Annotated in this window: 47 protein-coding genes and 2 rRNA genes (1 of these 49 cut by a window edge); 24 read left to right on the forward strand and 25 right to left on the reverse strand. The window is 57.1% G+C overall.

Annotated elements, in window-relative coordinates; all coding sequences use genetic code 11:
• Positions 1 to 147: 147 nt before the first annotated feature.
• The 4 genes from VSQ83_RS23405 to VSQ83_RS23420 form a co-directional block, all read right to left on the reverse strand.
• Positions 148 to 3,039, reverse strand: a 23S ribosomal RNA gene (locus tag VSQ83_RS23405).
• Positions 3,040 to 3,364: 325 nt separating this feature from the next.
• Positions 3,365 to 4,901, reverse strand: a 16S ribosomal RNA gene (locus VSQ83_RS23410).
• Together the 16S and 23S rRNA genes form the textbook arrangement of a ribosomal RNA operon.
• Before the next feature lie 439 nt (positions 4,902 to 5,340).
• Positions 5,341 to 6,561 (reverse strand): CaiB/BaiF CoA transferase family protein, encoded by a 1,221-nt coding sequence (locus VSQ83_RS23415; RefSeq protein ID WP_326427620.1) that lies wholly within the window; start codon positions 6,559 to 6,561, stop codon positions 5,341 to 5,343.
• Between the two features lie 14 nt (positions 6,562 to 6,575).
• Positions 6,576 to 7,757: an acyl-CoA dehydrogenase gene (locus tag VSQ83_RS23420; protein WP_046809476.1), complete on the reverse strand. Its 1,182-nt coding sequence runs from the start codon at positions 7,755 to 7,757 to the stop codon at positions 6,576 to 6,578.
• Between the two features lie 158 nt (positions 7,758 to 7,915).
• On the opposite strand from VSQ83_RS23420, the gene VSQ83_RS23425 reads away from it, so the two are divergent.
• The 10 genes from VSQ83_RS23425 to VSQ83_RS23470 all read left to right on the forward strand — a co-directional run bounded on the left by VSQ83_RS23425 (position 7,916) and on the right by VSQ83_RS23470 (position 17,753).
• Positions 7,916 to 8,812, forward strand: a complete 897-nt coding sequence (locus VSQ83_RS23425; RefSeq protein ID WP_326427621.1) for a LysR family transcriptional regulator — start codon at positions 7,916 to 7,918, stop codon at positions 8,810 to 8,812.
• 436 nt (positions 8,813 to 9,248) lie between these two features.
• Positions 9,249 to 10,370 (forward strand): Re/Si-specific NAD(P)(+) transhydrogenase subunit alpha, encoded by a 1,122-nt coding sequence (locus VSQ83_RS23430; protein ID WP_326427622.1) that lies wholly within the window; start codon positions 9,249 to 9,251, stop codon positions 10,368 to 10,370.
• Positions 10,371 to 10,381: 11 nt separating this feature from the next.
• On the forward strand, positions 10,382 to 10,705 hold the full coding sequence (locus tag VSQ83_RS23435) for an NAD(P) transhydrogenase subunit alpha (RefSeq protein ID WP_019826992.1): 324 nt from the start codon (positions 10,382 to 10,384) through the stop codon (positions 10,703 to 10,705).
• Positions 10,702 to 12,138, forward strand: coding sequence for an NAD(P)(+) transhydrogenase (Re/Si-specific) subunit beta (locus VSQ83_RS23440; RefSeq protein ID WP_133074890.1), 1,437 nt, complete (start codon positions 10,702 to 10,704; stop codon positions 12,136 to 12,138). Before VSQ83_RS23435 ends, VSQ83_RS23440 begins: the two co-directional genes overlap by 4 nt.
• Before the next feature lie 181 nt (positions 12,139 to 12,319).
• The gene (locus VSQ83_RS23445; protein WP_133074891.1) at positions 12,320 to 13,810 is read left to right on the forward strand and encodes an acetyl-CoA hydrolase/transferase family protein; all 1,491 of its coding nucleotides are present in this window, start codon (positions 12,320 to 12,322) and stop codon (positions 13,808 to 13,810) included.
• A 317-nt stretch (positions 13,811 to 14,127) separates the two neighbouring features.
• Complete coding sequence (locus VSQ83_RS23450; protein ID WP_019826986.1) at positions 14,128 to 14,343, forward strand: DUF1127 domain-containing protein; 216 nt, start codon at positions 14,128 to 14,130, stop codon at positions 14,341 to 14,343.
• 301 nt (positions 14,344 to 14,644) lie between these two features.
• The gene (locus tag VSQ83_RS23455; protein WP_133074892.1) at positions 14,645 to 14,962 is read left to right on the forward strand and encodes a DUF2388 domain-containing protein; all 318 of its coding nucleotides are present in this window, start codon (positions 14,645 to 14,647) and stop codon (positions 14,960 to 14,962) included.
• A 192-nt stretch (positions 14,963 to 15,154) separates the two neighbouring features.
• On the forward strand, positions 15,155 to 15,448 hold the full coding sequence (locus VSQ83_RS23460; RefSeq protein ID WP_133074893.1) for a DUF2388 domain-containing protein: 294 nt from the start codon (positions 15,155 to 15,157) through the stop codon (positions 15,446 to 15,448).
• A gap of 26 nt (positions 15,449 to 15,474) precedes the next feature.
• Positions 15,475 to 15,795 carry a DUF2388 domain-containing protein gene (locus VSQ83_RS23465; protein WP_133074894.1) on the forward strand — a complete coding sequence of 107 codons (321 nt, stop codon included), beginning with the start codon at positions 15,475 to 15,477 and terminating at the stop codon, positions 15,793 to 15,795.
• Positions 15,792 to 17,753, forward strand: coding sequence for a DUF7844 domain-containing protein (locus VSQ83_RS23470; protein WP_326427624.1), 1,962 nt, complete (start codon positions 15,792 to 15,794; stop codon positions 17,751 to 17,753). The genes VSQ83_RS23465 and VSQ83_RS23470 overlap by 4 nt, the downstream gene beginning before the upstream one ends.
• Positions 17,754 to 17,767: 14 nt before the next feature.
• On the opposite strand, the gene VSQ83_RS23475 is transcribed toward VSQ83_RS23470, so the two are convergent.
• From VSQ83_RS23475 to VSQ83_RS23505, 7 genes are all read right to left on the reverse strand, one after another.
• On the reverse strand, positions 17,768 to 18,643 hold the full coding sequence (locus VSQ83_RS23475; protein WP_133074896.1) for a response regulator: 876 nt from the start codon (positions 18,641 to 18,643) through the stop codon (positions 17,768 to 17,770).
• Positions 18,644 to 18,720: 77 nt separating this feature from the next.
• Positions 18,721 to 19,482 carry a phosphate signaling complex protein PhoU gene (phoU, locus tag VSQ83_RS23480; RefSeq protein ID WP_133074897.1) on the reverse strand — a complete coding sequence of 254 codons (762 nt, stop codon included), beginning with the start codon at positions 19,480 to 19,482 and terminating at the stop codon, positions 18,721 to 18,723.
• Between the two features lie 85 nt (positions 19,483 to 19,567).
• Positions 19,568 to 20,401 (reverse strand): phosphate ABC transporter ATP-binding protein PstB, encoded by an 834-nt coding sequence (gene pstB / locus VSQ83_RS23485; protein WP_133074898.1) that lies wholly within the window; start codon positions 20,399 to 20,401, stop codon positions 19,568 to 19,570.
• 154 nt (positions 20,402 to 20,555) lie between these two features.
• Positions 20,556 to 22,226 carry a phosphate ABC transporter permease PstA gene (pstA, locus tag VSQ83_RS23490; RefSeq protein ID WP_133074899.1) on the reverse strand — a complete coding sequence of 557 codons (1,671 nt, stop codon included), beginning with the start codon at positions 22,224 to 22,226 and terminating at the stop codon, positions 20,556 to 20,558.
• Positions 22,227 to 22,241: 15 nt separating this feature from the next.
• Positions 22,242 to 24,527 (reverse strand): ABC transporter permease subunit, encoded by a 2,286-nt coding sequence (locus tag VSQ83_RS23495; protein ID WP_219261956.1) that lies wholly within the window; start codon positions 24,525 to 24,527, stop codon positions 22,242 to 22,244.
• Between the two features lie 219 nt (positions 24,528 to 24,746).
• Positions 24,747 to 25,751, reverse strand: coding sequence for a phosphate ABC transporter substrate-binding protein PstS (locus VSQ83_RS23500; RefSeq protein ID WP_133074901.1), 1,005 nt, complete (start codon positions 25,749 to 25,751; stop codon positions 24,747 to 24,749).
• Positions 25,752 to 25,917: 166 nt separating this feature from the next.
• The gene (locus VSQ83_RS23505) at positions 25,918 to 27,207 is read right to left on the reverse strand and encodes an MFS transporter (RefSeq protein WP_326427626.1); all 1,290 of its coding nucleotides are present in this window, start codon (positions 27,205 to 27,207) and stop codon (positions 25,918 to 25,920) included.
• 373 nt (positions 27,208 to 27,580) lie between these two features.
• Here VSQ83_RS23505 and VSQ83_RS23510 point away from each other — a divergent pair, with 373 nt between their 5' ends.
• Both VSQ83_RS23510 and VSQ83_RS23515 read left to right on the forward strand, forming a co-directional pair.
• Complete coding sequence (locus tag VSQ83_RS23510) at positions 27,581 to 27,982, forward strand: acyl-CoA thioesterase (protein WP_003438129.1); 402 nt, start codon at positions 27,581 to 27,583, stop codon at positions 27,980 to 27,982.
• A gap of 57 nt (positions 27,983 to 28,039) precedes the next feature.
• The gene (locus VSQ83_RS23515) at positions 28,040 to 28,939 is read left to right on the forward strand and encodes a D-hexose-6-phosphate mutarotase (protein WP_219261957.1); all 900 of its coding nucleotides are present in this window, start codon (positions 28,040 to 28,042) and stop codon (positions 28,937 to 28,939) included.
• 54 nt (positions 28,940 to 28,993) lie between these two features.
• Here VSQ83_RS23515 and VSQ83_RS23520 read toward each other — a convergent pair whose 3' ends face one another.
• The 5 genes from VSQ83_RS23520 to VSQ83_RS23540 form a co-directional block, all read right to left on the reverse strand.
• The gene (locus tag VSQ83_RS23520; protein WP_019826960.1) at positions 28,994 to 29,530 is read right to left on the reverse strand and encodes a DUF3299 domain-containing protein; all 537 of its coding nucleotides are present in this window, start codon (positions 29,528 to 29,530) and stop codon (positions 28,994 to 28,996) included.
• 81 nt (positions 29,531 to 29,611) lie between these two features.
• Entirely contained in the window at positions 29,612 to 29,860 is a 249-nt protein-coding gene (locus VSQ83_RS23525) for a GlsB/YeaQ/YmgE family stress response membrane protein (RefSeq protein WP_088378553.1), read from the reverse strand.
• A gap of 106 nt (positions 29,861 to 29,966) precedes the next feature.
• A complete protein-coding gene (locus VSQ83_RS23530) occupies positions 29,967 to 31,052 on the reverse strand; it encodes a 5-(carboxyamino)imidazole ribonucleotide synthase (RefSeq protein ID WP_326427627.1) in 1,086 nt (361 codons plus the stop codon).
• An 11-nt stretch (positions 31,053 to 31,063) separates the two neighbouring features.
• A complete protein-coding gene (purE, locus tag VSQ83_RS23535; RefSeq protein WP_016782937.1) occupies positions 31,064 to 31,555 on the reverse strand; it encodes a 5-(carboxyamino)imidazole ribonucleotide mutase in 492 nt (163 codons plus the stop codon).
• A gap of 231 nt (positions 31,556 to 31,786) precedes the next feature.
• Entirely contained in the window at positions 31,787 to 32,704 is a 918-nt protein-coding gene (locus tag VSQ83_RS23540; protein WP_219261959.1) for a LysR substrate-binding domain-containing protein, read from the reverse strand.
• A 180-nt stretch (positions 32,705 to 32,884) separates the two neighbouring features.
• Here VSQ83_RS23540 and aspA point away from each other — a divergent pair, with 180 nt between their 5' ends.
• From aspA to VSQ83_RS23565, 5 genes are all read left to right on the forward strand, one after another.
• The gene (gene aspA, locus VSQ83_RS23545; RefSeq protein WP_019826952.1) at positions 32,885 to 34,309 is read left to right on the forward strand and encodes an aspartate ammonia-lyase; all 1,425 of its coding nucleotides are present in this window, start codon (positions 32,885 to 32,887) and stop codon (positions 34,307 to 34,309) included.
• A gap of 380 nt (positions 34,310 to 34,689) precedes the next feature.
• A complete protein-coding gene (locus VSQ83_RS23550; RefSeq protein ID WP_326427628.1) occupies positions 34,690 to 36,111 on the forward strand; it encodes an alanine/glycine:cation symporter family protein in 1,422 nt (473 codons plus the stop codon).
• 56 nt (positions 36,112 to 36,167) lie between these two features.
• On the forward strand, positions 36,168 to 37,172 hold the full coding sequence (locus VSQ83_RS23555; RefSeq protein WP_219261960.1) for an asparaginase: 1,005 nt from the start codon (positions 36,168 to 36,170) through the stop codon (positions 37,170 to 37,172).
• A 69-nt stretch (positions 37,173 to 37,241) separates the two neighbouring features.
• Positions 37,242 to 38,234 carry an AraC family transcriptional regulator gene (locus VSQ83_RS23560; protein ID WP_133074908.1) on the forward strand — a complete coding sequence of 331 codons (993 nt, stop codon included), beginning with the start codon at positions 37,242 to 37,244 and terminating at the stop codon, positions 38,232 to 38,234.
• A 127-nt stretch (positions 38,235 to 38,361) separates the two neighbouring features.
• Positions 38,362 to 39,393 carry a histone deacetylase family protein gene (locus tag VSQ83_RS23565; RefSeq protein WP_133074909.1) on the forward strand — a complete coding sequence of 344 codons (1,032 nt, stop codon included), beginning with the start codon at positions 38,362 to 38,364 and terminating at the stop codon, positions 39,391 to 39,393.
• Between the two features lie 102 nt (positions 39,394 to 39,495).
• On the opposite strand, the gene pdxR is transcribed toward VSQ83_RS23565, so the two are convergent.
• The gene (gene pdxR, locus VSQ83_RS23570) at positions 39,496 to 41,052 is read right to left on the reverse strand and encodes a MocR-like pyridoxine biosynthesis transcription factor PdxR (RefSeq protein WP_326427629.1); all 1,557 of its coding nucleotides are present in this window, start codon (positions 41,050 to 41,052) and stop codon (positions 39,496 to 39,498) included.
• An 89-nt stretch (positions 41,053 to 41,141) separates the two neighbouring features.
• On the opposite strand from pdxR, the gene VSQ83_RS23575 reads away from it, so the two are divergent.
• The 3 genes from VSQ83_RS23575 to VSQ83_RS23585 are packed head-to-tail and all read left to right on the forward strand — an operon-like array spanning position 41,142 to position 42,921.
• A complete protein-coding gene (locus VSQ83_RS23575) occupies positions 41,142 to 41,771 on the forward strand; it encodes an FMN-binding negative transcriptional regulator (protein ID WP_219261963.1) in 630 nt (209 codons plus the stop codon).
• A 5-nt stretch (positions 41,772 to 41,776) separates the two neighbouring features.
• The gene (locus VSQ83_RS23580; RefSeq protein ID WP_133074912.1) at positions 41,777 to 42,223 is read left to right on the forward strand and encodes a GNAT family N-acetyltransferase; all 447 of its coding nucleotides are present in this window, start codon (positions 41,777 to 41,779) and stop codon (positions 42,221 to 42,223) included.
• Between the two features lie 17 nt (positions 42,224 to 42,240).
• Positions 42,241 to 42,921, forward strand: coding sequence for a GNAT family N-acetyltransferase (locus VSQ83_RS23585; protein ID WP_133074913.1), 681 nt, complete (start codon positions 42,241 to 42,243; stop codon positions 42,919 to 42,921).
• A 55-nt stretch (positions 42,922 to 42,976) separates the two neighbouring features.
• On the opposite strand, the gene VSQ83_RS23590 is transcribed toward VSQ83_RS23585, so the two are convergent.
• From VSQ83_RS23590 to VSQ83_RS23605, 4 genes are all read right to left on the reverse strand, one after another.
• Positions 42,977 to 43,252: a helix-turn-helix domain-containing protein gene (locus VSQ83_RS23590; protein WP_048362256.1), complete on the reverse strand. Its 276-nt coding sequence runs from the start codon at positions 43,250 to 43,252 to the stop codon at positions 42,977 to 42,979.
• Positions 43,249 to 44,574: a HipA domain-containing protein gene (locus VSQ83_RS23595; RefSeq protein ID WP_326427630.1), complete on the reverse strand. Its 1,326-nt coding sequence runs from the start codon at positions 44,572 to 44,574 to the stop codon at positions 43,249 to 43,251. Before VSQ83_RS23595 ends, VSQ83_RS23590 begins: the two co-directional genes overlap by 4 nt.
• A 224-nt stretch (positions 44,575 to 44,798) precedes the next feature.
• Complete coding sequence (oadA, locus tag VSQ83_RS23600) at positions 44,799 to 46,607, reverse strand: sodium-extruding oxaloacetate decarboxylase subunit alpha (RefSeq protein ID WP_133074915.1); 1,809 nt, start codon at positions 46,605 to 46,607, stop codon at positions 44,799 to 44,801.
• An 11-nt stretch (positions 46,608 to 46,618) separates the two neighbouring features.
• On the reverse strand, positions 46,619 to 48,034 hold the full coding sequence (locus VSQ83_RS23605; protein WP_019826929.1) for an acetyl-CoA carboxylase biotin carboxylase subunit: 1,416 nt from the start codon (positions 48,032 to 48,034) through the stop codon (positions 46,619 to 46,621).
• A gap of 190 nt (positions 48,035 to 48,224) precedes the next feature.
• On the opposite strand from VSQ83_RS23605, the gene VSQ83_RS23610 reads away from it, so the two are divergent.
• On the forward strand, positions 48,225 to 49,187 hold the full coding sequence (locus tag VSQ83_RS23610; protein ID WP_326427631.1) for a LysR family transcriptional regulator: 963 nt from the start codon (positions 48,225 to 48,227) through the stop codon (positions 49,185 to 49,187).
• Here the strand turns inward: VSQ83_RS23610 and VSQ83_RS23615 are convergent.
• From VSQ83_RS23615 to VSQ83_RS23625, 3 genes are all read right to left on the reverse strand, one after another.
• On the reverse strand, positions 49,129 to 49,341 hold the full coding sequence (locus VSQ83_RS23615; RefSeq protein ID WP_133074917.1) for a PA3496 family putative envelope integrity protein: 213 nt from the start codon (positions 49,339 to 49,341) through the stop codon (positions 49,129 to 49,131). The two genes, VSQ83_RS23610 and VSQ83_RS23615, sit on opposite strands and share 59 nt — an antisense overlap.
• A gap of 192 nt (positions 49,342 to 49,533) precedes the next feature.
• Positions 49,534 to 50,400, reverse strand: a complete 867-nt coding sequence (gene hexR / locus VSQ83_RS23620; RefSeq protein WP_133074918.1) for a transcriptional regulator HexR — start codon at positions 50,398 to 50,400, stop codon at positions 49,534 to 49,536.
• A 157-nt stretch (positions 50,401 to 50,557) separates the two neighbouring features.
• The gene (locus tag VSQ83_RS23625; RefSeq protein ID WP_326427632.1) at positions 50,558 to 52,093 is read right to left on the reverse strand and encodes a putative bifunctional diguanylate cyclase/phosphodiesterase; all 1,536 of its coding nucleotides are present in this window, start codon (positions 52,091 to 52,093) and stop codon (positions 50,558 to 50,560) included.
• A gap of 191 nt (positions 52,094 to 52,284) precedes the next feature.
• Between VSQ83_RS23625 and uvrD the strand changes: the two genes are divergently transcribed.
• From uvrD to VSQ83_RS23640, 3 genes are all read left to right on the forward strand, one after another.
• A complete protein-coding gene (uvrD, locus tag VSQ83_RS23630; RefSeq protein WP_133074920.1) occupies positions 52,285 to 54,468 on the forward strand; it encodes a DNA helicase II in 2,184 nt (727 codons plus the stop codon).
• A gap of 266 nt (positions 54,469 to 54,734) precedes the next feature.
• Complete coding sequence (locus VSQ83_RS23635; protein ID WP_133074921.1) at positions 54,735 to 55,589, forward strand: Tim44 domain-containing protein; 855 nt, start codon at positions 54,735 to 54,737, stop codon at positions 55,587 to 55,589.
• A 133-nt stretch (positions 55,590 to 55,722) separates the two neighbouring features.
• A complete protein-coding gene (locus tag VSQ83_RS23640) occupies positions 55,723 to 56,130 on the forward strand; it encodes an SMI1/KNR4 family protein (protein WP_016782918.1) in 408 nt (135 codons plus the stop codon).
• Positions 56,131 to 56,173: 43 nt separating this feature from the next.
• Here the strand turns inward: VSQ83_RS23640 and VSQ83_RS23645 are convergent, their stop codons facing one another.
• Positions 56,174 to 57,671, reverse strand: partial view of a cation:proton antiporter gene (locus tag VSQ83_RS23645; RefSeq protein WP_219261967.1) — the 3' portion only. The gene runs 263 nt beyond the window's last position; 1,498 of the gene's 1,761 nt are visible here — the last part of the coding sequence; its start codon lies beyond the right edge, outside the window; the stop codon is at positions 56,174 to 56,176.

A 57,671-nucleotide genomic window follows, 5' to 3' on the forward strand; every position in this document is an offset into this window, starting at 1 on the left:
TCGGTAGCCAGGTCGTTTACCTTTCGGTTTACGCTCCAGCGAATGGGTATGTAATAGTTTGGTGTTTTGTGAGTCGCAAACTTTCGGTTTGTATCGTCTTCACACACCGCAATCTGGTCTCTTCGACGCAAATTGCTTGGGTGTTATATGGTCAAGCCTCACGGGCAATTAGTATTGGTTAGCTCAACGCCTCACAGCGCTTACACACCCAACCTATCAACGTCGTAGTCTTCGACGGCCCTTTAGGGAACTCAAGGTTCCAGTGAGATCTCATCTTGAGGCAAGTTTCCCGCTTAGATGCTTTCAGCGGTTATCTTTCCCGAACATAGCTACCCGGCAATGCCACTGGCGTGACAACCGGAACACCAGAGGTTCGTCCACTCCGGTCCTCTCGTACTAGGAGCAGCCCCTCTCAAATCTCAAACGTCCACGGCAGATAGGGACCGAACTGTCTCACGACGTTCTAAACCCAGCTCGCGTACCACTTTAAATGGCGAACAGCCATACCCTTGGGACCGGCTTCAGCCCCAGGATGTGATGAGCCGACATCGAGGTGCCAAACACCGCCGTCGATATGAACTCTTGGGCGGTATCAGCCTGTTATCCCCGGAGTACCTTTTATCCGTTGAGCGATGGCCCTTCCATACAGAACCACCGGATCACTAAGACCTACTTTCGTACCTGCTCGACGTGTCTGTCTCGCAGTCAAGCGCGCTTTTGCCTTTATACTCTACGACCGATTTCCGACCGGTCTGAGCGCACCTTCGTACTCCTCCGTTACTCTTTAGGAGGAGACCGCCCCAGTCAAACTACCCACCATACACTGTCCTCGATCCGGATAACGGACCTGAGTTAGAACCTCAAAGTTGCCAGGGTGGTATTTCAAGGTTGGCTCCATGCAGACTGGCGTCCACACTTCAAAGCCTCCCACCTATCCTACACAAGCAAATTCAAAGTCCAGTGCAAAGCTATAGTAAAGGTTCACGGGGTCTTTCCGTCTAGCCGCGGATACACTGCATCTTCACAGCGATTTCAATTTCACTGAGTCTCGGGTGGAGACAGCGCCGCCATCGTTACGCCATTCGTGCAGGTCGGAACTTACCCGACAAGGAATTTCGCTACCTTAGGACCGTTATAGTTACGGCCGCCGTTTACCGGGGCTTCGATCAAGAGCTTCGCGTTAGCTAACCCCATCAATTAACCTTCCGGCACCGGGCAGGCGTCACACCCTATACGTCCACTTTCGTGTTTGCAGAGTGCTGTGTTTTTAATAAACAGTCGCAGCGGCCTGGTATCTTCGACCGGCATGGGCTTACGCAGTAAATGCTTCACCCTCACCGGCGCACCTTCTCCCGAAGTTACGGTGCCATTTTGCCTAGTTCCTTCACCCGAGTTCTCTCAAGCGCCTTGGTATTCTCTACCCAACCACCTGTGTCGGTTTGGGGTACGGTTCCTGGTTACCTGAAGCTTAGAAGCTTTTCTTGGAAGCATGGCATCAACCACTTCGTTGTCTAAAAGACAACTCGTCATCAGCTCTCGGCCTTAGAATCCCGGATTTACCTAAGATTCCAGCCTACCACCTTAAACTTGGACAACCAACGCCAAGCTGGCCTAGCCTTCTCCGTCCCTCCATCGCAATAACCAGAAGTACAGGAATATTAACCTGTTTTCCATCGACTACGCTTTTCAGCCTCGCCTTAGGGACCGACTAACCCTGCGTCGATTAACGTTGCGCAGGAAACCTTGGTCTTTCGGCGTGGGTGTTTTTCACACCCATTATCGTTACTCATGTCAGCATTCGCACTTCTGATACCTCCAGCAAGCTTCTCAACTCACCTTCACAGGCTTACAGAACGCTCCTCTACCGCATCACCTAAGTGATACCCGTAGCTTCGGTGTATGGTTTGAGCCCCGTTAAATCTTCCGCGCAGGCCGACTCGACTAGTGAGCTATTACGCTTTCTTTAAAGGGTGGCTGCTTCTAAGCCAACCTCCTAGCTGTCTAAGCCTTCCCACATCGTTTCCCACTTAACCATAACTTTGGGACCTTAGCTGACGGTCTGGGTTGTTTCCCTTTTCACGACGGACGTTAGCACCCGCCGTGTGTCTCCCATGCTCGGCACTTGTAGGTATTCGGAGTTTGCATCGGTTTGGTAAGCCGGGATGGCCCCCTAGCCGAAACAGTGCTCTACCCCCTACAGTGATACATGAGGCGCTACCTAAATAGCTTTCGAGGAGAACCAGCTATCTCCGAGCTTGATTAGCCTTTCACTCCGATCCACAGGTCATCCGCTAACTTTTCAACGGTAGTCGGTTCGGTCCTCCAGTTAGTGTTACCCAACCTTCAACCTGCCCATGGATAGATCGCCCGGTTTCGGGTCTATTCCCAGCGACTAGACGCCCTATTAAGACTCGCTTTCGCTACGCCTCCCCTATTCGGTTAAGCTTGCCACTGAAAATAAGTCGCTGACCCATTATACAAAAGGTACGCAGTCACCCAACAAAGTGGGCTCCCACTGCTTGTACGCATACGGTTTCAGGATCTATTTCACTCCCCTCTCCGGGGTTCTTTTCGCCTTTCCCTCACGGTACTAGTTCACTATCGGTCAGTCAGTAGTATTTAGCCTTGGAGGATGGTCCCCCCATATTCAGACAAAGTTTCTCGTGCTCCGTCCTACTCGATTTCACTGCAAAGATGTTTTCGCGTACAGGGCTATCACCCACTATGGCCGCACTTTCCAGAGCGTTCCGCTAACATCAATACAGCTTAAGGGCTGGTCCCCGTTCGCTCGCCACTACTAAGGGAATCTCGGTTGATTTCTTTTCCTCAGGGTACTTAGATGTTTCAGTTCCCCTGGTTCGCTTCTTAAGCCTATGTATTCAGCTTAAGATACCTAACTTATGTTAGGTGGGTTCCCCCATTCAGACATCTCCGGATCAAAGTCTGTTTGCCGACTCCCCGAAGCTTTTCGCAGGCTACCACGTCTTTCATCGCCTCTGACTGCCAAGGCATCCACCGTATGCGCTTCTTCACTTGACCATATAACCCCAAGCAATCTGGTTATACTATGAAGACGACATTCGCCGAAAATTCGCATGTTCAATTAAGAACGTTCACAAATTTTACCTTAGCCTGAATAAACACCAGTGAAAGTGTTATCCAGTCTAACTTTCTATTACATACCCAAATTTTTAAAGAACGATCTAATCAAAAAGATCAGAAATCAACATTCACCATCGTTTGATGGAATGCTCATTTCTAAGCTTTACGACAGAAAAACCACAGAGCGACTCTGCAGTTATCGTCTTCTACAATGAATCAAGCAATTCGTGTGGGAACTTATGGAGCAGCTGATGTCGTCGATTAAGGAGGTGATCCAGCCGCAGGTTCCCCTACGGCTACCTTGTTACGACTTCACCCCAGTCATGAATCACACCGTGGTAACCGTCCTCCCGAAGGTTAGACTAGCTACTTCTGGTGCAACCCACTCCCATGGTGTGACGGGCGGTGTGTACAAGGCCCGGGAACGTATTCACCGTGACATTCTGATTCACGATTACTAGCGATTCCGACTTCACGCAGTCGAGTTGCAGACTGCGATCCGGACTACGATCGGTTTTATGGGATTAGCTCCACCTCGCGGCTTGGCAACCCTTTGTACCGACCATTGTAGCACGTGTGTAGCCCAGGCCGTAAGGGCCATGATGACTTGACGTCATCCCCACCTTCCTCCGGTTTGTCACCGGCAGTCTCCTTAGAGTGCCCACCATTACGTGCTGGTAACTAAGGACAAGGGTTGCGCTCGTTACGGGACTTAACCCAACATCTCACGACACGAGCTGACGACAGCCATGCAGCACCTGTCTCAATGTTCCCGAAGGCACCAATCTATCTCTAGAAAGTTCATTGGATGTCAAGGCCTGGTAAGGTTCTTCGCGTTGCTTCGAATTAAACCACATGCTCCACCGCTTGTGCGGGCCCCCGTCAATTCATTTGAGTTTTAACCTTGCGGCCGTACTCCCCAGGCGGTCAACTTAATGCGTTAGCTGCGCCACTAAGAGTTCAAGACTCCCAACGGCTAGTTGACATCGTTTACGGCGTGGACTACCAGGGTATCTAATCCTGTTTGCTCCCCACGCTTTCGCACCTCAGTGTCAGTATCAGTCCAGGTAGTCGCCTTCGCCACTGGTGTTCCTTCCTATATCTACGCATTTCACCGCTACACAGGAAATTCCACTACCCTCTACCATACTCTAGCTTGCCAGTTTTGGATGCAGTTCCCAGGTTGAGCCCGGGGATTTCACATTCAACTTAACAAACCACCTACGCGCGCTTTACGCCCAGTAATTCCGATTAACGCTTGCACCCTCTGTATTACCGCGGCTGCTGGCACAGAGTTAGCCGGTGCTTATTCTGTCGGTAACGTCAAAACACTAACGTATTAGGTTAATGCCCTTCCTCCCAACTTAAAGTGCTTTACAATCCGAAGACCTTCTTCACACACGCGGCATGGCTGGATCAGGCTTTCGCCCATTGTCCAATATTCCCCACTGCTGCCTCCCGTAGGAGTCTGGACCGTGTCTCAGTTCCAGTGTGACTGATCATCCTCTCAGACCAGTTACGGATCGTAGCCTTGGTGAGCCATTACCTCACCAACTAGCTAATCCGACCTAGGCTCATCTGATAGCGCAAGGCCCGAAGGTCCCCTGCTTTCTCCCGTAGGACGTATGCGGTATTAGCGTCCGTTTCCGAACGTTATCCCCCACTATCAGGCAGATTCCTAGGTATTACTCACCCGTCCGCCGCTCTCAAGAGAAGCAAGCTTCTCTCTACCGCTCGACTTGCATGTGTTAGGCCTGCCGCCAGCGTTCAATCTGAGCCATGATCAAACTCTTCAGTTCAAACATCTTTGGGTTTTTAAGAAACCCTAAACTTGGCTCAGCAATCGTTGGTTACATCTTTGATTTCTCGCGGAGTAACTTGTGATGCTGATAATCTTGTTGACTATCAGTCTGACTCCACAAGCACCCACACGAATTGCTTGATTCAGTTGTTAAAGAGCGGTTGGTTTAGCCTTCGCTGAACCGAGGTGCGCATTCTACAGCGTTACAAGCTGCTGTCAACACCTAATTTCCTGCTTCGATGACTTGAAGCTGACACTGAAAAACAATCCAACTCATTGATATTCAAGGAGTTTTCCGTTTCAACTGCGCCGGAAGTGGGACGAATTATAGGCCGCTAAAAATCCTAGTCAAGGGCTAATTGAGTAAAACTATCAATTAACTCCAAATACCCCTAATTACACCTATATAGAGGGTGCTGACGCACCCCTCTATATAGCTACAGCACGCCAGACCGACGCAAACCCTCTACCACTCCCGCGTCCAACCCCAGCACCCGCTCCAGAACTTGCTGAGTATGCTCACCCAACAAAGGAGGCGCATTGCGATACTCCACTGGCGTTTCGGACAGCCGAATAGGGCTCGCTACCTGCGGCACAAGCCCCGCCAACGCATGCGGTAGCTGCATCGCCAATCCGCGGGCACGCACCTGAGGGTCAGCAAATACCTGAGCCAGGTCATTGATCGGCCCACAGGGAACACCAACCGCCTCCAACTGCGCCACCCACTCAGCCGTGGTCTTGAAAACAGTTAACTGCCTGATAAGCGGCACCAACTCCGCCCGATTAGCAACACGCAGCTTGTTGGTAGCAAAGCGCGGATCCCCACCCAGCTCAGGCCGACCAGCCACTTCAGTAAATTTACGGAACTGACTGTCATTCCCTACCGTAAGAATGAAGTCGCCATCTGCCGTCGGAAAATCCTGGTAAGGCACGATATTCGGATGCGCATTGCCCAGGCGCTGCGGCGCTACGCCCGTAGTCAAATAGTTCATCGCCTGATTCGCCAGGCAAGCCACCTGCACATCCAACAGCGCCATATCTATATGCTGCCCGCCACCATCATGCTGACGATGAGCAAGGGCAGCCAGAATCGCCACTGCCGAGTAAAGCCCGGTCAAAATATCTGTCAGCGCAACCCCAACCTTTACCGGCCCCGCCCCCTCATCACCTTCAGGCCGCCCCGTCAGGCTCATCAGACCGCCAAGGCCCTGAACCATAAAGTCATAACCTGCCCGCTTGGCATAGGGACCGGTCTGACCGAATCCCGTAATCGAGCAATAGATCAAGTCAGGATTCAAAGCCTTTAGTGACGCATAGTCCAGACCATACGCCTCCAGCCCCCCAACTTTGAAATTCTCGATCAGAATGTCCGACTTGGACGCCAGATCACGAACCAGCCGCTGCCCTTCAGGCTTGGTGAAATCAATAGTGACCGACTGCTTGTTGCGGTTTGCAGACAAGTAATAGGCAGCCTCCCCCGTACTTTCTCCATAAGCATCCTTGAGAAAGGGCGGCCCCCAGGCGCGAGTGTCGTCACCATTGCCCGGGCGCTCCACCTTGATAACTTCGGCCCCAAGGTCGGCCAGTATTTGCCCGGCCCACGGCCCCGCCAGCACCCGAGACAAATCCAACACCCGCAAATGCGATAAAGCACCCATGAGCCGAGCTCCTGTTAATAGAACGCCTGAAGGCCGGTCTGCGCACGCCCAAGAATCAAGGCATGCACGTCATGAGTGCCTTCATAGGTATTCACAACCTCCAGGTTGACCAGATGACGCGCAACCCCGAACTCATCCGAGATACCGTTACCACCCAGCATGTCGCGAGCCATACGCGCAATATCCAACGACTTGCCGCATGAGTTGCGCTTCATGATCGAAGTGATCTCAACGGCCGCAGTACCTTCATCCTTCATCCGCCCCAGACGCAGGCAACCCTGCAGGGCCAGCGTAATCTCGGTCTGCATATCGGCCAGCTTTTTCTGGATCAACTGGGTCGCCGCCAAAGGCCGGCCAAATTGATGACGATCCAGCGTGTACTGACGCGCCGTATGCCAGCAGAACTCAGCAGCCCCCAGCGCGCCCCAGGAAATCCCGTAACGAGCCGAATTCAGACAGGTAAAAGGACCTTTCAGGCCGCGCACATCCGGGAAGATGTTCTCTTGGGGTACAAACACGTTATCCATCACGATTTCGCCAGTAATGGACGCACGCAAGCCAACCTTGCCGTGAATCGCGGGCGTAGTCAGACCCTTCCAGCCTTTTTCCAGAACAAAGCCACGAATGTCGCCTTCATCATCTTTCGCCCACACCACAAACACATCGGCGATAGGACTGTTGGTGATCCACATCTTGCTGCCCGTCAGGCTATAGCCACCATCAACCGAGCGAGCACGGGTAATCATCGCGCCCGGGTCAGAGCCGTGGTTAGGCTCCGTCAGACCGAAGCAGCCAATCCATTCGCCAGATGCCAGCTTGGGCAGGTATTTTTGCTTCTGCGCCTCGGTACCGAACTCATTGATTGGCACCATCACCAAAGATGACTGCACGCTCATCATCGAGCGGTAGCCCGAATCGACCCGCTCCACTTCACGAGCTATCAGGCCGTAGCTGACGTAATTAAGACCGCTACCGCCGTACTGCTCCGGAATCATCGCACCCAGCAAACCGGTTTCGCCCATTTCACGGAAGATCGCAGGGTCAGTCTTCTCATTACGGAAAGCATCAAGAATACGTGGCGCCAACTTGTCCTGAGCAAACTGCTCAGCACTGTCACGCACCATGCGCTCTTCTTCAGTGAGCTGCTGATCCAGCAACAGTGGATCAATCCAGTTGAAGCTTGCTTTACCCGCCATGAGAGAACCCTCGCGTAATAGATAAAATGTCGTGAGCCGATCCTAGGCCCCTTCTATATAGAAGGACAAACGAGGATTCAGCACCATCCTGTGATAATTTCTCACTCCGTAACTCTATAAATAGCCTTTTCTGACTTCGTTTAGTGAGGAAGCCGTACATGCGCCGCAAGATCCCTAGCACAACAGCCCTGATCAGCTTCGAAGCGGCAGCACGCCATGAAAGCTTTACCAAAGCGGCACACGAGCTTTCCCTCACTCAAGGGGCTATTTGCCGCCAGATTGCCAGCCTGGAAGAGTTCCTGAGCGTAGAGCTCTTCCGACGCTCTAAACGTGGCGTAAAACTGACCGAAGCAGGCCTTTCTTACAGCAGACGCATAGCAACCCAGTTGGATGCCGTGGAGCGGGACACGCTGTCCGTCATGGGCCAACAGGGTGCCAACGTCATCGAGCTGGCTGTGGTGCCCACTTTCGGGACGCAATGGCTACTCCCTCGGCTCAAGGACTTTCAGCACCAGCATCCGGACGTCACGGTAAACCTGACCAACCGCACTCGCCCCTTTCTGTTTGCCGATACCGACTTTGATGCTGCCATCTACTTCGGAGATGCCGACTGGTCCGGAACATCGTCCTACCGCCTGATGGGTGAAAACCCGGTCCCCGTGTGCAGCCCCACATTATTGGGGGAACAGCAAAGCCTCATCCCGCAAGCGCTCTGCGAACTCCCCCTGCTGCAACAAACCACACGCCCCTATGCCTGGCGCCAATGGTTCAACGCGCAGGACATGAACGTACCTCGCGACATGACCGGGCCACGCTATGAACTGTTCTCGATGCTGGCCCAAGCCGCCATGCATGAAATGGGCGTCGCCCTTATCCCCCCCTTTCTGATTCAGCGAGAACTGGCCGAAAAACGCCTGGTGATTGCCAACGAGAGCACCCTGCTCAGCACCAAGGCTTACTATCTGATGATCCCCGAACGCAAAATCGAATCAGCTTCATTGCAGGCCTTTCGAGACTGGCTAGTCAATCAGGCCGCCACTTACAGCCTGATTTGAAAAACCGCATGGTCCAAACAAACTATGTAGTGACACATAAAAACACACTACATATGTACGTAAATGTCGCGTTTAAACACTCTGTACTTTGGTCTAACTGGACAAACCTGCAAGCCAGTAACCACGCGGCCTGCAGGGTATTTCTCAAAGTTATGCAGCGATAACCAAAAGAAATGTGAAAAAAACTCAGAAAACACTCAAATCCTCTGAAAGCCTCGTATTTAAAGGCATGCAGCCGATCATTGCGACATTCGGTCACTGCATGGCTTGTAGTTAAAATCCCGTCGCCCTCCATAAGTCCTTGAAGGGTAAAAAAATTGCCAGCAGAATGCCCCGCCCCACCCATACTTTGGTGGGATCGTGCTGATCGGCCGCCCCAGTCGCACCATCCGTAGTGCGCTGGCTTTCTTATAAAAGATCACGCAGGAGATATGACGTGCACATTGGTGTTCCTCTCGAGACCCATACGGGTGAAACCCGGGTTGCTGCAACCCCGGAAACCATCAAGAAGCTGATCGGCCAAGGCCATAAAGTGACTGTTCAAAGCGGCGCAGGTATCAATGCCAGCGTTATCGACAGTGCTTATGAAGCCGCCGGCGCAACTATTGGCAACGCTACAGATGCTTTCGGCGCAGAGCTGATTCTCAAGGTTGTCGCCCCAAGTGACAGCGAACTGGCCCTGATCAAGACTGGCACCGTGCTCATTGGCATGCTCAACCCGTTCAGCAATGAAACCATTGCCAAACTGGCCGAGCGCGGGATCACCGCTTTCTCTCTCGAAGCCGCTCCCCGAACCTCTCGTGCGCAAAGTCTTGATGTGCTGTCATCCCAGGCCAACATCGCCGGCTATAAAGCCGTCTTGGTCGCCGCCCACCACTATCCGCGCTTTATGCCGATGCTCATGACCGCCGCCGGGACCGTTAAGGCCGCTCGCGTATTGATTCTGGGCGCAGGCGTGGCTGGCTTGCAGGCGATCGCCACGGCCAAACGCCTGGGCGCAGTGATCGAGGCATCCGATGTACGACCGGCCGTTAAAGAGCAGATCGAATCGCTGGGCGCCAAGTTCGTCGACGTGCCTTACGAAACCGACGAAGAGCGTGAGTGCGCCATTGGCGTAGGTGGCTATGCACGCCCAATGCCTGCCAGCTGGATGCAACGCCAGGCACTGGCTGTTCACGAGCGCGCCAAGCAGGCTGACATCGTGATCACCACCGCTTTGATCCCGGGCCGTAAAGCTCCGGTACTGCTCAGCGCTGAAACCGTGGCCCAGATGAAACCCGGCTCGGTAGTCATCGATCTGGCTGCAGCCCAAGGGGGCAATTGCCCGCTGACCGTCGCCGACCAAGTAGTGGTTGAGCACGGTGTCACCATCGTCGGTCACACCAACCTTGCCGCAATGGTTGCTGCAGACGCCTCGGCGCTCTACGCCCGTAATCTGCTGGACTTCCTCAAGCTGGTCTTCACCCCCGAAGGACAGTTCCAGATCAACCTTGAAGACGACATCGTCGCCGCGTGCCTGATGTGCCGTGACGGTCAAGTCGTGCGCAAAAACGGCTGAGGATAAAAATAATGGAAGAGTTCATCTCCCCCGGTATCTACAACCTGATCATCTTCGTGCTGGCCATCTATGTGGGCTATCACGTGGTATGGAACGTGACACCTGCACTGCACACACCCTTGATGGCCGTCACCAATGCCATTTCAGCCATTGTGATTGTGGGCGCCATGCTCGCTGCCGCACTGACTGTTACCCCGCTGGGCAAAACCATGGGCACCCTGGCGGTCGCGCTGGCTGCCGTAAACGTATTCGGTGGATTTTTGGTCACCCGGCGCATGCTGGAAATGTTCAAGAAGAAAGCACCTAAAGCCAAAGAAGAGGTGCGCAAGCCATGAGCATGAACCTGGTCACTGTTCTGTATCTGGTTGCATCAATCTGCTTTATTCAGGCGCTCAAGGGCCTGTCGCACCCCACCACCTCACGTCGCGGCAACCTGTTCGGCATGCTCGGCATGGGCCTGGCGATCATTACCACGGTTGGCCTGATCTACAAGCTGGGCGCAGAGATCGCGACGGCTGGCATCGGCTACGTGATTGTCGGCCTGCTGGTCGGTGGTACTGCTGGCTCAATCATGGCTAAACGCGTCGAAATGACCAAAATGCCTGAGCTGGTCGCTTTCATGCACAGCATGATCGGCCTCGCGGCGGTATTCATTGCAATCGCAGCCGTGGTCGAACCGCAGTCCCTGGGTATCGTCAAACACCTGGGCGACGCTATTCCTGCAGGCAACCGTCTGGAACTGTTCCTGGGTGCAGCCATTGGTGCAATCACCTTCTCCGGTTCGGTGATCGCCTTCGGCAAACTCTCTGGCAAGTACAAGTTCCGCCTGTTTCAGGGCGCACCGGTACAGTTCAGCGGCCAACACAAGCTGAACCTGGTACTGGGCCTGGCCACGCTGGCACTGGGCATCACCTTTATGCTGACCGGCAACCTCAACGCTTTCGCGCTGATGCTGGCCCTGGCGTTTGTGCTGGGCGTGCTGATCATCATCCCGATTGGCGGCGCCGATATGCCTGTCGTGGTATCGATGCTTAATAGCTACTCAGGTTGGGCAGCAGCCGGTATCGGCTTCTCACTGAACAACTCGATGCTGATCATTGCCGGCTCGCTGGTAGGTTCTTCGGGTGCGATCCTGTCGTACATCATGTGCAAGGCGATGAACCGTTCGTTCTTCAACGTGATCCTCGGTGGTTTTGGTGGCGCAACAGACGCTGGCGGCCCAGCTGGCACGCAAGAGGCCCGTCCGGTCAAATCCGGCTCGGCTGACGATGCCACCTTCCTGCTGATGAACGCCGACACCGTGATCATCGTTCCAGGCTACGGCCTGGCTGTTGCCCGGGCACAACACGCGCTCAAGGAACTGACCGAAAAACTGACCCATCGCGGCGTCACCGTAAAGTACGCCATTCACCCGGTTGCAGGCCGTATGCCAGGTCACATGAACGTGCTGCTGGCCGAGGCCGAAGTGCCTTACGACCAGGTGTTCGAGATGGAAGACATCAACTCCGAGTTTGGCCAGGCTGACGTAGTGCTCGTCCTGGGCGCCAACGACGTGGTCAACCCGGCGGCCAAGAACGATCCAAAATCGCCGATCGCTGGCATGCCGATCCTCGAAGCCTATAAAGCCAAAACCGTCATCGTTAACAAACGCTCAATGGCCAGTGGCTATGCGGGCCTGGATAACGAACTGTTTTATCTGGATAAAACCATGATGGTCTTCGGCGACGCCAAGAAGGTTATTGAAGATATGGTTAAAGCTGTCGAGTAACATCTGGTATCAACGCAATATCGAAAACCCCGGCGCTGTCATGGCCGGGGTTTTTCTTTTTCCAAGGAACCCGACCAAAGGCTCTAAATCGGCCGCTGGCATTCGACCATGGTAGCGGGACGAAAGGCTCTGAAAATGAATAGACTGCGCCTCTTGCTTCCGTTGCCCGAGATAACAATCCATGTACCGTGAACGTATTCGCCTGAACTCCCTGCACGATAAGGTCATGAGCGCCGAAGAAGCCGCCGCCCTTATCCAAGACGGCATGACCGTCGGCATGAGCGGTTTTACCCGTGCCGGTGAAGCCAAAGCCGTCCCTCAGGCCCTGGCTGAGCGTGCCAAAAAGTCGCCGCTGAAAATCACCCTGATGACCGGCGCAAGCCTGGGCAACGACCTTGACAAGCAATTGACCGAAGCCGGTGTACTGGCACGTCGCATGCCATTCCAGGTGGACAGCACTTTGCGCAAGGCGATCAACGCCGGCGAAGTGATGTTTATCGATCAGCATTTGTCCGAGACCGTAGAGCAACTGCGCAACAATCAGCTCAAGCTGCCAGACATCGCAGTGATCGAAGCTGTAGCCATTACCGAGCAAGGCCATATCGTTCCGACGACTTCCGTGGGCAACTCCGCCAGCTTCGCGATTTTCGCCAAACAGGTGATCGTCGAGATCAACATGGCGCACAACCCGAACCTGGAAGGCCTGCACGACATCTATATCCCGACTTACCGCCCGACGCGCACGCCGATCCCGCTGGTGAAGGTCGACGATCGCATCGGCAGCACCGCAATCCCGATCCCGGCAGAAAAAATCGTCGCCATCGTGATCACCAACAAACCTGATTCGCCGTCCACCGTGTCCGAGCCTGACAGCGAAACCGACGGTATCGCCTTCCACCTGATCAACTTCCTCAAGCAGGAAGTCGAAGCTGGCCGGATGACCAACAAGCTCGGTCCACTGCAAGCGGGTATTGGCAACATCGCAAACGCGGTGATGTGCGGCTTGATCGACTCGCCGTTCGAAGACCTGACCATGTACTCCGAAGTCCTGCAGGATTCGACCTTCGACCTGATCGACGCCGGCAAGATGAGCTTCGCTTCGGGCAGCTCGATCACATTGTCGGAGCGTCGCAACTCGGACGTGTTCGGCAATCTGGAGCGCTACAAGGACAAACTGGTGTTGCGCCCGCAAGAGATCTCCAACCACCCTGAAGTGGTTCGTCGCCTGGGCATCATCGGCATCAACACCGCGCTGGAGTTCGACATCTACGGCAACGTCAACTCCACTCACGTCTGCGGTACGCGGATGATGAACGGTATCGGCGGCTCGGGCGACTTCGCCCGTAACGCACACCTGGCGATTTTCGTGACCAAGTCGATTGCCAAGGCAGGCGCGATCTCCAGCGTTGTACCAATGGTCAGCCACGTCGACCACACCGAGCACGACGTCGATATCCTGGTGACCGAGCAGGGCCTGGCCGATCTGCGTGGCCTCGCGCCGCGTGAGCGCGCACGCGTCATCATCGACAACTGTGTTCACCCGGACTTCCGTGAAGCCCTTAATGACTACTTCACCAAGGCCTGCGCGATTGGCGGCCACACGCCACACATCCTGCGTGAAGCCCTGAGCTGGCATATCAACCTGGAAGAAACCGGAAAAATGCTGCCGTAACCCGCGAGCTAGAGAGCCGCTGACGTAAACACGTTTTGTCAGCGGCTTTTTTATGCCCTTAATTTCAAAAACTGTACTGCTGTACTGGTCATTTCCCGCCTTCAACACACTCTTTCACGGCCACTTTTGCCAATTTCGCACCACTTAGGTGCGGACAGGTACAGTTACGCGTATTTGTGCCCGTACAGCGCGCATAAACAGTTAACTGGCCCATTGCAATACAGGTGAACTGTATCTAGAGACACTGGACAAAGAGGAGGATCATTGGCATCAGTTAAACCACTAGCCAATGCCGCCATAAGCGGAAGGATGACACCATGGAACGTACACTCAGTTCCGAACTGTTCAGCGAAAGCAACTCTGTAAACACCCAGGCTTCCATGCCTTTGCGCGTTCTTGCCAACCTGATGTTGTGGCAGCGCCGCATCTCCAGCCGCCATCAATTGGCTCGACTGGACTCGCGTCTTCTGGCTGATGCCGGTATTAGCGAAGCACAGCGTTACGAAGAGCTGAGCAAGCCGTTCTGGCGCTAACTTGCGCTCGCTGGCCCTGACCACCGGTCCACCGCCAGCAACCTGAATTGAAAAAACAGAACCCGTCGCGGATTACCGCTGACGGGTTTTGTCGTTTATGGACCACGGTTTCAAGCCTTGGCATAAAGACAGGTACAGTTTTAAATAATCAAAAAACAAACAGGTACAATTATCAAAATGCCTGATCTAGAGCACTTCACCTACAGTACCCATCAAAACGTCCTATGCCTGACGCAACCCTGAGCCTACTATTCGGTCCATAAGCGTCTATTTTCATACGTTCATATTCAGGAGTCTCACCATGTCCACACTTCGCCTACTCAGCGCGGCGGCACTGCTGGCCGTTGCAGCCAGCGCCAACGCCACAAGCTTCATCGTCACGACCGATGGCATTGTGGGCACCCTCAAGGCAACGTCCGATCTGACATCGGATGCCACAGGCTCGTTTCGTGACAACAAAATCGTACGCGCAGCCCGTGATGACGCTGCCAGCTTTGTTGCCAGCGAAGGCACCATTCGCGGGGTAAAACTCGAAAGTGCGTTCGAAGCCATTCGCCAGCAAGCCCCGCAATTGCAGGCCACCGATGCACAGCTGGCCCAGGCCATTCTGACGATCTGAATGTAAGTGACACCATAACGGGTCAGCTCTTTTGGGAGCGGGCTTGCTCGTGATGCAGGCGGCGCGGTCATTCAGTTGAACCGCGTGGACACCATCGCGAGCAAGCCCGCTCCCACAAAGACACCCCGCCGCGCTGGCCCTGCCCAGACCATTACGCTAGCCTTGGCTCTCATTCAAACAGCCTCGAGACCCATGCGTTTTTCCTTATTAGCTCTTCTTGCACTCAGCTGGACTCAATCAGCCAACGCCTTCGACATGACCACCCAGAATGTGGTGCTCAGTGGTTACGTCACCAGTAAAGTGACGTCCGCGCCTTTTGATCACAAACTGATACGTGCCGCCCAGGATGATGCCGCCGTCTTTATTGCCAGTGATGGTCAGACAAGAGGAGCGCAGCTGGAGTCTGCCTTGCGCTATCTGCGCCAGAACACGCCAAAATTGAGTGCCAGCGACCTTGAACTGGCACAGACAATTCTCGTCCAATAAATACCCGCTTTTCCTGGAGATACTTCATGCGCAGCCCTTTAATTGTCGCCACCCTTGGCTTTTTGCTACTCGCCGATGTAGCGCAAGCACAAACCGTTGTGCAGACCAGCAACATCATCGTGCGCGCCTTTGGTCGCACCATCGATTTCACGTCCGACACCACGACCTCCATCCGCGACTCTAAAGTCGTGCGTGAAGCCCACGACGACGCGGCTACCTTTGTCGCCAGCCAGGGCGATATCCGCGGCGTGCAACTGGAAGCAGCCTTCAGCACCCTGCGTGACCGCGTGCCTGAAGCCCGCAACGCCAGTGACCAGGATCTCGCCGAAGCCATCCTCGCACTGTGAGGTCGCTAACGCGCTGGCTCGCAGCCTGTGGCCTGCTGCTGATCACCAGCAGCGCCCAGGCCGCGCTGCATCTGCAACTCAAGACCGAAGGCCTGAGCCCGGCCGAGCAACAGGCCAGCCAGGCCTTGCTGGATGAGGCCATGCAGAGCCTGCCACCGCGTTTTATCGAGCAATTGGATCGGCAGATTCTGGTGGGCTGGACGGATGACATGCCCAGCAACGCCTACGGCCAGGCATCGCTGACCTCCGAGCTGGACCTCAATCGCACGCTCCTGGCAGGGCTGACCGATGGTTCGGCTGCCACCCAGCAGACCAACCGCCCCCACGGCACCGTGCGCCGTGAAATGCTCGCCACCGTCTTGCATGAACTCACCCACCTCTACGATCGCGCCCGACTCTGGCCCGCAGCCGAGCGCACGCTGATCCGGCGCTGCACCCGACAAAACAGCAACGCGGGCCTGATTGGCCTGCCTGATCAATGTCGCGGGCAGACCGAGCGCCGCTTCACCCTCAGTGATGATCCGCGCCTGCTCGACCTGGCCGGCTGGCAGCAATACGTGGGCCGCCGTGGCGAGCGCGAACAAGAAAACCACCAGGTCGTGCGCAGCCCCGATCTCTACGAAATCAGCAGCCCCAAGGAGTTTGTCGCGGTCAACATGGAGTACTTCCTCCTCGACCCGGCCTATGCCTGTCGCCGACCGGCACTGTATCGCTACTACAAAGAACATTTCGGCTGGGCACCCGCCGCCAGGGACGAGTGCCCCAAAGGCTTTGCCTTCCTAAATGCCGGCAACGATTTCGCCAAGACCCCGCTGGGTACCGTAGACCCGGAGCGGGTGTACGCGGTCGACTACCTGCTGGCCGAAGCCAATCAGGAATGGGCCAGCCGCTGGGGTCACAGCATGCTCCGTCTGGTGATCTGCGCCCCAGGTCGACCACGCGGCCCGGACTGCCGACTCGACTTGCAAGAACACCTGGTGCTGTCCTACCGGGCGTTCGTCAATGACGTACAGCTCTCAAGTTGGGACGGCCTGACCGGTGCCTACCCTTCGCGCCTGTTCGTATTACCGCTGGCTCAAGTGATCGACGAATACACCAAGACTGAACTGCGCAGCCTGGCTTCCGTACCGCTCAAACTGAGCCGCCCGGAAATCGAGGAAGTGGTTGAGCACGCGGCCGAGATGCACTGGAGCTATGACGGCGACTACTACTTCATCTCCAACAACTGCGCGGTCGAGACCCTGAAACTGCTGCGCAGCGGCAGCAACAATGCCCAGCTCAAGGGCCTGGACAGCATTGTGCCCAACGGTTTGCTTGAAGTACTCAAAGCCCGGGGGCTGGCGGATACCAGCGTGCTGGACGATCCCAAGGAAGCGCTGCGCCTGGGTTATCGCTTTGACTCCTACCGTGATCGCTACCAGGCGATGTTCGATGTACTCAAGACCCGCTTGCCGATCAAACAAGCCACCGTCGAAGACTGGTTGGCCCTGAACGCGGACGAGCGCCGCCCATGGATCGCGCAAGCCGACTTGCGCGCCAGCGCAGCCTTGTTGCTACTGGAGCAAGCCGGCTTTCGCCGACAACTGCTGCTGGCTCAGGATGAGGTCAAACAAAAGTACCTGGGCGCACGCGGGCTCAAGGATGGCGGCATGGACAAGGCCAACAAGACTCTGCAGGAAATTCTCGCCAGCAGCGGCTTTCTCAGCCGCCCGGCCGAGTTGCTCGGCAGCAATGGCTACGGCCTGCCCCAAACCAGGGAGTGGGAAATGCTCGAGTCCGAAAGCAGTCAGCGCCAGCAGCAACTGCTGCGCCTGACCACTGACCTGGACAAGGAAGTGCGCAGCCTGCTGGAGCCTTCCCGAGCCGCTGAAATTGCAGCGACTGAAGCCAACGTCAAACAGATTGGCGAACACCTGCGGGCGATCCACAAGGCATCGGGCGGGTTGCAGCTGCCCTGATCCACAAGGGCACTTCACGCACCCGGCACAAAATGCTTCTGTGCCGTGCCGTGTGCAATCAGTCGTGACAGGTAGTTCATTTTGTCGGCATCCTGATCGACAAAGCGGAAGGTCAGTTGCAGCCAGGCACTGTCCGGTTTTGGCTCATACGCCACGATGGCATGCAGATAACCATTCAAGCGCGCCACCTCGGCGCTCTCGCCCTGCTCAAGGTCCAGTACGGCGCTGTCCAGCACCTGAGGCAGCACGTCGCCGCGACGCACCACCAGCAGCGCCTCCTTAAGGCTCAGTGCCTTGATCACACACGTCTGTATACCGCTGGGCAAACGCAGTTGTCCTTGGCCACGGCTTGTCAGTGTCGGCGCGGGCACTGGGACCGGTCGCGGTGCAGGGGCCGCCGGTGCAGGGGCTACGACCTGCGCCTTGCCGCCGGTCAACGCATTGAGCGAATCATTGCCAAACGCCGAGTTCATGCGTGCCGGTGCGCTGGACATCACCGAGTCGAGCAACCCGGCCTTGGTGAACGCTTTCTTCACTTTGGACAGCAACTGCTCATTGGTAAAAGGCTTGCTGACGAAGTCCGAAACCCCTGCCTGAATGGCCTGGATCACGTTCTCTTTGTCACCTCGGCTGGTGACCATGATAAAGGGCAACGTTTTCAGCCGGTCCTGCTCGCGACACCAGCTCAACAGCTCAAGACCGGACATCTCTGGCATTTCCCAGTCGCACAGCACCAGATCGAAGGCTTCGCGGGTCAGCAGGGTCTGGGCTTTGCGGCCGTTGACCGCGTCTTCGATCCTGATACCCGGAAAATAGTTACGCAGGCAATTTTTAATCAGGTCACGAATAAACGACGCGTCATCCACCACCAGCACACTCACCTTGCTCATCGACTGCTCCTTGGATATGAACGCCCAAAAACCAAAACGCCCGGCAATGAGCCGGGCGCTTTTTAGATCAGGCTGTCTTATTTATCGTCAGGCGGCGGCGCAACATTAGCGCTATCCGCGCCGGTGCCCTGAACTTCTTCGCGCATGCGCTTGAGGCCCATGTGCCGCACGTCAGTACCGCGCACCAGATAAATCACCAGTTCCGAGATATTGCGGGCGTGATCACCGATACGCTCCAGCGAACGCAGCACCCAGATGATGCTCAGCACGCGCGAGATCGAGCGCGGGTCTTCCATCATGTAAGTGGCCAGCTCACGCAGCGCGGTCTTGTATTCGCGGTCGATGATTTTGTCGTACTGGGCCACCGACAGGGCGAGGTCGGCATCGAAACGGGCAAAGGCGTCCAGTGCATCGCGCACCATGTTGCGCACCTGATCGCCGATGTGACGCACTTCAACATAACCCCGCGGCGCCTCACCCTCTTCGCACAACTGGATGGCCCGGCGCGCGATTTTGGTCGCTTCGTCACCGATGCGCTCAAGGTCGATCACCGACTTGGAGATGCTGATGATCAGACGCAAGTCAGAGGCCGCAGGCTGACGACGGGCCAGAATGCGCAGGCATTCCTCGTCGATGTTGCGCTCCATCTGGTTGATCTGTTCATCAATCTCGCGCACCTGTTGGGCCAGGCCCGAGTCGGCCTCGATCAACGCGGTCACCGCATCATTGACCTGCTTCTCGACCAGGCCGCCCATCGCCAGCAGGTGGCTGCGCACGTCTTCGAGTTCCGCGTTGAACTGCGCGGAAATGTGATGGGTGAGGCCATCCTTTGAAATCATGGTTCTGCTCCGCAAAAGCTGTGAGCTGCGCGCTGTAAGCGGCTAGCCGAATTGTCGATACGTCGAACGGTCACTGCCGCTCAAACTAGCCATAGCGCCCGGTGATGTAGTCTTCGGTCTGCTTCTTGGCCGGGTTGGTGAACAGCGTGTCGGTGTCGCCGTACTCAACCATTTTGCCCATGTACATGAACGCCGTGTAGTCCGAAACACGAGCCGCCTGTTGCATGTTGTGGGTCACGATCACGATGGTGAACTTGGACTTGAGCTCATAGATCAGCTCTTCGACCTTCAATGTCGAGATCGGATCGAGTGCCGAGCAAGGCTCATCGAGCAGCAACACTTCGGGTTCTACCGCGATGGTGCGGGCAATCACCAGACGCTGTTGCTGACCACCGGACAGGCCCAGTGCCGATTCGTGCAGGCGGTCCTTGACCTCATCCCACAACGCCGCACCCTTGAGTGCCCATTCAACCGCTTCGTCCAGAACGCGTTTTTTGTTGATGCCCTGAATCCGCAGGCCGTAGACCACGTTCTCGTAGATGGTCTTGGGGAACGGGTTAGGCTTCTGGAACACCATACCGACGCGACGGCGCAGCTCAGCGACGTCCTCGCCCTTGCGGTAGATGTTGTTGCCGTACAGGTTGATCTCGCCTTCTACGCGGCAACCGTCTACCAGATCGTTCATGCGGTTGAAGGTACGCAGCAGCGTGGACTTGCCACAGCCCGATGGACCGATAAACGCCGTGACCCGTTGCTTCGGAATATTCAGGGACACGTCGTACAGCGCTTGTTTTTCGCCGTAGTAAAGATTCAGGCCCGGCACTTCAATGGCGACTTCTTCGTTGTCCAGGTTCAAGCTTTGTTTGGTGCGACCCAAGGCTGACATGTTGATGCCGTGGGCTGAGGATTCATGCTGCATGGGTTACTCCATACGCTAAAAATTCGTTCCGGTTTTCAGTCACCGGGTTTCTTCTGTGGGGGCGGGCTTGCTCGCGATTCAGGCACCTCGGTTTCACGTTGAAACCTTACCGATACCATCGCGGGCAAGCCCGCCCCCACAGGTCATGTGTCTATCAGCTATCCAGCGCCTTGTACTTCTCGCGCAGGTGGTTACGAATCCACACCGCCGACAGGTTCAGGGTCGCGATGACCAGCACCAGCAGCAGCGCCGTGGCATAGACCAGCGGGCGTGCAGCTTCGACGTTCGGGCTCTGGAAGCCGACGTCATAAATATGGAAGCCCAAGTGCATGATCTTCTGGTCAAGGTGCAAGTACGGGTAGTTGCCGTCCAGCGGCAGCGACGGCGCCAGCTTGACCACGCCCACCAGCATCAGCGGTGCCACTTCACCGGCCGCACGGGCCACGGCGAGGATCATGCCGGTCATCATGGCCGGACTGGCCATCGGCAGCACGATCTTCCAGAGCGTTTCGGATTTGGTCGCACCCAACGCCAGCGAGCCTTCGCGAACGGTACGCGGAATGCGCGCCAGCCCTTCCTCAGTGGCCACGATCACTACCGGCACCGCCAGCAGCGCCAGCGTCAGTGAAGCCCACATCAAGCCCGGCGTACCAAAGGTCGGCGCAGGCAATGCTTCAGCGAAGAACAAGCGGTCTACCGAACCACCCAGCACATACACAAAGAAGCCCAGACCAAACACGCCGTAAACAATGGCCGGTACACCCGCCAGGTTGTTCACCGCAATACGGATCACCCGGGTCAGGGTGTTTTGCTTGGCATATTCACGCAGGTAAACCGCTGCCAGCACACCAAACGGCGTCACGATCACAGCCATGATCAACGTCATCATCACCGTGCCAAAAATAGCCGGGAAGATCCCGCCCTCGGTGTTGGCTTCACGTGGATCCTGGCTCAGGAACTCCCAGATGTTGCTGAAATACATGGCCAGTTTCTGCCAGCTGTTCATGGCGTTCGGCTGGTAGGCCTTGACCACTTTGCCGATGCCAATTTCCAGCTCTTTGCCGTTGGCATCGCGAGCCGTGAGGCTGTCGCGGTTGAACTGTGCGTGCAACTCACCCAGGCGGTCTTCGATGGCCTTGTAACGCGCATTCAGCTCGGCGCGTTCGGCTTCCATGTCGGCTTGTGCCTGCGGGGTCAGCTTGCCTTCCAGTTCCAGCTTGCGACCATGCAGGCGGATACGCTCCAGCCCGTAGTTGATCGCGCCGATGTCTTTTTTCTCAAGCTGGCTGAGTTGCGATGCCAGGTCATTCACACGTTTGACCCGGGCTTGCAGCTCTGGCCAGGCGGCGGCACCTTCTGCCACCACCTTGCCGTTTTCTTTCACGTTAACCAGATAACCGTAAAAGTTGCCCCACTCGCGGCGCTCAATGGCCATCAGCTCTGGCGGCGTGCTCTGGTTCGTCAGCCACTCGCCGACCACCCAGGTAAAGTCGTTGCCGTTCAAGTCACGGTTGCCGACCTTGATCAGCTCGCGAGTCATGAACTCCGGGCCCTGCTCAGGGACTGGCAAGCCCGCGCTTTTCAGACGCTCGCGGGGTACTTCTTCCTTTTGCACCACTTCGCCGACCACCAGGTGATTGGCATCACCCGGCACGTTGTACTCGGCGTGGATCAGATCGGCAGGCCAGAAGTGACCCAGGCCACGCACGGCGATCACCGACAGCAAGCCGATAGTCATGATGACGGCGATGGACACCGCGCCACCGCTGATCCAGACGCCAGGAGCGCCGCTCTTGAACCAGCCTTTGAGGGAGTTCTGTTTCACAGACTTCTACCTTCCTTAAAGCGACGAATATTTCTTGCGCAGACGCTGACGGATCAGCTCGGCAAGAGTGTTCATGACAAAGGTGAACAGCAGCAGCACCAGCGCCGAGAGGAACAGCACGCGGTAATGGCTACCGCCTACTTCCGACTCCGGCATTTCCACCGCCACGTTTGCCGCCAAGGTACGCAGGCCTTCGAACAGGTTCATTTCCATGACCGGGGTGTTACCGGTGGCCATCAACACAATCATCGTCTCGCCGACCGCACGGCCCATGCCGATCATCAGTGCCGAGAAGATCCCCGGGCTGGCCGTCAGGATCACCACGCGGGTCATGGTTTGCCACGGTGTGGCACCCAGCGCCAGCGAACCCAGAGTCAGGCCACGAGGCACGCTGAACACGGCATCTTCAGCAATCGAGTAGATGTTGGGGATAACCGCAAAACCCATTGCCAGGCCCACTACCAGTGCGTTGCGCTGGTCGTAGGTAATGCCCAGGTCGTGGGAGATCCACATGCGCATGTCACCGCCAAAGAACCAGGCTTCCATATACGGGCTCATGTACAGCGACAGCCAGCCCACAAACAGCAGCACCGGAATCAGGATCATGCTTTCCCAACCATCCGGTACTCGCAGGCGGATCGACTCGGGCAGACGGCTCCAGGTGAAACCGGCAACCAAAATACCAATCGGCATCAACATCAACAGACTGAAGATCCCCGGCAGATGCCCCTCGACATACGGTGCCAGGAACAGACCGGCAAAGAAGCCCAGAATCACCGTAGGCATCGCTTCCATCAGCTCGATCACCGGCTTGACCTTGCGGCGCAGGCTCGGCGCCATGAAGTAAGCGGTGTAAATCGCGGCAGCTACGGCCAGTGGCGCAGCCAGCAGCATGGCGTAGAACGCAGCCTTCAACGTACCGAAGGTCAATGGCGCAAGGCTCATCTTCGGTTCGAAGTCCGTGTTGGCGGCGGTCGACTGCCAGACGTATTTAGGCTCGTCGTAGTTCTCGTACCAGACCTTGCTCCACAGCGCGCTCCAGGACACTTCCGGGTGCGGGTTCTTCAAGGTCAGTGGCAGCAGCTTGCCGCCCTCTTCCACGATGATGCGGTTGGCACGCGGCGACAACGCCATGATGCCAGGGCCTTCGGCAACTTTTTCGACCAGCAGGGTGCGGTGCGCAGTGCTGTGGAACACACCGATCTCACCGGCCGCATCCAGGGCCAGGAAGCCCTTGCGACGCTGCTCGGCAGTGATTTCAACAATCGGCGAAGTGCCCATCTGGAAGCTGCGAATATGCTTGAAACGTTGTTCGCCATCCGGGTCGCGGGCCATGAACCACTGGCTCAGACCGCCCTTCGAATCACCAAAGATCAGCGAGATGCCACCCACCAGCTGCGTACTGGCAGTGATCTCGGTCGTTGCGTCATCTACCAGCGTGTAACGACCGTTGAGGCTCTTGTCGCGCAGGCTGAACACATCCACCAGGGCCCGATCGTTCACCACATACAACCACTGCTGACGCGGGTCGATGTAGAGCGCTTTAACCTGCTTGGTCATTTGCGGCAGATCGATGCGGGTCTCGGTGTTCGTGACCTCTTCGGTCATCATGTTTTCTTCGCGGGCCAACGACACCACATGCAACTGCGCGCCGGTTGAACCCGCCAGCACCAGCGTCGAATCGTTCACGCTGAGGTTAACGTGATCCAGTGCCCTGCCTTGCGGGTCCAGGACGACGGGCGTTTCACCGTAGGGGTACTCAACTGCAGGGGTGATGGTCTTTTTGTTGTCCGGGTAGCTGACGCGATAGGTGTGACGGAACACCAGCGCCTGGCCGTTGGACAAGCCCAGTACAACCACCGGATTACCCGGCTGATCCTCGCCCAGCGAAGTCACTTGCGTGCCCGCTGGCAACGGCAAGTTGACCCGCGACAGCTCTTCGCCATTCTTCACATTGAAGAACAGCACCATGCCCTTGTCGGATACCCGCATGCCGACCTGATTCTGCTCCTCGACGGAGATCATCAAAGGCTTGCCGGCGTCCTGCATCCAGACCGGCGTAATCGCCTGCTTGGCATTCAGGTCGGCGCCCTGGAACAGTGGGTAAACCACATAGCCCAGGAAGAAGAAAATCAGGGTAATGGCGCCGAGCACGGCAAGACCGCCGATAAATACATACCAGCGGGTCAAGTGGTCTTTAAGCGCGCGGATACGGCGCTTGCGCTGCAGTTCAGGCGTATTGAAATCAATGCGCTTGGGAGCGGATGTCGTAGTCATTGGGGAATTGGCCAGATCATTCATGCGCACACCCTAGCGGTCCTGTATGACAGAAAGATGACAAAGCAGTGACGCAAAAAATCCGCCGCCCAACGGTGCCGGCAGCGGAGTGAAAAATGAGATGAAGCAGAAGTGAAATAACCCTGTAGTCGCTGCCGCAGGCTGCGAAGGGTTGCGCAGCAACCCGTTGATCTGAGGTCTGCGCGATCCTTTTCGCAGCCTTAGGCAGCGACTACACAGTCATTACTTCTTGGCGACGTCAGCGCCGCCTTCTTTCAGGCCCAGGTCAGCCAAGGCTTTGGCAGCGACTTTGGCTGGCAGAGGGATGTAGCCGTCTTTGACAACCACTTCCTGACCTTGCTTGGACAGAACCAGCTTGATGAACTCGGCTTCGAGCGGGTTCAGCGGCTTGTTCGGCGCCTTGTTCACATACACGTAGAGGAAACGCGACAGCGGGTATTTGCCGTTCAATGCGTTTTCTTCGGTGTCTTCGATGAACTCGGTGCTGCCTTTTTTAGCCAAAGGCACGGTCTTCACACTGGCGGTCTTGTAACCGATACCCGAGTAACCGATACCGTTCAGCGAGCTGCTGATCGACTGAACCACCGAGGCAGAGCCCGGCTGTTCGTTCACGTTAGGCTTGAAGTCGCCTTTACACAGGGCTTCTTCCTTGAAGTAACCGTAAGTGCCGGATACCGAGTTGCGACCAAACAGTTGCACCGGCTTGTTGGCCAGGTCGCCCGTCACACCCAGATCACCCCAAGTCTTGATGTCGGATTTGCCGCCACACAGACGCGTGGAGGAGAAGACAGCGTCTACTTGCTCCATGGTCATGTGTTTGATCGGGTTGTCCTTGTGCACGAACACGGCCAGGGCATCCACTGCCACCGGGATAGCGGTCGGCTTGTAGCCGTACTTCTGCTCGAAAGCAGCCAGTTCGTTGTCTTTCATCTTGCGACTCATCGGGCCCAGGTTAGCGGTGCCTTCAGTAATCGCAGGCGGCGCGGTCGAAGAACCGGCAGCTTGAATCTGGATGTTCACGTTTGGATATTCTTTCTTGTAAGCCTCGGCCCACAAGGTCATCAAGTTCGCCAGGGTGTCAGAACCAACGCTGGACAGGTTGCCCGATACACCTGTTGTCTTCACATAGGGCTGAATAGCCGGGTCAACACCAGCGGCAACCGCATTGGCAGTTGCAACGCCTGCGGCAACAAAAGTCAGGGCCGCCATAACACGCTTCAGTTTCATGCCTTACTCCTAACAAACGGGGTTAGATGAATCGGGGGCCAGTATCTGCAGGCCATGTGACTACTCTATGAACCGATTGTGACAATTAGATGAAAGGCCATCATTCGTTACAAATGATGGCCTTCAGGGAGAGGCTAACGAGGTGTCGCGACAGAAAAGCCGTCGATCAGCGCCCCTTCTTCCACAGGTAAGCACCCACCAGCAGGCCCATCGTGCAAATGATTGCCACGTAATACGCCGGGCCCATCGGGCTCTCCTTGAGCAACAAGGTCACGGCCATTGGGGTCAGGCCGCCAAAGATGGCGTAGGCCAGGTTGTAGGAAAACGACAGACCACTAAAGCGCACCACCGCCGGGAAAGCTTTGACCATCACGTAGGGCACGGCGCCGATGGTGCCTACAAACAGACCGCTCAGGGCATACAACGGGAACAGCCAGTCGGGGTGTTGCAGCAGGCTGTGATAGAAGGTCCACGAGCTGATCAGCAACCCGGCGCAACCCACCACAAACACTTTGCCCGCACCAAAGCGGTCAGCCAGGGCGCCCGAGGCAATGCAGCCCAAGCTCAAGAAAACGATCGCAAGGCTGTTGGCCTGCAACGAGGTCGTCGCAGAAAAACCGTAGATGGTTTGCAGAACCGTCGGCGTCATCAGGATGACCACAATGATCCCGGCAGACAGCAACCAGGTCAGCAGCATCGAGATCACAATCGCCACGCGGTGATCACGCAACACGGTCTTGAGCGGGACTTCAGCGGCCAGCGCCTTGCGCAGTTGCAACTCGGCGAACACCGGAGTCTCGTGCAACCAGCGACGCAGGTAGACCGAGAACAAACCGAATACACCGCCCATCAGGAACGGGATCCGCCACGCGAAATCAGAGACTTCAGCCGGTGTGTAAATCGTATTGATGGCCGTGGCCATCAGCGAGCCCAGCAGAATCCCTGCCGTCAGCCCGCAGGTCAGTGTGCCGCAGGCATAGCCCACATGGCGTGGCGGTACGTGCTCGGCCACAAATACCCAGGCTCCCGGCACTTCACCACCAATGGCGGCGCCCTGAATCACACGCATCAGCAGCAACAGGATCGGCGCCCACATGCCGATCTGCGCATAGGTCGGCAGCAAGCCCATGATCAGGGTCGGTACGGCCATCATGAAGATGCTCAAGGTGAACATCTTTTTGCGCCCCAGCAGGTCACCAAAGTGCGCCATGACAATGCCGCCCAGCGGACGCGCCAGATAACCGGCAGCAAAAATGCCGAAGGTTTGCATCAGGCGTAGCCACTCGGGCATGTCCGCCGGGAAGAACAATTTGCCGACAACGGTGGCAAAAAACACAAAAATAATGAAATCGTAAAACTCCAGCGCACCACCCAGGGCAGACAGCGACAAGGTTTTGTAGTCATTACGGGTCAACGGCCGCGAAGGCGGTGCAGCACTGGAAGGCTCTGTGATCATGGGGTAATGCTTCTCTTATTAGGCTCGGCAAAAGCTGCAACTTCGCCGGCAGGGGCTGGGCAGGTTTTGAAAGATAACAAATTGTTTGCAAAAGCACAGAGCTAGACGTGCAGCGCACGCAAAAAGCAGTATCAGGAGGTCGTCGGCCAGGCTGTCGCCCGATATACTCCCGCTGTAAGAAACACTTGGTAACTTCTGAGGTTGCTGTGCGAAAACGCCCGCAGGATGACTTCAGCCGGTTTCGCAGAGTTTCCCCTTGGCGCGGCTTATGAAGAACGTGACGAACGTAGTATGTTCGGGCTGAATCGTTTTTCTAAAGACGCTTTTTCACCCGCAGTACTCATGAAGAATCACGGGTCAGAGGCCCTTCGGCATGCTAGAGCTCGAACAAGAAGATCCAATCCCGCAAGGCGACCTCGCCTTGCAAATCACCGCCCTGCCACGTGAAACCAATGGTTTCGGTGACATTTTCGGTGGCTGGCTGGTTTCACAAATGGACCTCGCCGGTACCGCTATGGCCAGTAAGGTTGCAGGTGGCCGTGTAGCCACTGTCGCTATTGATCGCATGGCGTTTCTGGTGCCTGTGGCCGTTGGCGCGCAATTGTCGTTCTACACCCAGGCACTGGAGATCGGCCGCAGCTCGATCCAGATGATGGTTGAAGTGTGGAGTGACGACCCGTTGTCCAGCGAGTGGCGCAAAGTGACCGAAGCCGTCTTTGTGTTTGTTGCCATTGATGGCAGCGGTCGTACCCGCTCCGTTCCACCGCGTCGCTGAATCTTTCGCGGTTTGCCTGCCCACTGCTGCCTTTGCCACTGAAATAGAGAGCCTGCCATGCACCACATTGAGTCAGTCACCCTGGACGAACTGGAGTGCTGGCACTTCCAGCATGGTCAGGCACAACTGTTGATCGCAAAACAGGGCGCACAGGTACTCAGCTATCAGATAGGCGATGAGCCTCCCATTATCTGGCTCAACGAAAAAGCGCAGTACAAACAGGGCAAAGGCATTCGCACTGGCGTGCCAGTGTGCTGGCCATGGTTTGGCAATCTGGCGCTGAACCCGCAAAGCGTGCAGGCCATGCGCCTCAGTGATGAGCCTGCCACCGCTCACGGCCTGGTACGTACCCGCGAGTGGGAAGTGCTGGAGATCGATGATGCGGGCGAAGCGCTGCATATTGAACTGGGCCTGCCCCACATCGAAGGCGGCCTGCCCGGCTGGCCCCACGATGTGGCGCTCACGTTGAGCATTCGCCTCGACACCCAGTTGCACATCAGCCTCACCAGCCATAATCGCAGCGACATCCCGGTCAGCATCAGCCAGGCGCTGCACAGTTACTTCGCGGTCAGTGACGTGCGCAAGGTTCAGGTTCAAGGGGTAGAAGGCCTGACCTACATCGATACGCTCAACGACTGGGAACACGTCAAACAGTTGGGCGACTTGACCTTCAGCGGCGAAACCGACCGCATCTATCTCGACACACCGCAGCAACTGAGCATCGTCGACCCCGACTGGTCGCGCACCCTTGAGCTGACCAGCCGTGGCTCACGCTCAGCGGTGATCTGGAACCCGTGGATCGACAAGACTGCCCGCTTCAGCGATATGGCAGCAGATGGCTGGCAACGCATGCTGTGCATCGAAACCGCCAATGTGATGGACGACGTGATCACCCTGGAGCCAGGCGCCAGTCATACGATGGGTGTGAGCATTGCGAGCAAGCGGCTGAAAGCCTGATACACACAAAACCTGTGGGAGCGGGCTTGCTCGCTCCCACAAAGGTTCGGCACCCTACAAATCTTCCTCGACCACCACCCGCACCTTGCTGGCATCCAGCGCATAGGCCGCATCGGCCAGGTCATTGCTGACCTTCTCGACCTTCAGCGTGCCCATGACCCAGAGCGGCGTGTAGATGTCATCCAGCTTCAGACCCTTGGGGTAGCGCACCAGCACCAACTGATTGGGCGGCGGAGGCGGCACATGAATGCAGGCGCCCGGGTACGGCACCAGGAAGAACAGCGTGCTGCGCCCCTTGGCATCGGTTTCCAGAGGCACGGGATAACCGCCCAGACGGATATTTTTACCGTTCATGCCCGCAACGGTTTTGCTGGAATACATCACGGCCGGCAAACCCTTGCTCTGCTTCAAACCACCCTTGTCGGTAAACGTACCATTGGCCTCGGGCGAGTCATGGTCAATTTCGGGCATTTGTTCGAGGGCTTTTTGATCCGACATCGGCATCAATTCAAGCCAGTCGGTTTCGGGCAGTTCTGCCGCGTGTACCAGGCCTGAGCCCAGCAAAAGAAAAGTCAGTAGAAGACGGCGCATGCAAGGCTCGATAGAAGAAGGATTGAACGCGCGCAGTTTAGCCCTCTCTGCGGCTGGCGCAGAGAGAACCAAAGCGTTAAATCAGGACTTTTTCGACACCATGCCGTAGATGATCAGCAAGATCACAGCACCTACCACGGCACCGATAAAACCGGCACCCTCGCCCGCCTTGTAGATACCCAGCGCCTGGCCACCATAGGTAGCCGCCAGCGAACCGCCGATACCCAGCAGGATGGTCATGATCCAGCCCATGCTGTCGTCACCCGGTTTCAGGAAACGGGCCAGCAGGCCAACGATCAAGCCTATGAAAATGGTTCCGATGATGCCCATGGGCGCTTCCTCTTGATTAGATGGCGTTTTACCAAAGCCTAGTCAGCACTTTGGCATCACGCCATCAGAGAGCAGCGACAACCCAATGGTTCCCGGCGAAAGCGATTTACGCTTCGTCGATCAGGGCTTCAACCTTGAGGATTTGCGCTTGCAGCGTGGTCATGTCTGCGCAGCGCAGGTTGGCGTGACCGACCTTACGGCCGACCTTGAACGCCTTGCCGTAGTGATGCAGATGGCAATCAGCAATCGCGATCACCTTTTCAACGGGCGGCACACTGCCGATGAAGTTGAGCATGGCGCTCTCACCGACCTTGGCCGTCGAACCCAGCGGCAAGCCAGCAATGGCCCGCAAGTGGTTTTCAAACTGGCTGCACTCGGCGCCCTCAGTGGTCCAGTGCCCGGAGTTGTGCACACGCGGGGCAATTTCGTTGGCCTTGAGGCCACCGTCGACTTCGAAAAACTCGAATGCCATCACGCCGACGTAATCCAGCTGCTTGAGCACACGGCTGGAGTAGTCTTCAGCCAAAGCTTGCAGCGGGTGATCCGTGCTGGCGACCGACAGCTTGAGAATGCCGCTGTCGTGGGTGTTGTGGACCAACGGATAGAAGCGGGTCTCGCCATCACGACCGCGTACGGCGATCAGCGACACTTCACCGGTAAACGGTACAAAACCTTCCAGCAGGCACGACACGCTGCCCAGTTCGGCAAACGTGCCCACTACATCGGCCGGTGTGCGCAGCACTTTCTGGCCCTTGCCGTCATAACCCAGGGTGCGGGTCTTGAGCACGGCAGGCAGGCCGATAGTGGCTACTGCCGCATCCAGGTCCGCCTGGGACTGAATGTCGGCAAACGCCGGCGTCGGAATGCCCAGGTCCTTGAACATGCTCTTTTCGAACCAGCGGTCGCGAGCAATGCGCAGCGCTTCGGCACTTGGATACACCGGGACGAATTGCGACAGGAAAGCCACGGTTTCAGCTGGAACGCTTTCGAACTCAAACGTCACCAGGTCGACTTCATCGGCCAGTTGCCGCAAGTGATCCGGGTCGCTGTAATCCGCACGCAGATGTTCGCCCAGCGCGGCTGCGCAGGCATCGGGAGCCGGGTCAAGGAAAGCGAAGTTCATGCCCAGCGGAGTGCCCGCCAAGGCCAGCATGCGGCCCAGTTGGCCGCCACCGATTACACCGATTTTCATCGTCAGAAACCTCAGGCTACGCGCGGGTCTGGATTGTCCAGCACGCTGTCTGTCTGTTCAGCACGGAATGCTTTCAAAACGGTATGGAACTGCGGGTGTTTGGCACCCAGGATGCTCGCCGACAACAGGGCCGCGTTGATCGCGCCCGCTTTGCCGATGGCCAGGGTTGCAACCGGAATGCCTGCTGGCATTTGTACGATCGACAGCAGCGAGTCGACGCCCGACAGCATGGCCGACTGCACCGGAACACCCAGTACAGGCAAATGGGTTTTAGCCGCACACATGCCTGGCAGGTGGGCTGCGCCACCGGCACCAGCGATGATGACCTCGATCCCGCGGCCTTCGGCCTCTTCGGCATACTGGAACAGCAGATCCGGAGTGCGGTGGGCAGAGACCACTTTCACTTCGTAAGGAATGCCGAGTTTTTCCAGCATATCGGCGGTGTGGCTGAGGGTGGACCAATCGGACTTGGAGCCCATGATCACGCCTACCAGTGCACTCATCGTCGCGCCTCTTCTCTTGGGCGCCCGCAGGCGCGTCAAAAAACAACAAGCCACGTGGAGGATCCGACGTGGCTTGTTATAGGAATTAAGGCCGGTCAAGCCAGCCGAAGGCCGCGCAGTATACCGCAAAGAGGTGTTTTGACAGCACCTTTGGCGACCATCTGTCCTGCACGGTAAAAACGGCCCGGACGCCCGGTTTTATTGACTCTAAGGTCAAATGAAAAAATCACCTCAGGCCGGCGTTGGCGCCTGGCCGGTCGGGTTCTCCAACTTGCGCCACAACAACCGCACGTTGGCCTTGCGCACCAGGGCGCAGCGGTACAGGCGAATCTCCAGCGGCACATGCCATTGCGGGCCACCACACACCACCAGCTCACCTCGCGCCAGCTCGGCACGCACGCTCAGGTGCGGCACCCAGGCAATGCCCAACCCTTCCAGGGCCATGCTCTTGAGGCTGTCGGCCATGGCCGTTTCATAAATAGTGGTGAAGCGCAGGCTGCGCTGGCGCAGCAGCAGATTCACCGAGCGGCCCAAAAACGCGCCAGCGCTATAGGCCAGCAACGGCACACTGCCTTCACCTTCAAGGTCAAACAACGGCTTGCCGTCTGCATCGGCCGCACACACCGGGAGCATTTCGGTGTTGCCCAGGTGCAATGACGGAAAAATCTCCGGATCCATCTGCAAAGCAGCGTCCGGATCGTAGAAAGCCAGCATCAAATCGCAGCCGCCTTCGCGTAAAGCATGCACCGCGTCTCCGACGTTAGTCGCAACCAGCCGGGTGGCGATATTAAGACCTTCATTACGCAATTGGGCGATCCACCGCGGGAAAAACCCCAGCGCCAGGGAGTGTGCGGCAGCCACTTGCATGACCTCGCCCTGCCCGCCTTCGAGGTGATGAAGATGACGCAACACCTCACCCAACTGCTCGACCACCGTACGTGCCGTAACCAAAAACAGCTGACCGGCCGCAGTCAACTCCACCGGGGTGCGGGAACGATTCACCAAGGTCAGCCCGAGCGCCGCTTCAAGGCTTCGAATACGCCGACTGAAGGCCGGTTGAGTGACGAAACGACGCTCTGCCGCCTGGGAAAAACTGCGAGTAGCAGCCAGGGCACTGAAGTCCTCTAACCATTTACTTTCGAGATTCATCGAGTCCTCCCGGACGCGCACCAAAATGGGTCACACGCTCGACGCGCCTGCCGCGTCACGTCGCCATTATGCCGTTTATGCATAGGATAGTGTTTAAAGGCATTGGCCCAAAATAGACTGCAGGCCTAGGATTCGCAGCGTTCCGGCCCAGACCGGGTTCATATCGAGATGATTTCTATCATGTCCTCCGCTGCATCTTTCCGTACCGAAAAAGACCTGCTTGGCGTACTCGAAGTACCGGCTCAAGCGTATTACGGCATCCAGACCCTGCGAGCGGTGCATAACTTCCGCTTGTCCGGCGTCCCGATCTCGCACTACCCGAAGCTGGTTGTGGGCCTGGCCATGGTTAAACAAGCCGCCGCTGACGCCAACCGCGAGCTGGGTCATCTGAGCGACGCCAAGCACGCTGCCATCAGCGAAGCCTGTGCCCGCCTGATCCGCGGCGATTTCCACGAAGAGTTCGTGGTGGACATGATTCAAGGCGGCGCTGGCACTTCAACCAACATGAATGCCAACGAAGTCATCGCCAACATCGCGCTGGAGGCTATGGGCCACCAGAAGGGCGAGTACCAGTACCTGCACCCTAACAACGACGTCAACATGGCGCAGTCGACCAACGACGCCTACCCGACTGCGATCCGTCTGGGTCTGCTGCTGGGTCACGATGCCATGCTTGCCAGCCTCGACAGCCTGATCCAGGCGTTCGCCGCCAAAGGCGTTGAGTTCAGCCACGTGCTGAAAATGGGCCGCACCCAACTGCAAGACGCCGTGCCTATGACCCTGGGTCAAGAGTTCCGCGCGTTTGCCACCACTTTGGGTGAAGACCTGGCACGTCTGAAAACACTGGCACCAGAGCTGCTGACCGAAGTGAACCTGGGCGGTACGGCCATCGGTACCGGCATCAACGCCGACCCGCGCTACCAATTGCTGGCCGTCAACCGCCTGGCAACCATCAGCGGTCACCCGCTGGTACCGGCTGCCGACCTGATCGAAGCCACGTCCGACATGGGCGCCTTCGTACTGTTCTCCGGCATGCTCAAGCGTACCGCGGTCAAACTGTCGAAGATCTGCAACGACTTGCGCCTGCTCTCCAGCGGCCCACGCACCGGCATCAACGAAATCAACCTGCCAGCGCGTCAGCCAGGCAGCTCGATCATGCCAGGCAAGGTCAACCCGGTTATTCCGGAAGCCGTTAACCAGGTTGCGTTCCAGATCATCGGTAACGACCTGGCACTGACCATCGCTGCCGAAGGCGGTCAACTGCAACTGAACGTGATGGAGCCGCTGATCGCCTTCAAGATCTTCGACTCGATCCGCCTGCTGCAACGCGCCATGGACATGCTGCGCGAGCACTGCATCGTCGGCATCACCGCCAACGAAGCACGCTGCCGCGAACTGGTCGAGCACTCGATCGGTCTGGTGACTGCACTGAACCCGTACATCGGCTATGAAAACGCCACCCGTATCGCCCGTATCGCCCTTGAAAGCGGCCGTGGCGTACTGGAACTGGTGCGCGAAGAAGGCTTGCTCGACGACGCCATGCTCGACGACATCCTGCGCCCGGAAAACATGATTGCTCCGCGTCTGGTGCCTCTCAAGGCCTGATGCTGTAACACGCTCACCAGGTCGAGGGACTAGACACCTCTCACCTTTTGAGGGCCTGCAGATACGTCTGCAGGCCCTTTTTTTTGCCTGAAAAAAGGGCAAATCGGACACAAACTGATGCCTTTTAAGACGACTCACACATGAAAAATCAATCACTTATGCAGACGCTTCCTGCGCTCCTAGGTATAGTGCCGCCCCTCTTCCTGTGCCCGGGCCCAGCACCAGCGGCCATCGCCAGCACGGAAACAGCATCGTAAACCAAGCAGCAACATGGCCAGGGTCACATTGATCGCCTACGTTTATGCCTTGCTCAAGCAGGTGTAACGCGATATTTCGATCCTCCCGTGTTGCCATCAGATAAAAACAGCGAGGAATAATCCATGCTTGAAGTCATCAATGACTTCCTCTCAGGGAAAGTGCTAATCGTGCTTATGGTCGGGCTCGGTGGCTACTTCACGATCCGCTCGCGTTTCGTTCAGTTTCGTTACTTCCTGCACATGTTTTCGGTATTCAAAGACAGCCTGCGCAGCAGCGCCGGTGAACTGAGCTCGTTTCAGGCATTGATGCTGAGCCTGGCCGGCCGTGTAGGCGCGGGCAACATTGCCGGTGTCGGCATCGCCGTTACTCTGGGCGGACCGGGTGCCGTGTTCTGGATGTGGGTCACCGCACTGGTCGGCATGTCCAGCAGCCTGATCGAATGTTCCCTGGGCCAGCTGTACAAGCGTCGTGACGCTGAAGGCCAACTGCGTGGCGGTCCGTCCTTCTATATGAAGCATGGCCTGGGCAAATTGTGGATGGGCCAGTTGATGGCCGTGCTGCTGCTGATCACCTTCGGCTTCGCCTTCATGGGCCTGCAAGCCCACGCCGTAACCCACTCGCTGCAAGATGCCTTCGGTTTCGATGTCAGTTACTCAGGGCTGGCCATCGCCATTCTGCTGGGCCTGGTGTTTATAGGTGGTATCAAACGTATCGCTTCGGTGGCTGACCTGCTGGTACCGATCAAAACCCTGGCCTACATCGCCGTGACCCTCTACGTGATCGTGCTGCAATTCGACCACGTGCCAGCCATGCTGGGCCATATCGTCAAGAGCGCCTTCGGCCTCGACCCGGTGTTTGGCGGCCTGATCGGCAGTGCGATCGTGATGGGCGTCAAACGTGGTGTATTCGCCAACGAAGCCGGTCTGGGCAGCGCCCCGAACGTGGCCGCCGTGGCCGATGTTGAACACCCGATCGCCCAAGGCGTGGTTCAGGCGTTCAGCGTATTCCTCGATACATTCGTGATCTGCACCTGTACCGCCTTGCTGATCCTGCTCTCGGGCTTCTACACCCCGGGCTTTGAAGGCGACGGCATTGCCCTGACCCAGAACTCCCTGGCGGCCGTAGTCGGCGAGTGGGGCCGTGTGTTCATCAGCGTGGCCCTGGCGTTGTTCGTGTTCACCTCGATGCTCTACAACTACTACTTGGGCGAGAACAACCTGCGCTTCCTGGTCGGCGAAAGCCGCAAGGCGCTGATTGGCTACCGCGCACTGGTGCTGGTATTGATTTTCTGGGGCTCGATCGAAAACCTGCAGACCGTTTTCGCGTTCGCCGACATCGCCATGACCATGCTGGCCTTCGTTAACCTGATTGCCCTGGCGATGCTGTTCAAGATCTGCATGCGCGTGCTCAAGGACTACGATGACCAGCGCCGTGCGGGGATCAAGACACCGGTGTTCGATTCCAGTAAATTCCCGGATCTGGATCTGGACCTGAAGGCCTGGCCGCCAAAACCGGCCGACAAGGTCGAAGAAACAAAACGCTGATACTTGACGCGGCGGTTCTCCAGAACCGCCGCGTTTTTGCTTATGGGGACTCAACAATGACTGCAGCCACTCACCACCCTTCCCAACGCGTCATGGTGCTCTACACCGGGGGCACCATCGGCATGCAAGCCAGCGCCGGTGGCCTGGCGCCAGCGTCGGGTTTTGAAGCGCGCATGAGCGAGCACCTCGCCAGCCAACCGGCGCTGACAGTGCCGCAGTGGTCCTTTCGCGAGATGAGCCCGCTGATCGACAGCGCCAACATGACGCCTGCCTACTGGCTGCGCCTGCGTGGCGCGATCATCGAAGCCATCGAGCAAGATGGCTGCGATAGCGTCCTGGTCCTGCACGGCACTGACACGTTGGCCTACAGTGCGGCGGCGATGTGCTTTCAATTGCTGGGCTTGCCAGCACCGGTGCTGTTCACGGGCTCCATGCTGCCAGCAGGCGTACCGGACAGCGATGCCTGGGAAAACGTCAGCGGTGCACTGCAGGCTCTGGGCCAAGGCCAGCCTCACGGGGTTCAGCTGTACTTCCACGGCAAATTGATGGCCCCGACACGTTGCGCAAAAGTCCGCAGCTTTGGGCGCAACCCGTTTGTCGCGTTGACGCGCAACGGCGGCGTGGCAAAAGCCACATCACTGCCGGACGAGCTGGCCTACAACCATCCAGGGCACGAAGCCAGTGTGGGTGTATTGCCGCTGGTACCGGGAATTGGCGCAGCCCAGCTCGACGCACTGCTCAGCAGCGGGATCGAAGCGCTGGTGCTCGAATGCTTCGGCAGCGGCACTGGCCCCGGCGATAACCCGGACTTCCTGGCCAGCCTGCAACGGGCGCAGGAGAACGGCATTTTGGTGGTAGCCATCACTCAATGCCATGAAGGCGGTGTGGAACTGGACGTATACGAAGCTGGCAGCCGTTTGCGTGGGGTTGGGGTGCTGTCGGGGGGTGGCATGACCCGTGAAGCCGTGTTCGGCAAACTGCATGCCCTGCTCGGTGCCGATTTGCCGCTGGCTGAAGTCCGGCGCCTGATCGAGCTGGACGTGTGCGGGGAACTGGCCTGATCGACGCGTAGCTGCGCCCGCCCGGCACACAACTTGCTCGCTTCCTGCACCTCCATGCAGGAAACGAGCATGCTCCACTCTCATCTCACAACGCTCAACGCCGTTTCGCTGGTGCTCAGCACCTTCAATGCCGAAGGCTTGTCCAGCGAAGCACTGTTGGCGGGTAGCGGCATCCGGGCGGCGGACTTGAGCCGCGCAGACACACGCATCACGACCAATCAGGAGATGCGCGTGTGCGCCAACGCCGTGGCCTTGCGCCGCGAAATCGGCCTGGAGCTGGGCCGGCGAATGCATGTGTCGTCCTACGGAATGCTGGGTTACGCCCTACTCACCAGTGCCACCTTAGGTGACGCACTGCGTCTGGCTTTACGCTACCCGGCGCTGCTGGGAACACTTTTTGAGCTCAGCCTTGAGGTCGAAGGAGATCAGGTGTGGTTCTGCGCCAGCGGGTATGGCGAAGGCCCACAGCTCGCGGTATTCAATACCGAGTTATGCCTGGTTTCGCTCAAGGTCATTTGCGAAGACCTGCTCGGCCAACCGTTGCCACTATTGGGTGCACGTTTTGCCCACAGCGCGCCCGATTACCACGCCAGCTACGGGCAAAGCTTCGACTGCCCGCGCGTGTTCGAGGCCGACAGCAATGCGTTCGCTTTCGCCAAACGCTGGCTTGACCATCCCTTGCCGCTGGCCGATGCCGTTACCCATCAGGCGATGGCCGAGCGCTGCCGTAAACAGAACCTGGAATTCACCGGGCGGCAAACCTGGCTGGAACGCATCCGCCAACTCCTTGGCGCACAGATGCACGCCGCCCCGGGGCTTGAGGGGCTGGCCGAACAAATGAACTGCTCGCCGCGTACTCTGCGTCGCCATTTGCACGACGTGGGATGCAGCTATCAAACCCTGCTCGACGACTTGCGCTTCGAACGGGCCAAGCTGCTGCTCAACGACACCGATTGGCCCATCTACCGGATTGCCGAAACCCTGGGTTTCAGTGAGACCGCGAGCTTTCGCCACGCCTTTGTACGCTGGAGCGGGGTTGCCCCCAGCCAGTTCCGTGTTTGATTCAGGGGCGAATTTCGGTCAGTGATGTTGGCCACATCCATCCCCTTTTGGCCGCTCCTGCCGTTCTCTCAAACACCCCGGGCCGCAAAACTGTAGGCCACCGCCAAAGCCTTGGGAGAACAAGAACATGCTGACGATCTACTCGGACGATCATCACCTGCATCATGGCCGCTGTGAGTTGATGGACGGGCAATTGATGCCTTGCTTCGAAATGCCCTCTCGCGCCGACCATATTCTGCAGCGGGTACAAACCCGCGAACTGGGACCGGTGCGCGCGCCGCAAGACTTTGGTCGGGGCCCCATCGAACGTATCCACAGCGCCGCGTACCTGGATTTTTTCCAGGGCGCCTGGGATCGCTGGACAGAACACGGTCGTGACGGCGACTTGCTGCCATACACCTGGCCAGCCCGAACCTTGCGCGCAGTTTTGCCCACCAGCCTCCACGGCCAGCTCGGTTATTACAGCTTTGATGGCGGCGCCCCCATTACTGCGGGTACCTGGCAAGCGGCCTACAGCGCAGCGCAAGTCGCCCTGACCGCCCAGGCCGAGATTCAAAACGGCGCCCACAGCGCTTTCGCACTTTGCCGCCCACCCGGGCATCACGCCGCCAGCGACTTGATGGGCGGTTATTGCTACCTGAACAACGCAGCAATCGCAGCCCAGGCGTTCCTCGACCAGGGCCGTCGCAAAGTGGCGATCCTCGACGTGGACTATCACCACGGCAATGGCACGCAGTCGATTTTTTATGAGCGCAGCGACGTGCTGTTTACCTCGATCCACGGCCACCCTGAAGCCGAGTTTCCGTTCTTCCTGGGCTACGAAGATGAACTGGGCGAAGGACCGGGCGAAGGTTTCAACTTCAACTATCCCCTGGCCGCAGGCTCGGCCTGGGATCGCTGGAGCGCAGCACTTGAATTGGCCTGCACCGAAATCGAAAGCTACGACGCTGACGTCATCGTGGTTTCACTGGGTGTGGATACGTTCAAGAACGACCCGATTTCCCAGTTCAAGCTCGACAGCCCGGACTACCTGCGCATGGGCGAACGCATTGCTCGCCTGGGTAAACCGACGCTGTTTGTGATGGAAGGCGGCTACGCCGTTGAGGAAATCGGCGTGAATGCGGTGAACGTGCTTGAAGGGTTTGAAAGCGCGCAATGATCAAGCCCTGCCTGTGGGAGCGGGCTTGCTCGCGATTCAGCCGGTGCGGTCTGTCTGAATTAATGCGGTGCCCCTCTCGCGAGCAAGCCCGCTCCCACAGGTTCAACGGCTGCCATTCCACACCTTGCCCAGCCGCTCCAGCGCCGCCTTGATCTCCACTTCGGGCACCGCTGCAAACCCCAGCACCAGCCCCGCTCTTTTATCCACAGGCTCAATCGAGTCTTGCTGCCAATAACTGCTTAACCCGTTGATTTCCACGCCGGCCGTTTTGGCCTGCGCCAACAGTGCCTGCTCCCGCGCAAAGCTCGTCACCGGCACGGCAACATGCAACCCCGCAGCGATGGTCGGCATCGGCCCCACCCCGTCCAGCGCATGGGGCCAATTGGCCAGCAACACATCCCGTCGACTCAAGGCCGCACGACGCATCCGCCGGATGTGCCGCTGAAAATGCCCCGCCGCCATAAACTCAGCCATGACCGCCTGGGTGCTGACTTCCGAATGGCGCATATCGAGGGATCGGCGCCGGGCAAATGGCTCGGTCAAGCCTTTGGGAAGCACCAGGTACCCCAGGCGCAATGCCGGAAAGGCCACCTTGCCGAACGTGCCGACATAAATCACCCGACCACTACGGTCCAAAGCCGCCAACGGGGCCAGCGGCGCACCGCTGTAACGGTATTCGCCATCGTAGTCGTCCTCGACAATCCAGCCCTGGGTGCGCTCAGCCCAGGCCAACAGTTCCAAACGCCGGGCCAGGCTCAGGGTCACACCGCTCGGGTACTGGTGAGAGGGCGTCACGTAGGCCAGCCGACAGTTACTCAAGTGTGCCAGTGCCGAACAATCCATACCGTCCTCATCCACCGCTACACCCTGCACATGAGCCCCGGCAATCGCGAACGCATAGGCTGCTGCGCGATAGCCCGGATTCTCCACAGCCACCCCCTCGCCCGGCTCCACCAGCAGCTGTGCACAAAGGCTAATCCCCTGCTGCGCACCACTAGTGATCAAAATTTGATCACTGGTGCACGATAAACCCCGCGAAGTGCGCAAATACGCCGCAATAAGTCCACGCAAGCGTTCATCACCAGCCGGATCGCCGTAACACAGTTGCTGCAAGTCTGGCTTACGCCAAAAAGCCGCCTGCAGCTTGCTCCATACCTCGAAAGGGAATAAGTCAAACGCCGGTACCCCCACTCGAAATGCACGAGGAACTCCACTGGGAGGCAGGTCAAGGGCATGCTTTGCGACCCGGCTCAAAGCAGTGCTGTGGATAACTTTACTGGATGTAATTACAGGTAATTCAGCCTGTTTTGTGGATAACTCTGGGGATAAGTCTGTTGAAAACCCTGTGGATAAGTTGGTGGACAACTTTTTTATCGGCAGCGCTTTTTCAGGCAGTTTTGCGACATAAGTGCCATCACCCACTCGCCCCTCAATAAACCCCTCGGCATACAACTGGTCATAGGCCCGCACCACGCTATTACGGGAAATACCAAGAGCAGTGGCCAGGTCACGGCTGGCCGGCAACCGCGCACCGCCACTCAACCGACCATCGAGCACGCGCTGGCGCAATGCCTGATACAGCTGACGGCTCAGCCCTTTTTTCGGATCAAGCTCGATTCCGGCAGGGTTGAAGGCGATGGAAAGCGCTGAATCCGACATGAATTGGACCTATGAAAATGACCATTAATGGCTCTTACAACAAACCAATAGCCTGCCTAGGATGAGGCCATTCGCCAAGGATAATTTCTATGTACGTTCCCCGCGCCTTCGCAGTAGATGACATCCCAATGTTGCATCAACAGATGCTGGCCACGCCCTTGCCCGTGCTGGTCACTCACGCCAGCCAAGGCATGATCGCCAGTCATGTGCCTTTGCTGCTGAACCCGGATGAAGGCGCCTGCGGCACCCTGTATGGCCATCTTGCCCGCGCCAATCCCCACGGCAAGGCCCTGGCTGAAGGGACCGAAACCCTGGTGATTTTCTCCGGAGAACAGGCCTACATCAGCCCGTCTTTTTATCCCGGCAAGGCCGAACACGGTAAAGCCGTGCCCACCTGGAACTACCTCGCCGTTCACGCTTATGGCACAGCAGAAGTCTTCGAGGATGCCGAGCGTTTACTGGCGCTGGTCAGCCGCTTGAGCAGCAAACACGAAGCCGGTCGATCCCAACCCTGGTCGGTCAGCGATGCGCCAGCGGACTACATCGACAGCATGCTCAAGGCCATTGTGGGTTTTCGCCTGCCCATCACCCGCCTGGACGGCAAACGCAAACTCAGCCAGAACCGCGACGCTGCTGACCAGGCGGGCGTACGCAAGGGACTCCTGGCCAGCAGCAACCCGCAAGACCACGCACTCGCTCACTTAATGGCCAAGGAATAGCTCACATGACTCAAATCCAGATCAAACCCGCAACCACCGCCGATCACGAACAGTGGCTCCCCCTCTGGCAGGCCTACTTGCGCTTCTACAACACCGAGCTGTCAGACGACATCACCCAATCCACCTGGACACGTTTTTTCGATCCGGCTGAGCCGACCTCTCTGGCCCTTGCCTGGCAAGGCGACAAGGCCGTGGGCATGGTGCAGTGCGTGTATCACCGCACCAACTGGAGCATTAAAAACGCCTGCTACCTTCAAGATCTGTTTGTCAGCCCCCAGGTTCGCGGTAAAGGGGTAGGTCGCCAACTGATCGAGCACGTCTATGCCGTCGCTCGCGATAAAGACTGTGCCAAAGTCTATTGGATGACTCAGGAAACCAACGCCACGGCGATCCAGTTGTATGAGCGTATTGCCGAGCGCCCTGGCTTTATCCAGTTTCGCAAAACCTTGTAATAACTAAGGAACGCGCAATGCCCGACTCTCTAGAACACTGGCTGGCGGCCAAAACACCCGATACCCGAACCCTTGAAGGGCAATTCATTCGTCTGGAAAAGCTCGACCCGGCACGGCATGGCGATGAACTATGGCTAGCCTTACAGGGGCCGCAGGCTGATCCCAAGCTTTGGGACTATTTACCCTACGGGCCCTTCAATGAGCGTCCGACGTTTGATACCTGGTTGCAAAGCCATGCCGCCAGTCGTGACCCGCATTTTTATACCGTCGTTGATAAGTTGAGTGGCGAGGCACAAGGCTTGATCAGCCTGATGTGCATCGTCCCTGAGCACGGGCGCATCGAGATCGGCCACGTGACCTTCGGCGCCCCCATGCAGCGCTCGCCAAAGAGTACCGAGGCGGTCTACCTGCTGGCCAAGGAAGCCTTCGCACTGGGCAACCGACGCCTGGAGTGGAAGTGCAACAACGACAACGCGCGATCAAAGCGTACAGCAGTACGATTGGGGTACACATACGAAGGCGTCTTTCGCCAGCATATGGTAGTTAAAGGCAAGAATCGTGATACCACGTGGTACAGCATTATCGGTACGGAATGGCCCTCTATAGCGGCAGGCTTCGAAAAATGGCTGGCACTGGATAACCAACCAGAAAGCGGCCAGATAAAGACCCTGGAAGAATGCAGAGCATCAACTGTATAAAATTTGATCAATGCGCCCAACAAGGACTGTTGGGCGTTTTTGTTACAGAAGGGGATTAGAATTTTCGCGGTAAGCGGACCACACCCATTTGCAGACCAAAGGGCTTGAAGACTGCATTCAGGGATTTAAGCGTCGGATTGCCTTCGCCGTGCTCGATTTGAATCAAGGTACGGACCGAAATTTTGCACATGCGGGCAAACTGGGTTTGCTGCAATCCGGTCACATCAACCCGAAAGCGCTTTACCGCCTCACCCAGTGCGATTTTGCCCTGAGCAAGATCAGCCTCAATACTTTCGATCATCAACTGGCGCGCATCAATAGTCAGGGTCATTTCAAGCCCCACTCGCGCAAGCGCTGGTCGAGGTTTTTAAGCGCGATTTGTGGATGGTTCATCGTCAGCTCCGGTAGCCCTTCAGCACTTAACAAATCAGGCAGGGCCCGTAGCGGCTCGACATCAGCGCGTAAGCGCTGATACGCCATATCCGGATCAATAATCGAGCTCAGCGACTCACAGGCACCTCGCCAATCAATTTGCCCCGCACGCTCTACCTCCCGCGACCACTTGGTTGTACGCGTAATACCTTCACCATCCATCACCATGGGCGCCAGGTCATAGACAGGCGCCAGGCGAAATGAATCAACACCTCGAATAATCGCGGTGTTGCGGCCATGGTTATCACTGTTGCCAAGGATTTTGTTCAGCAGATCGCGGCGCAAGTATTCAGCCACCAGATCAGGGATCTGATCCTGCTGGCCAGCATGCTTCCAAAGCGCTGCCAACCGCTCAAGCACTTCGACGTGAGCCATGTCGCTGCCGGGCTCAGTGACCTGGGCAAGAGAATAGACAGACTCCACAGCAAGCCTCTCGACGCCTTGCCCAGTGACCTTGCGGTCAAAGCGCTGCATCCACAGGCTCGGCTTTCGCCCTTCTTCCAGCGCCAGCCCTTGAGCTGGAACAGTTTCAATACCCAATGCCTGCAAGGCTTTGTAGTACATGAATTCGCTGCGCAAAATGTCGCAGTCCAGCTCCAACCCCTTGTTGCGAGCAAACTTGATGAACCAATGCTGCCTGACGTCAGGGTCCGCCAGGGTAGCGTCGGGATACAACAAGCCATCCGCGCCTTCAGACATCAACAGTTTGGGCGCTTCGCCACCCGCCCCTGTTGCGCCGCCAATCGCAGCCCCCTGCTCGTGGGCGTACTCAAGAAAGCTGTTGTCACGATCGATCACGTCCTGGCGAGAGAAGCCCAGCACCGCATGGGAATCAAGCCGCTCAAACGACTCTTTAATCCGCAGATGGCCTATCGGCGCAGGCGTGCTGCGGCCAAGCAAAAACAAATCAATGCTCAAGTCCTCAGGTTTTTCCCGCCCTATTTGCTTGATCAGGATCTTCTTCGCAGCCCCGGCCGGGGCAATGTCGTGCAGGAAGGCGGGAGCCTTTTTCAGAATGTGCGTATCCCACTCAACGGGCACACAAGCACTCACCGAGCAAAGAAAGGGGCTTTCAATGGTCTCCAGGTTTTGCATCAGGTACTTCTGCTTGTAGCCAAAGCGGCAAGGACCATCGAGCCCTTTATTCGGTTCAGAAAAAGCCAGCGTCATCGCGTCCTGCCACTGACCGGCACGGTAGAGCTGAAGGGTTAGCTGAAACATGCTCGCACCCGCAATTCAATGCATATCAAACAATCGAATAAACCATTACCTGCAATATAGTGCAGTTGTGGTTATTTTTCTCGCCCAGAAAATGCATTTTAATGCAGATAAAGGCGATTTCCGGATCACCCGCCTGCATTAAAATACAGATACAAAAAGCCAGTCGAAAAAAAAGGGGAGCACATGCTCCCCCGAGGTTTAAAGCGTTTGTATCAAAGGCGGTATCAGGCTTCGATTTCGATCAGAATTTCGCCCGGGTTAACGCGGTCGCCCTTGATGACATGGATGGTGACGATTTTACCCGCGATGGCGGCCTGAACTTCGGTCTCCATTTTCATCGCTTCGGTGATCAGTACTGACTGGCCAGCCTTGACGACGTCGCCTACGGCAACCAGTACATCAACGATGTTGCCCGGCATTGCAGTGCTGACGTGGCCCGGCTCGCTCGCTTGCTTGCGCTTGCTCGAAGTGCCACCCACAAATTCGTTAAGCGGCTCGAACACCACCTCTTCCGGCATACCGTCGATGGACAGGTAGAAGTGACGCTTGCCTTCTGCCTTGACGCCTACACCGGTGATGTCTACGCGATAGCTTTCGCCGTGTACGTCGATCACGAATTCGGTCGGTACACCCTCACCGCTCGCCTTGGTAACACCGCCAGCTTCAGGAATCGGCAGCAATACTTCCGGGGCCAGGGTGCCTGCAGCACGCTCTTCGAGGAATTTGCGGCCGATGTCCGGGAACATGGCGAAGGTCAGTACGTCTTCTTCCGACTTGGCCAAAGCACCAATCTCAGCACGCAACTTGACCATTTCTGGCTTGAGCAGGTCAGCAGGACGTACGTCGATCAGCTCTTCGTTACCGATGGCCTGACGACGCAGTTGCTCGTTGATCTCGCCTGGCGCCTTGCCGTAGCCGCCTTGCAGGTAGAGCTTCACTTCGTTGGTGATGGTTTTGTAACGTTCGCCAGCCAGTACGTTGAAAAACGCCTGGGTGCCGACGATTTGCGACGTCGGTGTCACCAGCGGCGGGAAGCCCAGGTCTTCACGTACACGCGGGATCTCGGCCAGCACTTCGCTCATGCGGTTCAGGGCGCCCTGTTCCTTGAGCTGGTTGGCAAGGTTGGAAATCATCCCGCCCGGTACCTGGTTCACTTGAACACGGGTGTCGACTGCGGTGAATTCGCTTTCAAACTGGTGGTACTTCTTACGCACGGCATAGAAGTACAGACCAATTTCCTGCAACAGCGACAGGTCAAGACCGGTGTCGTATTCGCTGCCTTTGAGGGCCGCTACCATCGACTCGGTGCCCGGATGGCTGGTGCCCCACGCGAAGCTGGAGATCGCAGTGTCGATATGGTCGGCACCGTTTTCTATCGCCTTGAGCTGGCACATGGAAGCCAGACCGGCGGTGTCATGGGAATGAATAAAGATCGGCAGGCTGATTTCAGCCTTCAGCGCCTTGACCAGTTCGCCGGTGGCAAACGGGGTCAACAGGCCAGCCATGTCCTTGATTGCCACCGAGTCGCAACCCATGGCCTCCATCTGCTTGGCCTGGGCCACAAACGCTTCAGTGGTATGCACCGGGCTGGTGGTGTAGGCGATGGTGCCCTGAGCGTGCTTGCCAGCAGCCTTGACCGCCTCGATGGCGACGCGCAGGTTACGGACGTCGTTCATGGCATCGAAAATACGGAACACGTCGATACCGTTTACAGCCGCCTTGGCGACGAAGGCTTTGACCACGTCATCGCTGTAGTGGCGATAGCCCAACAGGTTTTGACCACGCAACAGCATTTGCAGGCGAGTGTTAGGCAAGGCGGCACGCAGCTGGCGCAGACGCTCCCACGGATCTTCCTTGAGGAAGCGTACGCAAGCGTCAAAGGTGGCGCCGCCCCAGACTTCCAGCGACCAGTAGCCGACTTTGTCGAGCTTGTCGCAGATTGGCAGCATGTCTTCAGTGCGCATGCGGGTTGCCAGCAGCGACTGGTGGGCGTCACGCAGGATGGTGTCAGTTACAAAGATCTTCTTGGACATGAAAATTTTCCTCACAGGCCTGCGTGGGCAGCAATGGCGGCAGCGATGGCCAGGGCCAGCTCTTCGGGTTTGCGCTTGATCGAGTAGTTGGTCAGTTCTGGATGGCTTTCTACGAAGCTGGTATTGAACTGGCCACTACGGAATTCCGGGTTACGCAGGATTTCCTGGTAATACGCGGCGGTGGTTTTGACCCCTTGCAGACGCATGTCGTCGAGGGCGCGCAAACCACGGTCCATCGCTTCTTCCCAGGTCAGGGCCCACACCACCAGCTTCAGACACATGGAGTCGTAATACGGCGGGATGGTGTAGCCGGTGTAGATCGCCGTGTCGGTACGCACGCCAGGACCGCCGGGCGCGTAGTAACGGGTGATCTTGCCGAAACTTGGCAGGAAGTTGTTTTTCGGGTCTTCGGCATTGATCCGGAACTGCAAGGCAAAACCGCGGTGCTGGATGTCTTCTTGCTTGATCGACAACGGCAGACCGGAAGCAATGCGAATTTGTTCACGAACAATATCGATGCCGGTGATTTCTTCGGTGATGGTGTGTTCCACCTGCACCCGGGTGTTCATCTCCATGAAGTACACCTCGCCCTCGGCGAGCAGGAACTCCACGGTACCGGCGTTCTCGTAACCCACGGCCTTGGCCGCACGCACAGACAGGTCGCCGATGTAGGCGCGCTGTTCCGGGGTCAATTGAGGGCTTGGGGCAATTTCGATGAGCTTTTGGTTACGACGCTGGATTGAACAGTCGCGCTCAAACAAATGCACCACGTTGCCAAAGCTGTCACCGAGGATCTGGGCTTCGATGTGCTTGGGGTTGACGATGCACTTTTCGAGGAACACTTCTGCCGAGCCAAAGGCTTTGGTGGCTTCAGAGATCACTCGAGGAAAGGCTTGTTCCAGTTCTTCACGGCTGTTGCAGCGACGAATCCCGCGTCCGCCACCACCCGAGGTGGCTTTGAGCATGACCGGATAGCCAATGCGCTCGCCTTCAAGCAGTGCTTCGTGGATATCGGCAACGTTGCCTTCAGTGCCTGGCGTGACCGGTACACCGGCCTTGATCATGCTGCGGCGCGCTTCAGTCTTGTCGCCCATGCGGCGGATGACTTCAGCGGACGGGCCGATGAACTTGATTCCGCGCTCGGCGCAAATATCAGCCAGCTCTGCATTTTCTGACAGAAAACCATAACCGGGATGCAGGGCATCACAACCGGTTTCAACCGCCAGGTTCACCAGCTTGCGCGGGTTCAAATAACCGGCCAGCGGGTCTTCGCCAATGCTGTGGGCTTCATCGGCACGCTTGACGTGCAAGGCATGTCGATCCGCTTCGGAATAGACCGCCACAGAACGAATACCCATCTCGGCGCAGGCACGCACGATGCGGACGGCAATTTCTCCGCGGTTGGCGATCAGGATCTTTTTTATCACTTGGATTTTCCCTAAAGCCCATGGAACAAACGACCTGCTAGACCAGGTCGGCACGTGTCCAAATGTGTCTGAACCGTTGTGTCGTCACACTAGACCCACGCAACAATAAACAAAAATCAATAATTCTTGGGTCGTGCATAAGTAACGACTTATAGTCAGATCACTTGCCGCTTCGGATAATTTTATAAAAATGCGTAAGTCATTGATGCGTATCACTTTTCGTCAATTACAGGTATTCAACGAAGTCTGTGATTTGCGCTCTTACAGCCGCGCTGCAGAAGAAATGTCGCTGACACAACCCGCCGTAAGTCTACAAATTCGTCAGCTTGAAGAGCTGATTGGCCAGCCTTTGTTCGATTACGTAGGCAAAAAGCTGTACATGACCGAGGCCGCTGAAGCGCTTCAGTTGGCCAGCCGGGATATTTTCGGGCGCCTTGAAAACCTCGACATGCAGCTCTCGGACATGCTCGGGTCGCTGCAGGGCCAACTGAAACTGGCGGTTGAATCGAGTGCAAAATATTTCGTCCCCCACCTGTTTGCCGCTTTCAAGCGCCAGCACCCGGAGGTCAATCTGCAGCTAACGGTGGTCAATCGGGCGCAAGCCGTTCGCCGCCTGTCGGATAACCGCGACGATCTGGTGATCATGTCGATGGTGCCGCAGGACATGGGCCTGGAGTTTCTGCCGTTTTTGAATAACCCGATTGTGGCCGTCGCACCGCCAGACCACCCGCTGTGCAGCCGTGGTCCGCTCCGTTTGCAGGACCTGGAGCCGTATACCTTGCTGATGCGCGAACAGGGGTCGGGCACACGCATGGCGTGCGAGGAATACTTCAAGGAGAAGCGTGTTCACTTCAGTCAAACACTGGAAGTGTCGTCCAACGAGTCCCAGCGCGAGTGCGCAGTGGCCGGGTTGGGCGTGGCGCTATTAACACGCCACGCCGTCAGCCTGGAACTTGCGACCGGCCTGCTGCGCGAGTTGCCGGTCGAAGAGTTGCCGCTGTATCGCAGCTGGTGCGTGGTGCAGGCAAAAGCCAAGCGCCTGTCACCGGTGGCCCATGCATTTCTGGGGTTTATTCGCAGTGAGCGCCTGCAAATCAGCGAGCTGGTTGAGCGCTTCGACGGTCACTTGCCGACGCAGCCTGCCAATAGTTGATTGCATTGAGGTCGGGATAATCCGAGGTTTCAAGCCTTAGCTGGCGCTGATTGTCATGGTCTTCGATTGCGCGGCGAAAGGCCATGCGGCGCTGGTCTTCTTGCTGACGACGGGTTTTGACGGCGCTATTGCGTTCTTCGTAAGGCTGGGCCATTTCGAGTCTCCCAAGGCGTGTACGGGAGTTTCAAGATGGACTTTGTTTATGACGACTTGGCGAAGATGGGATGACAGGGGGATGAAGGCTGAATATGAGTACTGTGCGGGAGGGAGCTTGATCGCGATTCAGGCAACGCGGCCTGTCAGGAAAGCTTCAGCGATGCCATCGCGAGCAAGCCCGCTCCCACAATTAATCTTCGTGGCTTTTCAGCGACTTGGGCGACAGACGCAAGCTGCGCAGGCTGCGCTTGACGCTTTTAAGGTGGTTGACCAGGCTTGGGCCGCGAGCCATGGCAACCCCCATCGCCAACACGTCAATCACCACCAGATGGGCAATACGCGAGGTCAGCGGGGTGTAGATTTCGGTGTCTTCGTGGACATCGATGGCCAGATTGACGGTCGCCAGCTCCGCCAGTGGCGTTTGGCTCGGGCACAAGGTAATCAAGGTCGCGCCACTTTCACGCACCAGATTGGCGGTGATCAGCAAGTCTTTGGAACGGCCCGACTGGGAGATGCAAATCGCTACATCCGTAGGCTTCAAGGTTGCAGCCGACATCGCTTGCATATGGGGATCGGAGTACGCCGCAGCCGTCAGTAAAAGGCGAAAAAACTTGTGCTGGGCATCGGCCGCAACGGCACCCGAGGCACCGAAACCATAAAACTCGACCCGCTGCGCTTGCGACATGGCCGTCACCGCACGCTGCAGCGCCACGGGATCAAGCTTCTCGCGCACTTCCATCAGGGTGTGCAGCGTGGTGTCAAAAATTTTCAGACTGTAGTCCGCAACCGAATCGTCTTCGTGGATTGCGAACTGACCGAAACTGGCACCTGCTGCCAGGCTTTGCGCCAGCTTGAGTTTCAAGTCCTGGAACCCGGAACAGCCAATTGCCCGGCAAAAGCGCACGATGGTGGGCTCACTGATGCCGACACTGTGGGCAAGGTCGGCCATGGAACTGTGCATTACAGCCGCAGGATCAAGCAGCACGTGATCGGCGACCTTGAGTTCCGATTTACGTAACAGGTGGCGTGACTGGGCAATATGTTGCAGCAGGTTCAAAGGGCAGGACTCGGTCTGTAAGCGGCAGGCGCCGGGGATGTAGCATTCTTGTAGTTATACTACAAGAATTCGCTTTCTGCCCACCCAATACACCCTGTCTTACCCTTATCTTTCCCATGATTCATGCAGCTTCAGGGCGATGTAGCCCTTTTTGGCACTACAAATCCACTACACCGGCACGTAACAAATCGCCAAACTGCGCAGCGTTTACCGGACGGCTGATCAAGTAACCCTGCACTTCGTCGCACTGGCGAGCCTTGAGAAATGCCAGCTGCGCCTCGTTTTCGACACCTTCGGCCACGACTTTGAGGTCGAGGCTATGGGCCATGGAGATAATCGCAAGGGTGATGGCCTCGTCTTCACTGCAGCGCCCCAGGCCGTGGATAAAGGTTTTATCAATCTTCACGTAATCCACTGCAAATCGCTTGAGGTAACTGAGCGAGGAGTAACCGGTCCCGAAGTCATCAATCGCCAGCCTCACGCCCAGCTCGTGCAATTGCTGGAAGGTTGCGATGACGTATTCAACATTGTCGAGCAACTGGCTTTCTGTCAGCTCAAGTTCCAGGCAGTGAGGCGCCAGACCGGTTTCTTCAAGCACCTGGCGCACCAGGCTGACCAGTTTGCCCTGGCGCAATTGATGCCCCGACAGGTTCACCGACACCCGTATCGGCGCCAGCCCTGTGCGCTGCCATTCACAGGCTTGCCGGCAGGCTTCGCGCAGCACGAACTCTCCGATGGCGCTGATCAGGCCAGTCTCCTCGGCCAAGGCAATGAAGTCGCTCGGAGGGACGCTACCCAACTGCGGATGATCCCAGCGAACCAGCGCTTCAGCTGCGTGCAGGCGCCCCGTTGCAAGGCATAGTTTAGGTTGATAGAAAACGTCGAGCTGGCATTGGGCAATGGCTTTGCGCAACTGACTTTCCAGTTGCAAACGCTCCAGGGTGCTGTGTTGCAGGCTGTGACTGTAGAACTGAAAAGTGCCGCCGCCCAGATGCTTGGCCTGGCGCATGGCTTTATTGGCCTGGTGGACCAGGGTGGCAATGTCCCGTGCGCTGCCCGGCAGCAGGCTGATGCCCATGGACACGCTGATGATCAGCTCATGGCCATCCACCACCAAGGGCCGGCCGAGTCTTTCCATCAGTCGGGTCGCTACCCGCGCCAGACTGGTCAGGCTGCTGTAAGCATCAAACAGCACGGCAAACTCATCGCCCGACAGTCGCGCAATGGTGTTGGCCTCAGGCAAGGCCTTGGTGATGCGTTCTGCCATTTTTTGCAGCACATGATCGGCCAGCTCGTGCCCAAGATTGTCATTGAGCAATTTGAAACGATCGAGGTTGATGTGCAGCAACGTCAGGTGGCATGAACCCTGGCGAACACGCTGGCTGGCCTCCTCCAGTCGCTCCTTGAACAAGAGACGGTTGGCCAGGCCGGTCAGTTCATCAAAATGGGCGAGGTGGCGAACGCGCGCCTCAACGAGACGGCGCAGTTCCACTTCGCGCAAAAGCTCAGCGTTCAGTTGCTCACTGCGGACATTGGCTTGCTGCAAGTCGTCGAACAGACCTTGATGGCGTAAACGCTGCACCTTGTGACGCAGATTGACCCGCTTTACTTGCCAACCCAGACCACTCACCAGCAGAAAAAGGCCGAACCCGAAACCGAAAAAAATTCCCGGCGAATTTAAACTCTGAACCATCGGCGAAATTCTTATCAGTAGGGGAGCCAGGAAGTTGCCCGAGCATACACAAGCTGTGCCCGCGACCAAACGCACAGGCATCATTTAATAGATGAAACCGGCACAGCCCATACCGGCAGGCTTTTTGACCGCTCGGCCCAAGAGCGCTACGTGGCTAGCAATAAAACGTCAACAGCCCCTAAAATGCCCCGATGCGCGATGATCTCTCTCTCTTGTTAAATTCTCTCAACGATGCCCAACGTCAGGCCGTCACGGCCAGTGTGGGGCGTCAGTTGGTTCTGGCCGGCGCAGGTTCCGGCAAAACCCGTGTGCTGGTGCACCGTATCGCCTGGTTGATCCAGGTCGAGAACGCGTCGCCGCACTCAGTCCTGTCGGTGACATTCACCAACAAGGCCGCCGCCGAGATGCGCCACCGCATCGAGCAACTGATGGGTATCAACCCGGCGGGCATGTGGGTCGGCACCTTCCACGGGCTGGCACACCGTTTATTGCGGGCTCACTGGCAAGAAGCAGGGCTGAGCCAGACCTTTCAGATCCTCGACAGCGATGACCAGCAACGCCTGGTCAAGCGCGTGATCCGTGAACTGGGGCTGGATGAACAGCGCTGGCCGGTGCGTCAGGCGCAGTGGTTTATCAACGGTCAAAAAGACGAAGGCCTGCGTCCTAAACATATCCAGGCCAGCGGCGACTTGTTCCTGGCCACCATGCGCAATATTTACGAGGCCTATGAGGTCGCGTGCCAGCGTGCCGGTGTCATCGACTTTTCCGAGCTACTGCTGCGCGCCCTGGATCTGTGGCGCGACAACCCGGGCTTGCTGGCGCACTACCAGAAACGCTTCCGCCACATTCTTGTCGACGAATTCCAGGACACCAACGCCGTTCAATATGCCTGGCTGCGATTGCTGGCCCAGGGCGGCGACAGCCTGATGGTCGTGGGCGATGACGACCAGTCGATCTACGGCTGGCGCGGCGCGAAAATCGAAAATATCTACCAGTACTCAACCGATTTCCCGGACGCCGAGACCATTCGCCTGGAGCAGAACTATCGCTCCACGGCAGGCATCCTCAAAGCGGCCAACGCCCTGATTGCCAACAACACCGGACGCATGGGCAAAGAGCTGTGGACTGACGGCGGTGAAGGCGAAGCAATTAATTTGTACGCAGCCTTCAATGAACACGATGAAGCGCGCTACGTGGTCGAGACCATCGAAAGCGCCTTGAAAACCGGCCTGGCCCATAGCGATATCGCCATTTTGTACCGCTCCAACGCCCAATCGCGGGTACTTGAAGAAGCGTTGCTGCGCGAACGTATTCCTTACCGCATTTATGGTGGCCAGCGCTTCTTCGAGCGCGCAGAAATCAAAAACGCCATGGCTTACATGCGCCTGCTCGAAGGCCGTGGCAATGATGCCGCGCTGGAGCGGGTGATTAACGTGCCTGCCCGCGGTATCGGCGAAAAAACCGTCGAGGCCATTCGCGATCACGCACGTCACAGCGATGTGTCGATGTGGGAGGCGATGCGCCAGCTAATTGCCAATAAAGCCCTCCCCGGTCGTGCTTCAGGCGCCATTTCCGGCTTTATTGAACTGATCGAGAACCTCGCGGCAAAAGTCATGGAGATGCCTCTGCATCTGATGACCCAAACCGTGATCGAACAGAGTGGGCTGATTGCCTACCATCAGGCGGAAAAAGGCGAAAAAGGCCAGGCCCGGGTAGAAAACCTTGAGGAACTGGTCAGCGCAGCGCGCAACTTCGAGAACAATGACGAAGATGAAGAGCTGTCGCCATTGGCCGCCTTCCTTGGTCATGCCTCACTGGAGGCTGGCGATACCCAGGCCGAAGAGCATGAAGACGGTATCCAGCTGATGACGCTGCACAGCGCCAAGGGTCTGGAGTTTCCGTATGTGTTCCTGGTGGGCATGGAAGAAGGCTTGTTCCCGCACAAGATGAGCCTGGAAGAACCCGGCCGCCTTGAAGAGGAGCGGCGTCTGGCTTACGTGGGCATTACCCGCGCCATGCAAAATCTGGTCATGACGTACGCTGAAACCCGACGCCTGTACGGTAGCGAGACCTACAACAAGGTTTCGCGCTTCGTGCGAGAAGTGCCAAAAGGCCTGATCCAGGAAGTTCGTCTATCCAACAGCGTCAGTCGCCCTTTCGGTGGTGGCCAAAAGCAGAGCGCCAGCAGCCTGTTTGGCGGTTCGGAAATTCCAGAAACCGAATTCAAGCTTGGCCAGATGGTCAAGCACGCGGTCTTTGGCGAAGGCGTCATCCTCAACTTCGAAGGCGCAGGCGCGCAGGCGCGGGTACAGGTGAACTTCTCCGAAGGCAGCAAGTGGCTGATGATGGGCTACGCCAAACTTGAAGCGGTCTGACAGCAACCCGACAGCTTTGCGGGAATAGTCTGGATTGATAGATAACGGTGGGAGCGGGCTTGCTCGCGATGGCAGCACCTCGGTGTATCAGATGCACCGAGTGCCGGGAATCGCGAGCAGGCCCGCTCCCACATCAATGCGTCCTACAGTAAAAAAATCTGTCTCTTACAGATAAATAGGCAAAAGCCCGAAACACTTCACCGCTAGCCAGTCACAACTCACCTGTGCAACATGGCGCGCGTGATATCCACAAATGGGAACCCCTTATGAAACGTTTTCTTAGCATCGCCATGGCGTTGTGCATCGGTTTGACGATGAGCCTCGACGCGAACGCCAAGCGCTTCGGCGGCGGCAAAAGCGCTGGTGCAGCGCCTAGCCACCAAACGCGCCAGGCCGCTCCAGCTGCAGCCCCTGCAGCTGCCGGTGCTGCAGGCGCCGCCGCAAAAGCCGGTGGTGCTTCGCGCTGGCTCGGCCCTCTGGCTGGCCTCGCAGCCGGTGGCCTGTTGGCGTCCATGTTCATGGGCGGTGGCTTCCAGGGCATGCAGTTCTTCGACATCCTGATCATGGCGGTCATCGCCTTCCTGATCTTCCGCTTTATCGCGGCCCGTCGTCGCAAGCAACAATCCGAGATGATGGCCCCTGCCGGTCACGCTCCACTGCAACGCGAAGCCTTTGACGCCAAGCCAGCACCTTCGTCCTTCTTCGGCGGCGGTTCGGCAGCCCCTGCGGCACGCCCGGTGATCAATGCACCGGCCTGGTTCAATGAGCAGAACTTTCTTGAAGCTGCGCGCAACCATTTCCAGTCCCTGCAACAGCACTGGGATGCCAACGAAATGGACAAGATCGCCGAGTTCGTAACACCGCAGATGCTCGACTTCCTCAAGCGTGAACGCGCTGAGCTGGGTGATGGCTTCCAGTCCACCTACATCGACAACCTGACCGTGCAACTGGACGGCTTGGATGACCGTGCAGACAAAACCATTGCAACCCTGACCTTCAGCGGCGTGTCGAAAAACTCGCGCTTTGACCAGGGCGAAGCCTTCAGCGAAAGCTGGAACATGGAGCGTCAGCAAGGTGATAACCAGCCTTGGCTGGTAGCCGGTATCCGTCAGAACGGCTGATCCCGCAAGCTACATATGCGTTAATCAAAGCCCCGGACTTGTCCGGGGCTTTGCATTTCACGATTGCACTTATAACGAGCTACTGTATAAAGCGCGTCATATAAACCGCGCCATAGAGCATGAGGATGAGGTCGTGGAAGAGATCATTGAAGAGCTACGCGAAAAAAACGAGCCTGTACCAGTTCCTCTGGAACTGCCTGAAGAAGACCAGTTGGTGGAAATCGAAGAACAGCTGTTCATTGATATTCCGTTTGTCTTCAGAGAGTTTCTGCTGACCGTCAGTGACGTGGTGTATGGCAGCCTGGAGCCGGTCACCGTGACCGACCCACAATCACACACCTACCTGCCGGAAGTGGCAGCCAACGCTTGGGATGCCGGCGTTGACCGCAGCTTGATCCCTATTTGCCAGGACGGCGACGACTACTACTGCGTAGAAGAAGACGGCACCGTGGTGCTGTGGTCCGGCGAAGAAGAGCTCGTTACCGAAGAAACATGGGAATCGGTCTGGCACTGGGCGCGCGACGTCTGGCTGGAAAGCTGATACCTGCTTGATGCCCGCTTTCCAGCCATTGGTCAGCGGGCTGTCAGTGCTCCCCTTCCTTGTGGTTATCCAGCGTCTCCAGCAGTGCAACCTGCATGCGGGTATGGATCCGGATGAACCAGCGCCACAACAGCGCAGCCACTCCCGCTGCCACTACTGCAATCACGATCAGCAATTCATTGGTGGGCAAGATGCTCGCCGACAATGCCGACAACAGCAGAAAAATCACCAGTAACGACAGAATCGGGATCACTTCCGAGATCACCCGACGCACGCGCTGCGTGTGACGCCCGGCCATCTCCGGTTTGACGCCCATCTCGGCCAGGAGCATCGACAACGCCTTGAGTTTGCGATACGCCGCGATCAAAAACGGCAGCGACAGCAACAAGGCCACGCCCCAGATAATCCCTTTTTGCCAGCTCGGCTCCAGAATCCAGCCCTGCAAGTAACGGCCAATCCGGGGGGCGAAGTAACCACCCGCGAAGAAAATAGCGATGACCAGGGCCAGGTTGACCCCAACCTGCATCAGGATTTTCCGGATCATCGCAGCCAACAGTGCCCCTTCTCCCTGCGGCTGAATACTGCGCAGCCACTCGCCATAGAGCCCGAACACCCGTGACACACGACCAGGTACCACCTGTGCCAGCTTGAGCGAGAGCGGGTCTGCGGCGCGAATCAGATAAGGCGTCATCAAGGTCGTCAGTACGGATACAGCAACCGCTACGGGGTACAGGAAGCTACTGGTGACCTGTAATGTCATACCTAGCGCCGCGATGATGAAAGAAAACTCCCCAATCTGAGAAAGTCCCATCCCAACCCGCAGCGATGTGCGTCCGTCATTACCTGCGATAAATGCCCCTAGCCCGCAGGACAGCATTTTGCCCAGCACCACCGCAATGGTGATCACCACGATGGGCACCGCGTATTCCAGCAGGATCGCCGGGTCGAGCATCAGTCCGATGGCGACAAAGAAAATCGCGCTGAACAAATCACGTACCGGTTCGATCAGGCGCTCGATTTTCAGTAACTGACGGGATTCGGCCATGATCGCCCCGATCAAAAAGGCCCCGAGCACCATGCTGTATTCCAGTTTGACCACCAGCAGGCAGAAGCCAAAACACAGCCCCAACACGGTGATCAGCAGCATTTCATTGCTTTCGAATCTGGCCACATACGCCAGCACACGCGGCACCAGCAAGATGCCGATGACCAGCGCCACAATCATGAACAACGACAATTTACCGACTGTCGAAAAAACTTCCTCGGGGCTGACACTGCCGCTGACAGCGATGCTCGACAGCAGCGCAATAATCCCGATGCCTAAAATATCTTCAACGATCAGCACGCCAAAAATCAGCTGTGCGAAGCGCTCGTTCTTCATTTTCAGGTCATTAAGGGCTTTGACGATGATGGTGGTCGATGAAATGGCCAGAATCGCGCCTAAAAACAGCGAATCCATCGTGTTCCAATCAAACCAGCGGCCAATTTCGTAGCCGATCCAGATCATCAGCGTAATTTCCATAAACGCTGCGATAAAGGCT

The sequence above is a fragment of the Pseudomonas sp. DSV-1 genome (assembly GCF_035830915.1).
GTDB lineage: Bacteria > Pseudomonadota > Gammaproteobacteria > Pseudomonadales > Pseudomonadaceae > Aquipseudomonas.

Coding starts and splice junctions, on each gene's coding strand:
- VSQ83_RS23415 (WP_326427620.1), bottom strand. CDS start 6,561: ATGGGTGCTTTATCGCATTTGCGGGTGTTGGATTTGTCTCGGGTGCTG.
- VSQ83_RS23420 (WP_046809476.1), bottom strand. CDS start 7,757: ATGGCGGGTAAAGCAAGCTTCAACTGGATTGATCCACTGTTGCTGGAT.
- VSQ83_RS23425 (WP_326427621.1), top strand. CDS start 7,916: ATGCGCCGCAAGATCCCTAGCACAACAGCCCTGATCAGCTTCGAAGCG.
- VSQ83_RS23435 (WP_019826992.1), top strand. CDS start 10,382: ATGGAAGAGTTCATCTCCCCCGGTATCTACAACCTGATCATCTTCGTG.
- VSQ83_RS23440 (WP_133074890.1), top strand. CDS start 10,702: ATGAGCATGAACCTGGTCACTGTTCTGTATCTGGTTGCATCAATCTGC.
- VSQ83_RS23445 (WP_133074891.1), top strand. CDS start 12,320: ATGTACCGTGAACGTATTCGCCTGAACTCCCTGCACGATAAGGTCATG.
- VSQ83_RS23450 (WP_019826986.1), top strand. CDS start 14,128: ATGGAACGTACACTCAGTTCCGAACTGTTCAGCGAAAGCAACTCTGTA.
- VSQ83_RS23455 (WP_133074892.1), top strand. CDS start 14,645: ATGTCCACACTTCGCCTACTCAGCGCGGCGGCACTGCTGGCCGTTGCA.
- VSQ83_RS23460 (WP_133074893.1), top strand. CDS start 15,155: ATGCGTTTTTCCTTATTAGCTCTTCTTGCACTCAGCTGGACTCAATCA.
- VSQ83_RS23465 (WP_133074894.1), top strand. CDS start 15,475: ATGCGCAGCCCTTTAATTGTCGCCACCCTTGGCTTTTTGCTACTCGCC.
- VSQ83_RS23475 (WP_133074896.1), bottom strand. CDS start 18,643: ATGAGCAAGGTGAGTGTGCTGGTGGTGGATGACGCGTCGTTTATTCGT.
- phoU (WP_133074897.1), bottom strand. CDS start 19,482: ATGATTTCAAAGGATGGCCTCACCCATCACATTTCCGCGCAGTTCAAC.
- pstB (WP_133074898.1), bottom strand. CDS start 20,401: ATGCAGCATGAATCCTCAGCCCACGGCATCAACATGTCAGCCTTGGGT.
- VSQ83_RS23495 (WP_219261956.1), bottom strand. CDS start 24,527: ATGAATGATCTGGCCAATTCCCCAATGACTACGACATCCGCTCCCAAG.
- VSQ83_RS23500 (WP_133074901.1), bottom strand. CDS start 25,751: ATGAAACTGAAGCGTGTTATGGCGGCCCTGACTTTTGTTGCCGCAGGC.
- VSQ83_RS23505 (WP_326427626.1), bottom strand. CDS start 27,207: ATGATCACAGAGCCTTCCAGTGCTGCACCGCCTTCGCGGCCGTTGACC.
- VSQ83_RS23510 (WP_003438129.1), top strand. CDS start 27,581: ATGCTAGAGCTCGAACAAGAAGATCCAATCCCGCAAGGCGACCTCGCC.
- VSQ83_RS23515 (WP_219261957.1), top strand. CDS start 28,040: ATGCACCACATTGAGTCAGTCACCCTGGACGAACTGGAGTGCTGGCAC.
- VSQ83_RS23520 (WP_019826960.1), bottom strand. CDS start 29,530: ATGCGCCGTCTTCTACTGACTTTTCTTTTGCTGGGCTCAGGCCTGGTA.
- VSQ83_RS23525 (WP_088378553.1), bottom strand. CDS start 29,860: ATGGGCATCATCGGAACCATTTTCATAGGCTTGATCGTTGGCCTGCTG.
- VSQ83_RS23530 (WP_326427627.1), bottom strand. CDS start 31,052: ATGAAAATCGGTGTAATCGGTGGCGGCCAACTGGGCCGCATGCTGGCC.
- purE (WP_016782937.1), bottom strand. CDS start 31,555: ATGAGTGCACTGGTAGGCGTGATCATGGGCTCCAAGTCCGATTGGTCC.
- VSQ83_RS23540 (WP_219261959.1), bottom strand. CDS start 32,704: ATGAATCTCGAAAGTAAATGGTTAGAGGACTTCAGTGCCCTGGCTGCT.
- aspA (WP_019826952.1), top strand. CDS start 32,885: ATGTCCTCCGCTGCATCTTTCCGTACCGAAAAAGACCTGCTTGGCGTA.
- VSQ83_RS23550 (WP_326427628.1), top strand. CDS start 34,690: ATGCTTGAAGTCATCAATGACTTCCTCTCAGGGAAAGTGCTAATCGTG.
- VSQ83_RS23555 (WP_219261960.1), top strand. CDS start 36,168: ATGACTGCAGCCACTCACCACCCTTCCCAACGCGTCATGGTGCTCTAC.
- VSQ83_RS23560 (WP_133074908.1), top strand. CDS start 37,242: ATGCTCCACTCTCATCTCACAACGCTCAACGCCGTTTCGCTGGTGCTC.
- VSQ83_RS23565 (WP_133074909.1), top strand. CDS start 38,362: ATGCTGACGATCTACTCGGACGATCATCACCTGCATCATGGCCGCTGT.
- pdxR (WP_326427629.1), bottom strand. CDS start 41,052: ATGTCGGATTCAGCGCTTTCCATCGCCTTCAACCCTGCCGGAATCGAG.
- VSQ83_RS23575 (WP_219261963.1), top strand. CDS start 41,142: ATGTACGTTCCCCGCGCCTTCGCAGTAGATGACATCCCAATGTTGCAT.
- VSQ83_RS23580 (WP_133074912.1), top strand. CDS start 41,777: ATGACTCAAATCCAGATCAAACCCGCAACCACCGCCGATCACGAACAG.
- VSQ83_RS23585 (WP_133074913.1), top strand. CDS start 42,241: ATGCCCGACTCTCTAGAACACTGGCTGGCGGCCAAAACACCCGATACC.
- VSQ83_RS23590 (WP_048362256.1), bottom strand. CDS start 43,252: ATGACCCTGACTATTGATGCGCGCCAGTTGATGATCGAAAGTATTGAG.
- VSQ83_RS23595 (WP_326427630.1), bottom strand. CDS start 44,574: ATGTTTCAGCTAACCCTTCAGCTCTACCGTGCCGGTCAGTGGCAGGAC.
- oadA (WP_133074915.1), bottom strand. CDS start 46,607: ATGTCCAAGAAGATCTTTGTAACTGACACCATCCTGCGTGACGCCCAC.
- VSQ83_RS23610 (WP_326427631.1), top strand. CDS start 48,225: ATGCGTAAGTCATTGATGCGTATCACTTTTCGTCAATTACAGGTATTC.
- VSQ83_RS23615 (WP_133074917.1), bottom strand. CDS start 49,341: ATGGCCCAGCCTTACGAAGAACGCAATAGCGCCGTCAAAACCCGTCGT.
- VSQ83_RS23625 (WP_326427632.1), bottom strand. CDS start 52,093: ATGGTTCAGAGTTTAAATTCGCCGGGAATTTTTTTCGGTTTCGGGTTC.
- uvrD (WP_133074920.1), top strand. CDS start 52,285: ATGCGCGATGATCTCTCTCTCTTGTTAAATTCTCTCAACGATGCCCAA.
- VSQ83_RS23635 (WP_133074921.1), top strand. CDS start 54,735: ATGAAACGTTTTCTTAGCATCGCCATGGCGTTGTGCATCGGTTTGACG.